Here is a 57671-nt window from a genome sequence, read left to right as displayed (position 1 = left end):
GTTACATGACCATCCAGAACGAGGGCGGCACGCGCCGCACCATCGAACGCGGGCTGGATGAGCTGCGAGGAATAGTCGAACTGGCCAATCAAGCCGCGCGCGCGCCCGCACCCATCAGTGCGATCACCGTCGGAATGCAGTGCGGTGGATCAGACGGGTATTCCGGGATCACGGCCAATCCGGCCCTTGGGTATGCCTCAGATCTGCTGGTGCGTCACGGCGGAACAACGATCCTGTCCGAGACATCAGAAATCTACGGGGCGGAGCATCTTTTGACCCGCCGCGCCGAGACCATCGAAGTGGGAGAAAAGCTCATAGAGCGTATCAACTGGTGGGAAGACTATACCGAGCGCAATGGCGGTGAGATGGACAATAACCCAAGCCCCGGCAACAAACGCGGCGGGCTGACGACCATTCTGGAGAAATCGCTGGGCGCTGTCGCCAAAGGCGGCACGGCACCGCTGCGCGATGTCTACAAGTTCGGCGAGAAGGTAGACAAACATGGGTTCGTCTTCATGGACAGCCCCGGATTTGATCCATGCTCGGTCACGGGGCAGGTGGCATCAGGCGCGAACCTGATTGTGTTCACCACCGGGCGCGGCTCGGTTTCGGGCTATCAGCCGACACCCTGCATCAAACTGGCGACCAACTCGGAAATGTACGCCCGGATGGCAGACGACATGGATCTGAACTGCGGCGACATCGTCACCGATGGCGTCAGCATCGAGGCAAAAGGCGAAGAGCTGTTCGAGATACTGATCCGTGTCGCCTCGGGTGAGAAAACCAAAAGTGAGGAACTTGGCTTTGGGGGCGTCGAGTTCGTCCCCTGGCAAATCGGCGCGGTGATGTAAGCCGCACCGCCCTTGGGGAGAGGGGCAGAATGGGAGGAGAAATGACGAAACTGGTCGACATGACGGGGATTGATAAGCACTTCCCCGGTGTGCATGCGCTGAAATCCGTGCAGTTCGATCTGTTTCCGGGTGAAGTTCATGCGCTGATGGGCGAGAACGGTGCCGGGAAAAGCACGCTGATGAAGATTCTGTCCGGGATTTATCAGCGTGACGGCGGCGATCTGGTGATCGAGGGGAAATCCGTTAGCCCAACCACCCCGCGCGAGGCGCAGGATCTGGGCATCGGCATCATCCATCAGGAGCTAAGCCTGATGAATGACCTGACCGTCGCGCAGAATATCTTCATCGGACGCGAACCGCGCAAAAGCTTTGGTCGTCTGGACGAAGCCGCGCTGAATACGCAAACGGCAGAAATCTTCGCCTCGATGAACCTGAACCTCGACCCAAAGGCGCTGGTCGGTAGCCTCACCATTGCAAAACAGCAGATGGTCGAGATCGCCAAGGCTTTGTCCTTCCGGTCAAAAGTTCTGATCATGGACGAGCCGACCGCGGCCCTCAACGACGCAGAGATCGCCGAGCTCTTCGTGATCATCCGCCGCCTCAAGGCGGAGGGTGTCGGCATCGTCTATATCAGCCACAAAATGGACGAGTTGAAGCAGATCTCGGATCGGGTCACGGTCATGCGCGACGGAGAATATGTCGGCACTGTGGGTGCTGCAGAGACCCCGATCAGCCAAATCATCGCAATGATGGTGGGGCGTGAGGTGAACGAGGAGCCCCTAGATGTTCCCGATCTGGGTAATGCAGAGGTTTCTCTGCAAGTCACGGGTCTGAGCCGCAGCAAAGAAATCCGCGATGTCAGTTTTTCGGTTCAAAAAGGCGAGATACTCGGCTTCGCAGGATTGATGGGCGCTGGCCGGACCGAGGTCGCACGAGCGATCTTCGGCGCTGATCCAAAAGATGCCGGTGAAATCCGGGTGCATGGTCAGGTGGTTTCGATCAAATCGCCCACCGACGCGGTGAAGGCTGGGATCGGGTATCTGTCTGAGGACCGCAAGCATTTCGGCCTCGCCACGGGGATGAATGTGCGGGACAATATCGCGCTGGCTTCAATGGATCTTTTCACAAGCACCGGCGGCGTTCTGAACGACAGTGATATTAGCACCACCGCCAAAGGCTACATCGCGCAGCTCGGCATTCGGACACCATCGGACGTGCAAGAGGTTCGGCTGCTTTCGGGTGGCAATCAGCAAAAGGTTGTCATCGCCAAATGGCTGCTGCGCGATTGCGATATCCTGATCTTCGATGAACCCACACGGGGCATCGACGTGGGCGCAAAATCCGAAATCTACAAACTGCTCGAGGAGCTGGCAGAGCAGGGCAAGACGATCATCGTGATCTCGTCCGAATTGCCCGAGATCATGCGCCTCAGCCACCGTATCGCCGTGATGTGCGAAGGCCGGCTGACCGGCATTCTGCCCGGCGGAAAAGACACCACACAAGAAGACATCATGCATCTGGCCACGCAACGGGCGGCGGCGATGCAGGTAACGGGGACAATGCAATGACAACAGCTACGGATATCGACAAGAAAAAGCCTTTGGCGGGCTTGTCGGAAAGCGGCGCCTACCAGAAAATGCTGGCCTTCGCGAGCTTGATCGCGTTGCTGATCGGCTTTTCGATCGCGTCGCCGAACTTCATGCAAACCTCGAACATGATTGCGATTTTGCAGGCAACTTCGGTCAACGGGGTGCTGGCGGTGGCCGCGACTTTGGTGATCATCACCGGCGGGATCGACCTGTCGGTGGGCACGTTGATGACCTTCTGCGCGGTGATCGCGGGGGTGGTGCTGACCTATCTGGGCATGCCGTTGCTATTGGGCGTTGCGGCCGCAATCGCGGCGGGCGCGTTCTGTGGCCTGTGTTCGGGGACATTCGTCGCCAAGATGAAAATCCCGCCCTTCATCGCCACACTCGGCATGATGCTGATCCTCAAGGGTCTCTCGCTGGTGATCTCGGGGACGCGACCAATCTATTTCAACGACACGCCGGGCTTTGACCAAATCTCGCGCGGGTCCCTGATCGGAGAGGTCTTCCCCGCGCTGCCCATCCCCAATGGCGTGTTGATCCTGTTCATCGTCGCCATCGCCGCCTCATATATCCTGAGCCGCACGGTTCTGGGTCGCTACACCTTTGCGCTGGGGTCAAACGAAGAGGCGGTACGCCTGTCCGGCGTGAACACCGATATGTGGAAGATCCGCATCTATGCGCTGGCCGGAGCGATCTGCGGCATCGGCGGCATCCTGATCGCCTCGCGTCTGAACTCGGCCCAGCCTGCCTTGGGCCTGGGGTATGAGCTGGAGGCCATCGCGGCGGTTGTCATCGGTGGCACATCGCTCTCGGGCGGTCGCGGCACGATCCTGGGCACGTTGATCGGCGCCCTGATCATGGCGGTTCTGACCAACGGGCTGCGCGTCCTGTCCGTCGCGCAGGAGTGGCAGACCGTTGTCACCGGCGCGATCATCATTCTGGCCGTCTATGCCGACATGGCGCGGCGCAAGAAATCCGGCTGAATAAACTAACGACAAAACGACCAACTGTGGAGGAGAAAACATGTTTTCACGTCGTTTCATTCTGGGGGCGCTGAGTGCGGCCACCCTGGCAGGTCCCGCCTCGATGGCGGCTGCCGAAGAAATCTATATCCCGCTGGTGTCCAAAGGCTTCCAGCACCAGTTCTGGCAGGCGGTGAAATCCGGGGCCGAGCAGGCGGCGGATGAGTTTGACGTCACCATCACCTTCGAAGGCCCTGACAACGAAACCATGGTGGACCGTCAGATCGACATGCTGGCTGCGGCCCTGGCCAACAATCCCAAGGCCATCGGCTTTGCCGCTCTGGACAGCCAGGCGGCGATCCCGCTGCTGAAACAGGCCAATGACAAAGGCATTCCGATCATCGCCTTCGACAGTGGCGTCGACAGCGACATCCCGCTTTCGACCGCAACCACCGACAACCTTGCAGCAGCCGGTCTGGCCGCAGACAAGATGGCCGAGAAGATCGGCGGCAAGGGCAAGGTCGCCGTTGTGGCACATGACCAGACCAGCCGCACAGGCATCGACCGCCGCGACGGGTTCGTCAACCGTATCGCCGAGAAATACCCCGACATCGAGGTCGTTACCGTTCAGTACGGTCAGGGCGATCATCTGAAGTCGACCGAGGTAACAAAGGCGATCCTGACAGCAAACCCGGATCTGAATGGTATCTTCGGCACCAACGAAGGTTCGGCCATCGGCGTTGTGAACGGCGTTCAGGAACTGGGCACCGAAGGTCTGGTCATCATCGGCTATGACAGCGGCAAGGCACAGAAAGATGCGATCAAAAGCGGTCTGATGGCGGGTGCGATCACGCAGAACCCGGTTGGTATCGGCTATGAAACCGTCAAAGCTGCCGTTTCAGCCCTGAAAGGTGAAGAAGTGCCGAGCCTGATCGACACGGGCTTCTACTACTACGATGCTTCGAATATCGACGACCCGAAAATCTCGGCCGTTCTGTACGACTAAGACCATCCACTCACGATAACCTGTCCGGCCTGTCCTTACTGGGTGGGCCGGATGCGTTAGAGGTAGCTCGGGTCAACTAGTGGCCATGTGTCCTAGGCCTGGGGTGCAGGCCCGAGTGACTCGCGTATCTTTGTCGTGGCTTCGAGCTGTACACTTGACCCCGCATCCTCACCTTTGCGCAAAGCGACCAGCATACGCGCGGCCCCTTTACCCATGTTTCGATGAGGAACATGAACCGTTGTCAGGGCTGGAGTCACGATCTCGGCTATTTCAATGTCATCAAACCCGGTGATGGAGACATCCCGAGGCACTTCAAGACCCATCTTCCGGGCCTGCCTGAGGGCACCGGCAGCAAGCACATCGTTGCCGCATAGGATTGCAGTCGGTCTCGGGTCCAATTCCATCGCCGCCTCAAGGGCGTGCGCTCCGTTGTCGATCGAGTAGGGCGTTTCGATCACGTGCAGGTTGCCGACATCAAGGTTCCGAGACAGCATCGCTTGTTCCACGCCCTCACAACGCAACCGAGCCCGGTCATTGCCGTCCCGCTCGGCTGTGACAAAGGCAATGGCGCGATGTCCCAGGTCGAGAACCTGTTCAGTTAGCGCCCTCATCGCGCTTCGGTTGTCGAACCCGATGGACAGTTGCGATTGGCTGGGATCATAAACCCAGGCGACCACACACGGGATTCGCTGTTTCTTAAGGAACTCGTAAACCTGTGGAGTCCGGTCAAAGCCAATCAGTAAAAGCGCATCCGCGCCGCGTGCCACGAGGCTGCGGATCTGCTCTTCTTCAAGCTCGGGGTTGTAGGAAGAGCTGGCGACGAGGAGGGTTATACCATGCCGCTGAAGCTCTTCCTGAAAAGCTTGGAGGCCACGTGCGAAGATGGCGTTTTCCATCGTCGGGATAATTGCGCCAAAGGTTCTGGTGCGTTTGGCTGCAAGGGCCTGAGCCCCGAAGTTCGGTGTATAGCCTAGTGTTTTGACCGCGCTCAGAACTCGTTCGCGCGTTTTCTCGGATACCATTTTGGGATTGTTGAGGCACCTTGACACCGTGGCCGTCGAAACGCCTGCACGCTGCGCAACGTCTTCCAGTGTCGGTGACGTCCGGCTTGGCTCGTCTGCAAAAGGTGCCTTCGTCATCTACCTTAATACACTCTTGTTTTTGGCGCTTCATTTGCGCGCTTCGGAATGCGGGGTCAACTAGGGTGCCCTTCTAGGTACAGTGTAAGCGCTTGCAATGCAAAATGTAAGCGCTTACAGTTACCTCGAATCGGAGAGGGGGGGATTTGGCAATGTTCATTTTCGCGGCCATTGCGCTTTTTCTGGCGTTCCTGATCAACGTCGTCGCGGGCGCATTTGGCTACGGCCAATTCCTGGGCGACGTAGGAGAGATGGTGTTGCTCTTCGCGGCATCGCTCGCATTCGTTGTCGTCACGCTAAGGAAAGAGGCGGCTGCACAATCAAAAAAACAATAAATGACATGACCCATAGGGAGGAAAACATGGATCGTGAAAAGCAGGAATTGGCTTCGGCTTCACGCCGGAACTTCTTGAAGCTGGCAGGAAGCGGTAGCTTCACCGCAGCTTTGGTTGCAGGGGCTGCGGGGACCTTGTGGTCTAGCGAGGCTGCGGCACAAACCGCCAAGGAAGAGCGTGAACGCGAGGATGCAGCGGAATTCACGATGACCCTTGCGACAGCGTATGTCTTGGGTGCATCGCGCAGCTATCCGATCATGCAGCTGGACCTGAAGGAGAACATCCAGAACGCCACCAATGGCAAGGTCTATGTCAAGCTAGCACCGGGTGGTCAGCTCGGGGCCGGTGGCGCCTTGGTGCAGGCGGTACAGGCTGGCACAATCCAATGTGCGCAGCATTCCCTGTCGAATTTCGCGCCCTATGCGAGCGCGGCTGACCTTATCAACATGCCCTATTTCTGCGGCTCGAACCAGCGCTTCACCAACCTAGTTACCTCTGATGCGTGGAAAGCCGAAGTACATCCCAAGATTGAAGCGGCGGGTTTCAAGGCGCTTTTCTACATCAATATCGACCCACGTGTTGTGGCCGTGCGCAAGGGCGGAAACGCCGTGATCACGCCCGGCGACATGGCAGGGGTCAAGTTCCGCGTGCCCGGCTCGAAGATGCTGCAGCAGTACTATCGCATGGTCGGCGCGAACCCGACGCCGGTGGCCTGGGGCGAAACGCCTTCGGCGATCAAGCAGGGCGTGGCGGATGCTCTTGACCCATCGGTTGGCGCGCTCTTTGTGTTTGGTTTCAAGGACATCCTGAGCCATGTCACCTTTACACAGGCGGTGCCGGACAGCCAGATTTACTCGATGAATCTGGAATGGTTCAACTCGCTACCCGCAGATGTGCAGGAAGGCATCGAGTTCGCGGGCGAGTTGACCTCGCATCAGAACCTGGCCAAGGTTCCATCTGCACGCACCTATGCAATGGCAGAACTGCGCAAAGCAGGTGTCGAGTTCCACAGCCTCACCGAGGATCAGCTTGCGGAATGGAAAGCCGCTGGTGGATACCAGCTGTCCGATTGGGACGAGTTCAAGGTCGAGCTCGCCGGTTCCATGGACAACTTTGCCAAGCTGGAAGAAGCGGCTGGCACGAAAGGACGCTACTACGTCCACGATGCTTGATACGCCTCGTCGCGTTTCAGGGGCGGCATAGTTACTGGCCGCCCCACAAATCTGACGACAACTTGGAAATCCGGCTGCCGGCTGCCCTTGAGGTGTCGGTGAACGGGAGGATTGCATGCAACGAATACTGCAAGAACTGAACCGGAATGCCGAGCGCTGGCTGCTGCTCGTGTTCTACACGATGCTGGTGGCGACGATGTTCATCGAAGTGCTTCGGCGCGAGTTGTTGTCCTATTCCTCGATCTGGGGCGAGGAAATCGTCCGATACTCGTTTATCTACCTCGCGTGGATCGGCGCTGCCGCTGCGGTTCGTGAACGCGGACATATCCGCATTGACGTGATCATGCACTATGTCAGCCCGCGGATTAAGGCGTTGCTGTATCTCTTTGGCGATTTTGTGATGGTCGCCGTATCGGTCGTGGCGCTCTACTACTCGTATGAAACAGTCCACGTTTCCGCAAAATTTGGATCTGTAACAGACGGTCTGCGTATCAGCCGCGTGTGGTTCCTGATGGCCGTTCCAATCGGTTTCGCACTGGTTCTGCTTCGCCTCTTCCAATCCATCCTCCGCGACATCGCGGACCTTCGTGCGGGTCGCCCCGTCTACGAAGGTGACAAACTGTTCGACTGAGGGGGCTGGACATGCTTTGGAACCAACTCGATCAATCCGTTGTCCTCGGCTGGGATTTTTATGGCCCGGTCATCCTGTTCGTCGTCCTTGTCGCACTTGCCGTTCCCGTCTGGGCCGCCATCGGCTCCGCCGCGATCCTGATGCTTGTCTGGTCAGGGGCTCTGCCTTTGAGCCTCGTCGGGGAAAAGCTGTTCTCTGGCATAGACTTTTTCGCGCTGACGGCTGTACCGCTGTTCATCTTAACGGGCGACGTCCTAGTTAGAACCGGGCTCAGTCGAAAATTCCTTGATGTAGCCGAGGCTTTAACACAATTCGCCAAGGGCGGCTTTGGATCAGCAACGGTGCTTGTCTGCGGTATGTTCGCCGCGATTTCGGGCTCGGACGCCGCAGGGGCCGCAGCTGTTGGCCGTATGACGATCGACCGACTGGTCGAATCCGGCTACCCTCGGCCTTATGCCTGTGCCCTTGTTGCGGCGGGTGCCTGTACCGGTATCCTGATCCCTCCATCGATCGCCTATATCATCATCGGCCTTGTTTTGGGGATTTCTGCCTCGACACTGTTCCTGGCCGCTCTGATCCCTGGCATTGCGATCCTGCTGTCCATTCTTGCCACCAACATCATCATGAACCGCCTCAAAGGCTGGGAAGGTGGAGGCAACATCAGCATGGGCGAATACTTCTCGCGGCTAGGCAAAGCCCTGAAGTCCGGTTGGTATGCCTTTCTGGTGCCCGGCATCATCTTCTACGGCATCTTTTCAGGTCGACTGACGCCGACCGAAGCAGGTGCGACTGCCGTGGTAGTCACGATCGTCATGGGGTTCATCCTGCGCACTCTGAGCCTGAGCGATTTTCCGGCGATGCTGGTTAGTTCAGCCAAGGTGAACGGGGTCATTCTACCGATCATCGCCTTTTCGGCTCCCTTGGCCGAAGCACTGGCCATCATTGGTGTCCCGCAAGGCTTTGTGGCAGCCGCCACCTCGGTCAGTGACGAACCGCTTGTCCTCATACTGATGATGGTCGGCATTTTAATCGCAGCAGGCTGCGTGATGGAAACCACGCCGAACATCGTGATCCTCGCGCCGATCCTGAAGCCACTGGCGGATGACATCGGCATGAACGAGATCCAGTTCTGCATCATGATGATCACCGCATTGGGTGTTGGTTTTATCACGCCACCCTTGGGGCTGAACCTTTTCGTGGTCGCAGGAATAACGGGCGAGTCGATCCTGAAGATCGCTTATCGCGCCATTCCGTTCGTCCTGTTCATGCTGATCGTCACTCTGTTCATCGCTTACGTGCCGACGATCTCGACCGTTCTTCTGCCAGATATTTACAAATAGGAAGCAATCAATGCCGAGAGAATATCTCAAAAAAGCGACGCTGACCTCGAAAAGCGATGCTTCGGAAACCAAGAAAATCGTCCGCGACATTCTCGATGAAATTGAGGCCGGCGGGGATGAGGCAGCCATGGCCTATGCCCGGAAGTTTGACAATTACGATGGCGAAATCCTGTTGTCACCTGAGGCCATTGAGGCTGCGTCGGCCCTCGTGCCCGAAAAGCTGAAGCAGGACATCCAGTTCAGCCACGCCAACGTCAAGAAGTTCGCCGAAGCGCAGCTGGGCACGGTCAAAGACTTTGAAACCGAGGTCGTCCCGGGCTTTATCGCCGGTCAGAAGGCGATCCCGGTGGATGCTGCAGGCTGCTATGTGCCCGGCGGGCGGTATAGCCATATTGCAAGCGCGATCATGACCGTTACAACGGCGAAAGTCGCCGGTTGTAAACACATCGTCGCATGTTCTCCACCGCGTCCTGATGTGGGTATCGCGCCAGCCATCATCTATGCGGCGCATATCTGTGGTGCAGATAAAATCCTGGCCATGGGCGGTGTTCAGGGCGTTGCAGCGATGACGTTTGGCCTGTTTGGCTTGCCCAAGGCCAATATTCTCGTGGGCCCGGGGAACCAATTCGTGGCAGAAGCCAAACGGATGCTGTTTGGCCGTGTCGGCATCGACATGATAGCAGGCCCGACCGACAGCCTGATCCTGGCCGACAAAACAGCCGATCCGATGGTGGTTGCAGCCGATCTCGTAGGTCAGGCCGAGCATGGTTATAACTCGCCGGTTTGGCTGGTCACCGATGACCGCGCGCTGGCTGAAGAGGTCATGCGGCTGGTGCCAGAGCTGATTGCCGATCTGCCAGAAGTGAACCGCGACAATGCCACCGCCGCCTGGCGCGATTACGCAGAGGTCATCCTTTGCGCGGATCGTGAGGAAATGGCCGCAACTTCCGACGCTTACGCCCCCGAACACCTGACCGTTCAGGCGGAAGATCTGGAGTGGTGGCTGGATCGCCTCAGCTGCTATGGCTCGCTGTTCTTGGGCGAGGAAACCACCGTGGCCTTTGGCGACAAGGCGGCAGGTACAAACCACGTCCTGCCGACCTCTGGGGCTGCCAGCTACACAGGTGGCCTGAGTGTGCACAAGTACATGAAAATCGTGACTTGGCAGCGCGCGACCCGTGAAGGTGCCAAGCCCGTCGCTGAAGCGACCGCACGGATTGCACGCCTCGAAGGTATGGAAGGCCACGCTCGCACGGCTGACATCCGCCTGAAGAAATATTTCCCAGACGAAGAATTCAACCTGACGGCGCAAGGCTAGAACACTTGTCTTCCTCACGATTATTCAGCGTTGACGGCCGCTTGGCCGTTGTGACCGGGGCCAGTTCTGGCCTCGGACAACAAGCGGCAACGATCTTGGCAAAGTCCGGTGCAAAGGTGGTGGGCGTCGCCCGCCGCGCCGAAGCCTTGGCAAGCTGGGCGGACGAGATGGGCGGAAACGTTGCCGTCGTCGCTGGCGATGTGGCCGATCTTGAAAACCAACCGGAGCTGGTGCGCGAAATCGCTGCTCCGTTCGGCGCGCCGGATATTCTTGTTCATGCTGCGGGCCTCAACCCTAGACTGCCAGCCGAGGACCTTTCACCAGATATTTGGAACGCGACCCTTGCAGTCAACTTGTCCGCCCCGTTCTTCCTGAGCCAAGCTTTCGTCCCGGCCATGAAGGCAAAAGGCTGGGGGCGGATTATCAACTTTGCCTCGCTGCAGTCCTTTCGGGCCTTTCCAAACGGGCTGCCCTATGGGGCGTCAAAGGGTGGCGTGGCCCAGATGACCCGCGCCATGGCCGAGGCGTGGTCGTCTGCGGGGATCAATACGAATGCGATTGGTCCGGGCTTTTTTGAGACCGAACTGACTGCGGCGGTCTTTGCCGATTCCGAACGGGCCGAACGAAACGCAGCCCAAACTTGCATTGGCCGCAACGGGGCGCTCGGAGATCTCAATGGGCCTCTGCTCTTTCTGTGTTCAGAAGCCTCTCGCTACGTGACCGGCCAAATCCTGATGCTGGATGGAGGGTTCACCGCTAAATGAAAGCTCTTGTTTATAAAGATGTTAAGGCCCTGTCTTACGAAGAGACCAGGGACCCAACCCCACAGCTGGGCGAGGCGCTGATCCGGGTGGAAAGCGTCGGCATCTGTGGCTCTGACATGCATGCCTATATGGGTCACGACAACCGCCGCCCGGCCCCTCTTATCCTAGGGCACGAAGCGGCTGGCACTATCGTTGACGGACCCCGCGCAGGTGAACGTGTGACGATCAACCCTCTGGTCCATTGCGGTGCCTGTCCGGCCTGTGTTTCCGGACGTGAAAACCTGTGTCCCACACGCCAGATCATCTCGATGCCCCCGCGAGAGGGCGCTTTCGCCGAGCTTGTGCGGATCCCCGAAGCCAATCTGGTCACGGTTCCTGACGATGTTTCACTGGCCAAGGCAGCACTGGCCGAACCCATCGCCGTGGGCTGGCATGCGGCCCGACTTGGCGTTGAGGCGCTGCATCCATCGGAACCGCGCCAAGCGCTTGTCATTGGTGGCGGCGCAATTGGAGTGGCCGCCGCTTTGTCCCTGCAAGCGATGGACTTTGAGGAAGTTGTAATCGTCGAGAGAAATGACATCCGCCGAGAATACCTCGCCGCCACCTGCGGAATGCAGGTCGCCAAGGAGGTTCAGGGCGAATTCCCTGTTGTTGTCGACGCTGTTGGATTTGCGGCAACAAGGGCGGCTGCTTCTGCAGCTGCCAAGCCCGGAGGTGTGGTTCTGCATATCGGCCTGGGTGAAGACACAGGCGGTCTGGATGTACGTCGCATGACCCTGCAAGAGATCACCTTTATCGGCACCTATACCTATACCGCACAAGATTTTCGCGACACCGCCGCCGCCATGTTCGAGGGCAGGCTGGGCGCACTGGACTGGGTGGAAAGCCGCCCGTTGTCAGATGGCGCGCATGCCTTCGAGGACATTCTGGCAGGGCGAGTCGCGGCCCCGAAAATCATTCTAAAACCTGACGCCTGAGGAGACTACAAATGGCTGAAATCCCCCACTTGCTCGTCCACGAACATGCCGACAATGTCGGTGTTGTCGTGGTCGAGGGCCTGACGGCCGGCACCGATATGCTGGTCTGCGTAACCCATGACAATTCGACCTTCCGCCTGACATCGGGCGCTGATGTGCCAATTGGCCACAAGATCGCGCTGAAAGACTTCAAGGACGGAGATACCGCGATCAAATACGGCGAGGACATCGGCAAGATCATCGCCGACATTCCCAAGGGTGGCCACGTCCACACACACAACTGCAAAACAAAGCGCTGGTAAGGAGTCCTCTTCATGGCACTCGATTTCAAAAATATGTCTGTGCATGCTTACCGTCGTGAGAATGGTCGTGTCGGTGTTCGAAACCACGTGGTAATCCTGCCGGTTGACGATATCTCGAACGCGGCCTGTGAAGCCATTGCAAATAACGTCAAAGGCACGCTTGCGATCCCGCATGCCTATGGCCGCCTGCAGTTTGGCGCGGATCTGGAACTGCACTTCCGGACCATGATTGGCACTGGGGCGAACCCAAATGTAGCCGCCGTTGTCGTGATCGGCATTGAGCCCGGTTGGACCAAACGGATTGCAGACGGCATTCGCGAAACCGGCAAACCGGTGGCCGAATTCTCGATCGAGCAAAAAGGCGACTTTGAAACCATCCGTCAGGCCAGCTGGGCCGCGAAGGAATTCGTGCATCTGACCTCGGAATACCAGCGCGAAGAATGCGCGCTGAACGAGCTGTGGATCTCAACCAAATGCGGTGAGTCCGACACCACCACCGGTCTGGGGTCCTGCCCGACGGTTGGCAATATGTACGACAAGCTGCTGCCCGAAGGTATCACCGGCTTCTTTGGCGAGACTTCGGAGATAACCGGCGCTGAACACATCTGTCAGAAACGCGCGATCGATGACGAAGTTGGCGAGCGCTGGTACAAGATGTGGAAAGCCTATCAGGACGACGTGATCTTTGCCCATCAAACCGATGACCTTTCGGACTCCCAGCCGACCAAAGGCAACATCGAAGGCGGTTTGACCACGATTGAGGAAAAAGCCTTGGGCAACCTCGAGAAGATCGGTCGGACCTCGCAATATATCGACATCCTCGATGCCGCCGAAGCGCCAAGCTCGGGCGCGGGGCTGTACTTCATGGACAGCTCCTCGGCCGCGGCGGAATGTGTGACCCTGATGGCGGCCGGTGGCGCAGTTATCCACACCTTCCCCACGGGTCAAGGCAATGTGGTGGGCAATCCGATTGTTCCGGTTATCAAGATCACTGCGAACCCTCGGACCGTGCGGACGATGGGAGAGCACGTGGACGTCGACGTTTCGGGTATCCTGCGCCGGGAACAGACCATTGACGAAGCGGGCGATGCCTTGATCGACATGATCCGCCGCACAGCTAATGGCCGCAACACAGCCGCCGAAGCGCTTGGCCATCGCGAATTCTCGATGACCAAGCTTTATCGCAGCGCCTAGATCTGGCAGGGGCGGCGCCAAGGTGCCGCCCCACCCAAAGACAAAACCATGGCACATATGGAAAACATCAGCCTTTCCGAGGCCAAGGCCCTCATTTCGGGTGCATTGATGGCTCAGGGGGTTTCTAAGGAACACTCTGAGTCCGTCGCCAATGTGCTGGTGGCGGCAGAAGCCGAAGGCCAGACGGGTCACGGGTTTTCGCGCCTCGGGGACTATGTCGCGCAAGTGCGTAGCGGAAAGATAAACCGGGACGCAAACATTACTTCTCGCCTGACCAGTCAAGCTGCGATTTCTACGGACGCCGATTTCGGTTTTGCGTACCCGGCGCTGGATCATGCCATCTCACAGGGCATAAGTGTCGCGCGTTCATACGGCACAGCAACGATGTCGGTCAAAAACTCGCATCACGCCGGCGCACTGTCGGTGCAGGTCGAAAAGCTCGCCGCCGAGGGTCTTGTGGGCTTGATGTTTGCCAATGCCCCTCCAGCAATTGCGCCTTGGGGCGCCGCGAGCCCGGTTTTTGGCACCAACCCCATCGCCTTTGCCGCGCCGCAACGCGATGCGCCGCCGCTGGTGATTGACCTGGCGCTTTCGAATGTTGCGCGCGGCAAGGTCATGCATGCCAAAAAAGCAGGTAAGCCCATCCCACCGGACTGGGCCTTTGACAAAGACGGCAAGCCCACAACCGACCCAGCCGCCGCATTGGCTGGTTCCATGGCCCCCGCCGGAGGGGCAAAGGGAACCGTGCTCGCCTTGATGGTCGAGGTTCTTGCGTCGGTTTTCACCGGTGCAAACCCCAGCTTAGGCGTGGCTTCGTTTTTTGACGCAGAGGGGCCTTCTCCGGGATCCGGGCAGTTCCTGATTGCCATGTTCCCAAGCAATCTGGGCGCCTTCACGGATCGCCTCGAAATGGTGCTGACGGCCATCGACAGCCTCGAAGGCGCACGGCTTCCGGGGGATCGGCGTGCAGAGTCGATCAGCCGCGCGCAGGCGCATGGCATAGCGGTTCCCGGTCAATATCTTGATCTGGCTCGCGAACTCGCGCGCGCAAATGTCTGAGGCCGCCAAGATGATCGTTTCCCGCGGCACGGCCGCCACAAACGCCCCCTAAATCGACAAAGGAACTGACTATGTACAAGCACATTCTGATCCCGGTCGCTCTGGACCACGAAGGCGTTGTCGCCAACAAAATCGCCGCTGGGCACCGTCTGCTTGCCGAAGACGGCCGGATGACCTTGTTGACAGTGCTGGAAGACATACCCGGTTTCGTCGCCGAATTCGTGGAGTCGAAACCCGAGAACCACCTGACAGCGCGCATCAAGGACGAACTGGATCGCCTTGCAGGCGATGCGGACGACATCTCGACCGAAGTCATCACTGGCAAGCCCGGCCTGAAGGTCGCGGAGTTTGCCCGCGAGAACCATGTTGATTTGGTTATTGTCGGATCTCACAAACCTGGCGTTCGAGACTATCTTCTGGGCTCGACGGCGTCGCGTATTTCACGCCGTGCGCCGTGTTCGGTCTTCATCCTTCGATGAGGGGTAAGGGGTCTAAGACCCTCAAAAGGCCCGGTACTGGCCGCCCGGACAAAGAGACACGGCTGTTGCTTGGCCAGAGTGACGGAACAAACCTGAGCGAACAGCCCTATGATCGGCGCCGCTTGTCTTATGCATCCACATTCAGCAACCCGGTTCAGCGATGGGCGATCAAAGCGATTGAGCTGGCTACAAGCAAATTCCATTTGTTGCGTCGCATCCGCAAATTCGAGGCAATGGGCGTGCCCGCTGGGCAACCCTTCTGGGGGCAGGCCCTCAAGGTGATGGGCATCGCGCTGCAAACGCCCGATGAAGAAATTCGTCAAATCCCGAGCAAAGGGCCCGTGGTGGTTGTCGCCAATCACCCGCACGGGCTTGTCGACGGCATGATCCTGGCGGAACTGATCGGTCAGGTCCGAACCGATTATAAAATTCTAACGCGGTCTCTGCTGACGGGTGTCGTTGAGATTGACCAGTTCATGATCCCGGTCCCCTTTGATCATGAACCCAACGCTCTTGAAAAGAGCCTGGAAATGCGCCGAAAAGCTATGGAGCATCTTGCGAACGGAGGGTTAATCGCATTGTTCCCTTCCGGGGTTGTTGCCTCGTCGAACAGTTGGTGGGGGCCTGCGATCGAACGCGAATGGAATCCCTTTACAGCCAAACTTATCCAGCGCTCTGGGGCCACAGTTGTCCCCATTCGTTTTCCGGGACGCAACAGTCGCGCATATCAAATCGCCAGCAATGTCTCCGCCACGCTGCGCCAAGGGTTGCTTTTGTACGAGGTGCGGCATGCCTTGGATAAACCCCAGCGCCCGATCGTCGGTGACCCTATTGAGAGAGACGAGATTGAAAAACGGGCAAACAATCCTCGGGAACTACTCGAGTTTCTAAGACGGCGAACTGTCTCTTTGACCAGTCGGCGTTGATCTCCCTTAGGGCCAATCAAAAAGAGAGCGTTTTGGGCAAGCGAGACTGTTTTGTGCCTAAAACTACTGCTTATTGCGCCCTTCAGAAAACGTTTGGTTCACGGGGCTTGGACGACATGCAGTTTGTTTCACATCGCGGTCTGCGCTTGCGCTGCAAACGAAACCTCTAGTACCAAGCAAACAGACTCCGCAGACCATTTTGGTTTTTGTTTGTGGTGTTAAAAACGAGTCGACTTGCAGTTGAACAGACCGCTACCAATGCTAGAGAACTAGGTCATTTCTAGAAAAGTTTGAGTACTCGGTTTTGGCTGATGGCGCTTGTTGGTGTCACGCAAAGAATGAACGTCAAAAAACTGCTTTTCTTTTGCTTCATGAATGCTTGCGGTTTCAAAAGACACCAAAACTGGTCAAACCGACGCCTTTTGTATTGGCCTCACCATGGTTTCTCATTCCAACTCATCTGGGATAGCGCCCGTCATGCGCCTTGGTGATCATGCAAATTCTATGTTAGTGAAAGGCGCGCTCTGGTTCTTGAAGTGCAAAACAAATTAGAATGAAGATTCCAACAAAGGGAGAAATTAAATGTTTGAAAATAAAAGAACTGTTCGTGCGCCTGATGGCCGTCTGATCACCATCGATCAATCCGGAGTTTTTGCTCAGCCCGGTAGCAATTCTGCACATCGCCAATCTGCGATCACTACCGAAGACGTATGCCACGGTGACCCTTCGCAGGTCGGTGCCAAGATTGACCCCGGCCAGCATGGAGCCAAAATTGATCCGTCTCAGCTGGGTGCAAAGATTGATCCGGGCCAAATCGGGGCCAAGATCGATCCAGGCCAAATTGGAGCCAAGATTGACCCCGGCCAACACGGAGCCAAAATTGACCCGTCTCAGCTGGGTGCAAAGATTGATCCGGCCCAAGTCGGGGCGAAGATTCAACCAACTGCTTAAAACCAGTCAAAGCAACGTATGTGAGTGTTGGCTCAAGCCTTTGAGCCAACGTTCGTGTCGCGCAGTATGAATCGTCATTGCGCGCACTGATAGATTGTTCCCAGTCGCGTGAGAACTTGTTTTGAAACAGTATTTTGATGGGACACATCGCATTCGCTCGCCCAAGCAGACGGTTGAGCTTTTGCGTGACCTGTTTCCGGTTTTTGGCATCACGCGAATAGCGGATGTCACGGGGCTTGATCGTGTTGGGCTACCGACAACCGTCGTATGCAGGCCAAACTCGCGATCAATGGCAGTTTCTCAGGGGAAGGGCGTGACATATGACGCTGCGGTCGCTTCTGCCGTGATGGAGTCCATCGAGATTTTCCACGCAGAACGTATTGTGGCTCCGGTCATACTCGCGAGCCTTGAAGATATCAGATACACACACAACGTTTTGCCAGTTGATCAATTGCCGCTGAGCAATGAGATGGAATTTGATCCTTTCGCGCCGAACCTCTGGATCGAAATGCAACTATTGACGGTGTCCGGAGATGTGTGGGTTCCCTACGAATTGGTTCATACAAACTACACACGCCCTCTGCCACCCGGGAGCGGGTTTTTCCTGTCGAGTTCGAATGGTCTGGCCTCGGGGAACTCACTTTCCGAAGCAAAGATACACGGCTTGTGCGAGGTGATCGAACGGGACGCTGTTGCGCTATGGTCGCGGTTGCCGTGGCAAGAGCGTGATGCACGTCGAATTGATCAACGGACTATCGAAGATCACGGTTTGTGCCAGACCCTAAGCAAATTCAAGGACGCAGACATAAACTTGGCGATCTGGGACGTGACGACGGAAATCGGCGTGCCCGCCTACTTGGTATGGGCATGTGAAAACGGAAACGTGCCGGTACTTCTCTCGCGCCCATCTGTCGGAGCAGGGTGTCACCCGTGTCGGCAGATCGCGCTCTCACGCGCCCTGACAGAAGCTGCGCAGGAGAGGCTGACATTGATCACAGGTGCGCGCGATGATCTGCACTCAGACTACTACTCTGAGATGAAGTTCCAAGAAACGATTGCCCGACCTGGATGCCGGAGTTTTGCCTCCAGGCAGTCGCATGAAAGCAAATCTCCCGAGGGAGATCTTGTTTGGCTCAAATCGCGATTGACCGCAGCTGGACTGGACGGTGCCTGCTGCATCGACATTACAGCCGACTATGTCTCCGATCACATCGCAGTTGTTCGGGTGCTCGTCCCCGGGTTGGAGGGGCCGCATGACGACCCGCGCTATACGCCGGGTTTGCGTGCGCAAAACGCGTCAGAGTTAATGCAATGACGGTTTTTGTTTTCTGCGGCCCCACCATTCACGAATGTGAAGCCAAGCAGATTTTGGCGGCTGAGTATCTGCCGCCGGCAGCTCAGGGGGATGTATTGAATGCGGTCGCGCGAAAGCCACACGCCATCGGAATAATTGACGGCTATTTTCAATTCACACCCTCCGTGCTGCACAAGGAAATACTCTGGGCGCTTGACCAGGGCATACACGTGTTCGGCAGCTCCAGCATGGGCGCCTTAAGGGCAGCGGAACTGCATAGTTTTGGCATGAAAGGGATCGGCCGCATCTTTGAGGAATACCGCGACGGTCTATTGACGCGTGACGACGAGGTTGCCTTGAATCACGGACCTGCCGAACTGAAATACCCGTCGTTGTCAGAGCCCCTTGTAAACATCAGGGCAACACTTGAGGTTGCTTCGGAAAGCAAAGTCATTTCCCAAGAAACTGCCGATAAGCTCCTGAATCTGATGGATCAAGAGTATTTCTCTAATCGCTCGTACAGACACATGCTACACCTCGGCCAACAGAACAGTGTGCAACCCGATGAATTGCTTCGGCTTGAACGATGGCTTGAGGGCAACACGGTAAATCAGAAAAAAATAGATGCGATCGAAATGCTTAAGTCCATGGACGCATTTTTACGCGAAACACCTGGTCCGTTCACTGCGCGCTTTCGCCTTGAGCGCACGTCAGTCTTTGATCAGCTCACATCATGATCGCCCGCCTCAAACCATCGCAACTCTACGCCAATGGTCCAGCTTACTTTGCGCTTGGCGTGTTTTTTATGTCTGCGATGGATGCGGTCGCCAAGGTACTTTCCGAGACGTATTCCGGGCTTCAGATCATCTTGTTCGAAAGCACCTTTGGCCTTTTGTTTTTCTTTGTATTTATTGCGCCTCGAAACTGGGGATCATTGGCCTCACCAAGATGGCCACTATTGATGGCCAGAGGGGTGCTGACCTTAGGCACAATGTACTTTTTCATTTCCGGTCTTCAAAACTTGCCGCTTGCCGAAGTGACTATGATCTTCATGGTCGCGCCTATCTTTTCGATGGTCTTGTCTTCACTTGTGTTTCGGGAACATCCTGGACTTCCACAACTACTTGCACTCGTTTCAGGCGCTATGGGCGCTTTACTTTTAATACGCCCGCCGGGCCTAGGTCTTAACGTGGCTGCCTTTTTTCCATTGGCGGCGGCGTTGTGTAGCGCACTCGGCTTAATCACGGCGCGTGCCCTTTCAAGACGGGATACACCGGAAGCAATCGCTGGATATGAGTATCTCATGGTCTTTGCCGCAGCCGCTGTTTTGGTTCCCTATGGGAGCTACGTTCCAAGTTCTTCCGACATCTGGCTCGTTGGCTTGCTGGGTGTTTGTGGCGCTTTGTGTGTGTATTTCAGAACGTCAGCATGTTCCTTCTCACCAATTAGTACGCTGGCCTCGATTGAGTATTCCGGAATGCTCTGGGCAGTATTCTTCGGATATTTGATCTGGAATACCTTGCCCGATTTGTGGGGCTGGATAGGCGCTGGTCTCATCACAGTTGGCGGTCTTTTAGCCAACAAAACCAAAGAGGACGCATCTCTTGTCTAAAGATGCGACTATTGGCGAAAACAGCCTCTTCTCACATGGACCAGGACGGATATGTACTAGCCTGCCTGACCTTATCCCATGGTGACAAGCGACTGGTAGGTCAGGCTTGCGACTTGCCCGTATAGAAATTGGTCAATTCTTCCGCCAGCGATTTGTAGAGTTGATGTACGTCTTCAATTCCCGGAACTTCAAGCTGATCGATCCTTTCCAAAAATGGGCAGTTCACAACGCTGATTGCCTGCCCTTCTTGGTCCAGCACAGGGTAGGCGAGGTTCGTCACACCAACAGCTGTGGCTGACGGCATTCGCTCGTAGCCCAATTCGCGTATGCGGGCGACATGTTCCCTGAATTCAACGACATCCAATTCCGGCTCACCTTGCGCAAGCCTGTGATTGTCTAGAAGGTCTTCAAGGGCGGCGTCACTGCGAAACGCTGCAAGAACACGGCCGGTGCCGGTATTCCCAAGGCCAATCACGGTTCCGACGCGCAACGCCAAACCCCAGTTCCCGGGTGAGGCGATCGAAGCGACAACAACTATGTCTCCATTGCTCTCCATACCCATATGGCAGGATTGCCAGGCCTTTCGCGCTACGGCCCGCATTTTGGGTGTCGCCATCTCAAGCAACCGCTCGACCGGAGGATACCTTTGCGAAATCGCAAACATTTTCAGGCTGAGCGAATAGAGATCATCGTCAGAGGACCGGATCACATAACCGCGTCGCACCAGTGTGGACAGCATGCGGTAGATTTCGCTTTGGGACCGGTCCAGAGCGCGTGCAATGTCACCTTGCGCCAGCCCGTCGGCATGCAGCGATAGCAACTCGATGATGTCCAAACCCTTCTCTAGGGCAGGGGCACGATATTTCTCTGAAGTTGCCGACACGTATTCCTCCCAATTCGCGCTTGCGGGCGAATGCGTGGGCAAAGTGCCTTGAATGCGCGGTGGATGTCAATGTTGATTTATTGGTAAATAAAAGTTTTAAATACAAAGTAAAGCGATGCGGGAGAGTCGCTAAAACGAGATCAGGGAGAAGCAAGTGAGGAAATCGTCCCATACAATCAATGGATTGCTTGCAAGCTGCGTCATTCTGATCGCGGGTGCAGTGCACGCCGAATCGGACTGGAGGTCTTACCCCGAGGCTGTTTTTAGACCCAAGCTGATTGGTGGACAGAAAAACGAAGGTTTGTATGTCGACATAGGCGGTTTTGTTTCGGACGACTCTATTTCCAAATTCGCACCAAACAACACTAATGCACCTCCCAAGAACGGCGAGCTTCTGCTGCTGCAGTGCGCGCAGTTTGACGTTTCGGAACTGGGCTATCTCAAGTCGAACTCCGAAGGCGCGAAACAGGCTGCAATGAATAAAGCGCAATGCAACAAGGCTCTGTCCGTCTCCGAAACCTGGCCACAGGTGAAGGATCAGGCGATCTTCTACGGCACAAATGATGCAAACACGCAGGAAGCCCTCGTTTACCAGCCCCACGAGGTGGCTGTGGCCGAAAGCGATAAGTGCATTGTGAGCTTGAACACCGACTGGCGAGCATTGCCGTTGTTGATTGGCCTTGATGAGGCGCAAGCATCTCTGACAGGCACCTCTTCGAAGATGAGGGTCGATTTGGGTCAGGACGTGATCGAGGGAAGTCTCTCACCTAACCTGCAGTGGCAGGGCAGCGGCGTGTTCTCCAACGATCCAAAATCGTCCAAGGCTGCTGGCAATGTCGGCGTGACGAGCCAGCCGTTGGGGTCGGTCACGCGCGCTTGCTGGTCGGGCCACAACGGTTTCTTGGACACTAACGGCTGCGAAAACAGTGACACCGTTGATACGTTTGCGAATTTCCAAACGAGCAAAATCAAACCGCTAGCTGTAAGCGCGGGAGGTTCGGGAACATTATCTCATGGCTGAATTTGACGCATCAAACCAAGGCGTAGAACGCCACCACCTGCGTGGGTTTCCTGATGGCTCCACACCTGCCACTGATTTGTGCCGCAGCGAAAACAAACAATGGGCACCCATGACCAAAGTTTATCATACGGATTGAGGACGACATGACCAAACCACAGGGCCGTTTGGCCGGAAAGAAAGCACTGATTACTGCTGCAGGGCAGGGCATTGGCCGCGCCAGCATCGAGAAATATGTGGCCGAAGGCGCGCAGGTGATTGCCTGCGATATCAATGATGCAACGCTTGCGGAATTGGCTGCGATCGAGGGTGTGACGGCTCTGAAGCTGGACGTCACCGATGCGGATGCCGTGGCTGGGGTCGTCGCAACCGTCGGAGCGTTGGACGTTTTGTTCAACTGCGCAGGGTTCGTTGGGGCTGGGTCCATTCTGGATTGCGACGACGACCAGTGGGATTTCAGCTTTGATCTGAACGTCAAGGCGATGTACAGGCTGGCTAAGCTGGTTCTGCCCGGCATGTTGGAAAATGGCGGTGGTTCGATCATCAACATGTCTTCGGTCGCATCGTCGATCAAAGGCGTGCCGAACCGCTTTTCGTACTGCGCGTCCAAAGCGGCCGTGATTGGCCTGACGAAATCGATCGCCGCTGACTTCATCACGCAGGGCATCCGCTGCAACGCGATCTGCCCTGGCACCGTAGATAGCCCCAGCCTACACGACCGCCTGCGCGCCACCGGCGACTATGAGCAAGCGATGAAAGACTTCATCGCGCGCCAGCCCATGGGCCGTATCGGTCACGCAGACGAGGTTGCCGCCTTGGCCGTCTATCTGGGCAGCGATGAGACCGCATTCACCACCGGACAGACCTTCGCCATCGATGGCGGCTGGACCGTTTGATCAGGGAGATTTGAGATGAAACTGCTGCGTTACGGTCCGGTCGGACAAGAAAAACCCGGCCTTATGGATGAAAATGGCGTGATCCGCGTTTTGTCGGGTGTCATTGACGATATAGCGGGCGACGCGTTGTCGGATGCCGGGCTTGATGCCTTGCGCGCGTTGGATGTGGATGCTCTGCCCGAGGTCGAAGGTACCCCGCGCATTGGAGCCTGTGTCGGGCATGTGGGCAAGTTCATTTGCATCGGCCTGAACTATGCCGACCACGCTGCTGAATCTGGCATGGCACTGCCCGAAGAACCGGTGATCTTCTTCAAGGCGACCTCGGCGATCATGGGACCTGATGACACTGTGGAAATCCCCCGCAACTCAGTCAAAACCGATTGGGAGGTCGAACTGGGTGTGGTGATCGGCAAGCATACAAAATACGTATCCGTCGAGGACGCGCTGGACCATGTCGCGGGCTATTGCGTGGTCAACGATCTGTCGGAACGCGACTTCCAGCTGCGCCGCTCGGGCCAGTGGGTAAAGGGCAAGTCCGCCGACACGTTTGGCCCCATCGGCCCATGGCTGGTGACGCGTGATGAGGTGTCGGACCCGCAGAACCTGCCGATGTATCTTGAGGTGAATGGGCACCGGTATCAGGACGGCTCGACCAGAACGATGCATTTTGACGTAGCAACCGTGATCTCGCACTTGTCGCAATTCATGTCACTGCAACCCGGCGATGTGATCTCAACCGGAACGCCTCCGGGCGTGGGTATGGGGCAGGACCCGCAGACCTATCTGAAACCCGGCGACCGGATGGAGTTGGGGATCGAAGGTTTGGGCGTTCAGCGCCAAACCGTTGAGGCGAGCAAATGACCCAGATAACCGGCATTCGGACCGAGGACCTGAGGTTCCCGACCTCGGCCAGTTTGGATGGGTCGGATGCGATGAACCCTGATCCCGACTACTCCGCCGCCTATGTGGTGCTGGAAACTGACGGCGCGCATGAGGGTCACGGACTGACCTTCACCATTGGCCGCGGCAATGAGATCTGTGTAGCCGCGATCGAAGCCCTCGGTGCGTTGGTAAAAGGGCTGGAACTGGACTGGATCATCGAAGATATGGGCCTGTTCTGGCGTCATATCACCGGTGACAGCCAGCTGCGCTGGATTGGTCCCGACAAGGGGGCGATCCACCTAGCGACTGGTGCGGTCGTGAACGCGGCTTGGGATCTATGGGCCAAAGAGGCGGGCAAACCCGTCTGGCAATTGGTCAGCGAGATGAGCCCCGAAGAAATCGTGCGCTTGATCGACTTCCGCTACCTGACCGATGCGATTACTCCGGATGAGGCGTTAGCGATGCTCCGCGCCGCTGAACCGGGCAAAGCGGAGCGTATCGCTAAACTGAAGGACGAGGGCTATCCCTGCTACACGACCTCGGCGGGCTGGCTGGGCTATCCCGACGACAAGCTGCGCCGCCTTTGCCATGAGGCCAAGGAGGCGGGCTTTACTCATACCAAGTTCAAAGTTGGCCGCGATCTGGATGACGACATTCGCCGCCTGACCATCGCACGTGAAGTACTGGGCGAAGACATGAACATCATGATCGACGCCAATCAGGTGTGGGAGGTCGATCAGGCGATCCACTGGGTCAAGGCCCTGTCCTTTGCACGCCCCTTCTTCATTGAAGAACCCACAAGCCCCGACGATGTATATGGCCACAAGGCGATCCGAGAAGGCGTCGCACCGGTCAAAGTAGCGACCGGCGAGATGTGCCAGAACCGGATCATTTTCAAGCAGTTCATCAAGGAAGGCGCGATCGACATCGTTCAGATCGACAGCTGCCGGATGGGTGGGCTGAACGAGGTGCTCGCTGTCATGCTGATGGCGGCGAAATACGAACTGCCGGTTTGGCCCCATGCCGGGGGCGTGGGCCTGTGCGAATATGTCCAGCATATGTCGATGATCGACTACATCGCGATCTCGGGCGAGAAGGACAGCAAGCGGATCGAGTATGTCGATCACCTGCATGAGCACTTTGTCGACCCCTGCGTGGCGAAGAACGGGGCCTATTTCGCGCCGACGCAGCCCGGGTTCTCGATCGAGATGAAGCCCGACAGCATCAGAGAATTCCGGTTCCTGCCTCCATTGGCAGCGGAATAAACCCCTATGGCTTGCCTCTAATAGCAACATTAATCGGGCTGCGCTTTACCCGACCTGAAGGAGATACAAAACGTTCAACTTTGGGAAAACGGCCTTTGGGGCCGCCAGTATTGTTGCGCTCGGCGAAACCGCAGCTCTGTCGCAGCGCCGGTTTACTGCAAGAAACTTTGACCCGCCATGCGCTATACATGACATCATCCAAGTATTGGCTCAAATTTTCGAACCATACCATGACGGATGGCCAGCTGATTCGTCATGCGGTTAGGAATATATGTATATCTGCGAACTGACTGAGACTCCTCGACAGGTTTGGCTAAGTGACATCTAACGTGTTTTTCGCGCACGACTTTTGCGAAATTAGGGCAAGCCGCAGTTGCCCCCACGTTGCATTGCTTGATCGGAAAAACGGCAGCCTCTCATGCGGCCACGAACATTTCCTTGTACTGGTCACGTAGGATGTTCTTTTGAACCTTTCCCATGGTGTTGCGGGGAAGCTCATCTATCAGGATCAACTTGCGGGGGTGCTTGAACCGCGCGAGGCTGTTGCATACCGCAGCCTGCATCTGTTCAAGGTTGGGGGTCTCTCCCGGTTCCGCGACAATCACACCAAGAACCGTTTCTCCGAAGTCTGGGTGGGGTACGCCAACGACGGCGCTTTCCAGCACGCCGGGTTGGTCATCGAGCACCAGTTCAATCTCCTTGGGGTAGATATTATAGCCACCTGAGATGATCAGGTCTTTGTTTCGGCCTACGATCTGGACATAGCCCTCTTCATCGATCCGGCCCAGATCGCCGGTGATGAAAAAGCCGTTCTCCCGTAGCTCGGCCGCGGTTTTTTCCGGCATTTGCCAATAGCCTTTGAATACGTTTGGTCCGCGCACCTCGATCTCTCCGATCTCGCCATTGGGCAGGGCGTTGCCGTCAGAGTCGCAGATTATCAGCTCAACCCCGGGCAGTGGCACGCCAACGGTGCCTGCGCGACGCTCCCCTTCATATGGGTTTGACGTATTCATATTGGTTTCGGTCATGCCATAGCGTTCGAGTATGCGGTGACCGGTACGCTGTTCGAACTGCACATGCGTTTCCGCCAGCAAAGGCGCGGAACCGGAAACAAACAGGCGCATGTGTTCGGTCAGTTCCTTTGTGAACCGATCGTCATCCAACAGGCGGGTATAGAAAGTGGGCACGCCCATCATCGTCGTGGCCTGAGGCATCTGACGGATAATCTCGTCCATATCGAACTTGGGCATAAAAATAATGCTGCTGCCCGCAGCCAGTGACACATTGGTTGCCACAAACAGTCCGTGAGTGTGAAAGATCGGCAGCGCGTGCAGCAGCACATCGTCGGATGTGAAACGCCATTCTTCGACGAGCGTTTCAGCATTCGACAACAAGTTGTTCTGGGTCAGCATCGCGCCTTTGGACCGGCCCGTGGTGCCGGATGTATAGAGGAATGCCGCCAAATCCTCGCCGTCCCGATCGACTGTGTCGAAACTGATAGGCATAGCCGATGCCTTTTCCATCAGGCTACCGCTGCCATCCGCGTTCAGGGTCTCTACGCGCGCGCTCAGTTGCGCGCCAATGGGGGCAAGTTTCTCTTCACTTTTGGCGTCACAGACAATCAGCGAGGCACCGCTGTTTTCAATAAAGTAGGTCAGCTCATCAACGGTATAGGCGGTATTCAAGGGTAAAAACACCAGGCCGGCCTGCGCGCAGGCGGCATAGAGGGCCAGCGCTTCTGCTGATTTCTCGATCTGCGCCGCAACCCGGTCGCCGGGCTTTAGGCCTAGCTGTGTGGTCAGGTGGGCGATCTGCGCTGCGGTGCTTAAAAAGTCCTGATGCGTTATCACCGAACCGTCGAGCAGATGCAAAAAAGGTGTGTCTTTGCCGGCGTGAGCGCCGAACAAACCGTCATAGAGAGGATTGGCCATAGGGATTACCTTTCCTGTGTCGATGTGAGAGAGGCGGACGCGGCAAGCGATTTGACCTCAGTCGAGGCGTTCACCTCGCGGGTATTCGCAAATTGCTCGTGGTTCTGCGCCACGCGGCTAAGGTCATAGAGATAGTTGACCATGGTGCCGCCGGACTGTGCCCGCCCCTTGTCCGAAGTATCGGCATCGGCATGAACCGCGTGAATCAGCGCACCGTTGCCAAGATGGAACCGCGCCACCGGGTCGAACGGCATGTTGCCCCAGCCCTTGGCGTTCAGCAGGTAATGCGCCGCCAGCCCCTTCATCTGATCGGGCTTTTCGATGTCCCATTCAATTTTTTCCTGCGTCAGCCACTGGCTCAGGCCCGGAATGGGCGACAGGGTGACAAAGGTCTTCAGCCCCGACAATTCCGCCGCCAGATCCGAGGCCACCTGCTTGATCAGCGAGTTGCCGAACGAGATGCTGGCCAACCCGGCCTGACAATTCGAGATCGAGTAGAACACAGCCGTATCCGCCTGATCCTGCGGCAGCGGATCGCGGTCTTCGGCAAGCAACGCCTGAACCGAGCCCGGGATACCTTGGTTCAGAGCCACTTCGACAAAGATCAGCGGCTCATCAGGCATCGAGGGGTGAAAGAAAGCGAAACAGCGCCGGTCGGTTGGCTCGAGCCTGCGGCGCAGGTCATCCCAGCTGTCGATGGCGTGGACTGCCTCATAAGCAATGATCTTTTCCAAAATATGCGCCGGGCTTTCCCAGTTGATCGGGCGCAGCACCAGAAAGCCACGGTTGAACCAGCTGGCGAATAGATGCCGGAAGTCCAGGTCAAGCGCCTGCAGTTCCGGTTCCTTGCCGCCCAGCCGCAGCAGATCGGCGCGCATCTGTACCAGTGCGCCGGTGGCACCGGGCACGCGGTTCAACCGGCGGATCAATTCCTGTCGGGCCGGTTCCACCGCAGCCGCAAAGCTGCGATAGGTGGCTTTCGAGGGGTCGCGTTCGTATTCATCCAGCGACGACCGCACCGCCTCGGGGTCGATATTCATGGCCGAGGCGATATAGCGGAAGAACTCCAGCTTTTCCTCGTCGCCCAGAGTGTCGAACCGGGTTAGGATTTCCTCGGCCAGCGCCAGCCCCGAAGTCTCGCCCGCTGACCCGACCAGCGCATCGGCCAGTTCGGTCAGCGGGCGGCCGTCGAGGGCCGCCGCGCCCGAGCGGCGATAGCGCCGCTCGAACACAGTGGACAGAAGATCCGCCAATAGGGTCATACCGTCGTTCCCATCACCAGGTCTGGCAGCCAGGTGGCCAGACCGGGGAACAGGCAGAGCAGGACAATTGCGATCACCATGCAGGCCACGAAGGGGAGAGAGCCTGTCAGGATGGTCTTCAGCGAGATGTCGGGCGCGATGCCGTTGATCACATAGAGGTTCAAGCCGACGGGGGGTGAGATCAGACCAATCTCCATGTTGATAGTCAGTACAACCGCAAACCAGATCGGATCAAAGCCAGCGGTAGTGATAATAGGCAACAGGATCGGTGCCGCCATCAGGATTACAGCGACGGGGGGCAGGAAGAACCCGGCGATCAGAAGGAACACGTTGACCGCACCCATCAGAACCCAGCGGTTCACATCCAGCGTACCGATCCATTCAGCAATCGCCTGTGTAATGAACAGCGAGCTGAGCATGTACGAGAATACACCGGCAGCGGCGATGATGAACAGGATCATCACACTTTCCTTGGTGCTGTCGCGCAGCACGACCCAGATGTCCTTGGGGTTCCACAGCTTGTAGATGATCATTGCGATCAGCAGGCAGAGCAGGGCACCAACGGCAGCCGTTTCCGATGGCGTGGCGATACCGCCATACATGGCGTACAGCACACCCAGAATGATGCCGAGGAAGGGTAGAACCCGCGGCAGGATCTCGAAACGTTCACGCCAAGTGTAGCTGCCAGACCCCAGACGGGTGGCGTCACCGGATTTCCAAGTAGAATAAAGTGACCAGGCCATGAACAGACCGACCAGCATCAGGCCAGGGATGACGCCAGCCAGGAACAGGCGACCAATCGAAGTCTCGGTGGCGATGCCGTAGACGATCATGGTGACCGAGGGCGGGATCAAGATGCCAAGCGTACCACCTGCAGCGATGGAACCTGCGGCAACGCCGTCGGGATAGCCGCGCTTGCGCATCTCGGGGATGCCCATCTTGCCGATGGCGGCACATGTGGCAGGTGAAGATCCGGACATGGCTGCGAACAAAGCGCAGGCACCAAGGTTTGATACGACCAACCCTCCGGGTACACGGGTCAGCCAGCGTTCCAAGGCTTCGTACAAGTCGGCTCCGGCCCTCGTCGACGCGATGGACGCCCCCATGATGATGAACATCGGGATCGACAGAAGTGCAAAGTTATCCAGCTTTCCGAACAGAATCTCGGGCATAAGTTCCAGCGAGCGCGGACCGTCGAAGACAATCAGAAACCCGGCTGAAACGATCAACAAACCGATGGCGACCGATACGCCCGAAAACAGAACAAGGATGGTGGCGATGGCGACAATGGCGCCGAGCAGGAGGGGGTCCATCGGCTTTACTCCAGACCAAAGGGTTTATCGATGCCAAGCAGGACGGCGACGAGGTCAGCGATTAGCTGAAGCAGCAGCAGTCCAAAGCCGACCGGGATAGACAGGTAGGGAATCCACAGCCGCACACCCCATACGGTGTCAGATTTCCAACCTCGCTCCCATGCGAAGTGCCAATACTCGTAGCCGTAGAACAGCATGACCGAGACGATGGCGATGGACAGAACTGAAGTCAGGATCGCCATAAAATAGCGGGGGCGCGGGGCCAGCGAGATCGGGATCAGGTCGACATTCACATGCCCACGCAGGCGTTGCACATAAGGCAGACCAACAAGCGTGGCAGCGATGACAAGATAGATGACCGCTTCGGTCTGCCAGATTGTCGAGCCATTCAGGACAAAACGCACGACGATCATTTGGCAGGTGATGGCGACGGCAGAAACGATCATGGCTGCGGAACACCATCCGGCCAAAGTTGAAAGCGCAGCGACAAGACGAAGGAAAGGATTGTTCCCGGTATGGGAAGCAACGGCAGAGCTATGGCCGGCCATTTGCGTCTCCTGATGATTGAGATGCAATTAAGTCTGAAGATCAGAACTGAGATCAGTGCCGGGCGGCAGCGGAGCCGCCCGGGCAAGAAAGGGTCACTCGACCGCCAGAGCCTTGTCCAGCAGCTCCTGCCCGTCCGGCACTTCTTCCACGAAAGCCTTATAGGATGTTTCCTGCGCCAAGGCGCGCCATGCTTCGAAGTCTTCCGCGCTCATTTCGGCGATCTCGACGCCCGCTTCGGCGAAGACTTTGGCTGAGTTTGCGTCCTGCTTCTTGGCTTCTTCAAGATAGTAGGTCTGTGCCTTTTCAGACGCGGCCAGCAATGCAGCTTGCTGATCTTCATTAAGCCCGTCGAAGGTGGATTTGTTCATCAGCAGTGGCTGATACATGAACCACAGCGCGACGTCGCCCGCTGGCGTATAGCAGCTGACCTGTTCGTAGATGCGATAGCTGACGAAGGAAGATGATGAAGTATTGGCCGCCTGCAGAACACCGGTTTGCATGGCATTGTAGATTTCCGATGACGCCATCGAGGCGATCGAAGCATCGGCCCCGGCCAGCATTTGCTCAAAGGATTTACCTGCTGCGCGGGTCTGCAAGCCGGCGATGTCTTCGGGCTTGGTGATGCACTTGTCCTTTCCGGCAAAGCCACCGGCCAGATAGCCATGGACCAGAACCATCACGTCATCCTCGGCCATCTTCTCTTCCAACGCTTCCATGAAGGGAGAGTCGGAGAGACGCGCTGCGTGATCGTGGTTTTTCACCAGACCGGGCATTAAAGTCAGGTTATAGGCGGGCTGCTGACCACCGGCATAGCTGAGCGGCAGAACGGTCATGTCCAGCTGACCTCGGCTGAGCGGCTTGTACTGCTCGCGCGGTTTGAACAGCGATTTTGAGCCGAAAATCTTAATCTCCAGATCAACATCGGCGGCGGCAACCTCATCGGCCACGATCTGGGCGACCTGGTGACGGATGTCCTTGTTGGACCACTGGTGCGACAGGCGCAGCTCTTTTGCGGATACAAGCGTGCCAGCAGATACAAGCGCTGCTATAGCAACGGCTGTCTTAAAAATGGTTTTCATTATTTCCTCCCTGGTTCGACCCGGCGTACCGGGGTCAGGGTATGCTTAAGCCGGTTCTGTTTTTTAGTCAACGTTTTTGTATACAAGATCATTGCTCTTGAATTTTTCGCAAATTGAGTCCTATACATAATCCTATGGACTTACGACTTGCCGATAATATCGCCCAGGAACTGGAAGAGTTGATCTTTGACGGTACATTCTCAGATGGCGATCGTCTGGATGAGGTCAAACTGGCTGAACAGTTTGGTGTCTCGAGAACACCACTTAGAGAAGCATTTCAACGACTTGCGCTGTCGGGCTTGGTCGACCTCATTCCGCGCCGTGGTGCTTTTGTGCGACAGCCGGGTCCGGTAGAACTGATGGAGATGTTCGAGGTCATGGCCGAGCTCGAAGCTGTCTGCGGCCGACTTGCCGCTATGCGTATCTCCGAGGAGGCTTTGAAAGATCTGACGGACGCCAACGCGAGATGTCAGCAGGCCGTCGATGCCGGTGATCCAGACACGTACTACCTCGAAAACGAACGGTTTCATCGAATTATCTATAAGCAATCCGGGAATTCGTTTCTGGAACAAGAGGCCTCCAAACTGCATCGGCGCCTCAAACCTTTCCGGCGGCAACAGCTTCGATTTCGTGGCCGTATGGCGCAGTCGATGTCCGAACATGAGGACATCGTTCGCGCTCTTGAGGACGGTTTGGCGGACGATACTGCCAATGCCCTTCGTTCCCATGTCGCAGTTCAAGGCGAGAAGTTTCATAACCTGATGGCATCGCTTAAAAACACTGCTGAGCGATAAGCGGGCGGGGGTTCACCACCTCCAGCCACGCAGCCCAATTCTATTCCAGCACGGGGAAATGCCATGTGACAGGAATGGCATCTTTCAGAACGCGGTTGTTCGCCTCACATTCAAGATATCGCATTGAACAACAGCGCCGTTCTGACACAATTGCTGCGGCAAGCAAAATGGTAGGATTTTCGGCTATGCAACACTCTTGGATTGATAAGTTCAAAGGTCTCAGCCGCTTACCGGATACTGTGCGCGCCGACCTGATCAGCGGCAGTCAGATCGTCAACGTTCCCGCTGGCACGCAGATATTCGCGCCTGGCCAAACGGCTGACAATCTATTGCTACTGCTGGAGGGAACCGTCCGGGTTCAGCAGAAATCTGAGACCGGGCGCGAGGTGTTCCTCTACCGTGTTCACGCCGGTGAAAGCTGTGTGCTGACCACGGCGTGTATGCTGGCCTTCGAAGACTATTCCGCCGACGGCATTGCCGAGACAGACGTTTCAGCGGTAGCTATCCCGCGCCAAACGTTCGACGATCTGGTTGCGAAATCCCCTGTGTTTCGCGAGTTCGTCTTTTCAGCTTACTCACGCCGGATCACCGATCTCTTTACTTTGATCGACGATATCGTGTTCAAGCGTATGGACGTACGGCTGGCCTCGCGGCTGCTAGAGCTGGCAGGGGTAGGCGAAACCGTACACGCAACGCATGCAGTGTTGGGCACAGAGCTGGGCACGGCGCGCGAAGTGATCTCGCGTACCTTGGCGGAATTCCAGCGCCGCGGCTGGGTGGAACAGTCGCGTGGCGAAGTCTGCCTGACCGACCGCGAGGGGCTGGAACGCCTAGCAAGATCGGCGACGCCCGAGGTCTGAACTCAAACTTTGAATTTGCTTCGGCAGTTTGGTGACCATGTCACCAAAGCTGTGAGCTGCGCTGTGCAATTGTCATTTCATCGATTCCCGATGGAGTGTGACATGACCACAAATATGGGCAAACTTGACCGCGTTTTGCGCATTTTGATTGCTGCGATGCTTTTATACATGGCTTTGGGCACGAGCGTGCTGGGGGCGGGACTCCTGTTCTGGCTAGCGCTGATCGTGGCGGGTGTGTTCACCCTTACCGCCTTTGTCGGCAACTGCCCGCTCTATCGCATCGTTGGCCTCAAGACCTGTCAGAACTGCTGATGATCGAGACGGCATTTACCCCTTGGGCGTCGCTGACGGGCGGCGTTCTGATTGGAGTGGCCTCGGTTCTGCTGATGTTGCTGATTGGGCGCGTGATGGGGGCAACCGGTGTTTTGGCCGGGCTGTTGCGGCCTGCATCGTCCAGTGATTTTACTTGGCGCGCTGCGTTGTTGGCCGGCATGGCAACCGGCCCCTTGGTGGGGTGGGTAGTGTCTGGGCAGATGCCTCAGGTACAGGTGCCGGTCTCCACTGCCGCGTTTGTTCTGGGCGGTGTGATTGTCGGTGTCGGTGTGACCCTGGGCGGCGGCTGCACCTCGGGCCACGGTGTGTGTGGAATGGCGAGACTAAGCGTACGCTCGATCACAGCCACAGCAACGTTCATGCTGTTCGCCTTTGCCACGGTTTTCGTCACACGCCACGTTTTCGGAGGATAAAGCGTGAAACTCATCTCAACCTATTTGATCGGTCTGGTCTTCGGTGTTGGAATCTCGCTTTCCGGCATGGCGAACCCAGCCAAGGTGCTGAATTTCTTCGACCTGTTTGGTGCCTGGGACCCGTCCCTGATCTTTGTCATGGGAGGTGCACTGATAACCACCTTTGTCGGCTACAAGATGGTCTTCGGCCGCGCCGCACCCGTGCTTGAACCTGCGTTTCATTTGCCATCGGCGCGAAAGATCGACGTCAAGCTCGTCGGTGGGTCCGCCTTGTTCGGCATCGGTTGGGGCATCGCCGGATTCTGCCCGGGTGGCGCATTGCCCGCACTAGGCACAGGTCGCTGGGAGGTCTTCGCCTTCGTCAGTGCCTTGGTTGTGGGCATCGCCCTCGCCAAGGGCCTGCAGGCGGCGCTGGCTCCTGATTTGCAAACACATCCCTGAACTAAGACCAAGGAGGAGACAAGATATGGCCACTTACCCCGTAAACATGGCGATCAAGCCAGACGTATTTGCGTTCTTTGACGCAGCAACGAACACCATCAGCTACATCGTGAAAGACCCGGACTCGAGCGCTTGCGCGATCGTCGACAGTGTCATGGATATCGACTATGCGGCCGGGCGTATCACCTTTGAACACGCGGATGAGCTGATCCGGACTGTGGTCGACAAGGGCCTGCAACTGGAGTGGATTATCGAAACCCATGTGCATGCCGATCATCTGTCCGCCGCGCCGTATATTCAGGAAAAACTTGGGGGCAAGATCGGGGTCGGCTCCAAGATCACCGTGGTGCAGGACACGTTCGGCAAGGTCTTCAACGAAGGGACCGAGTTTCAACGTGACGGCTCGCAATTCGATGCGCTTTTCGAGGATGGCGACACCTATATGATCGGGAATATGCAGGCCTATGCCATGTACACGCCCGGACATACGCCAGCCTGCATGGTTCATGTCATGGGTGATGCGGCTTTTGTTGGGGATACGCTGTTCATGCCCGATGGCGGCTCCGCCCGCGCCGATTTTCCGGGCGGCGACGCGGGCGTTCTGTATGACTCGATTCAGAAAGTTCTGGTATTGCCGGATGAGACGCGTCTGTTCATGTGCCACGACTACGGGCCAAACGGGCGCGATATTGCCTGGGAAACCAGCGTAGCCGAGGAAAAGACCCACAATATCCATGTTGGCGGCGGCAAGACGAAAGAAGAATTCGTCAAGTTCCGCACCGAACGTGATGCAACGCTGGCGATGCCAAACCTCATTATCCCTTCACTGCAGGTCAACATGAGAGCAGGCGAGGTGCCCAAGGATCCCGACGGCAACCCGATGCTCAAAGTGCCTGTAAACACCCTCTAATGGGCCAGAAGGAGAACAGAGATGGAGTTTCGCACGATATCACCCAAATTCACCGTCAGCCCTCAGATCTCGGTCGAGGATGTCGGGACAATCGCTGCGCAGGGTTTCCGCGCGATCATCTGCAATCGGCCTGATGGCGAAGGGGCGGATCAGCCCTCGTTCAAGGAAATCGCCGCCGCAGCCAAGGCTGCAGGGATCGAGGCCCGCTATGTTCCCGTGCAATCAGGCATGGTGAAAGATGGGGATGTCGAGGCGTTTGGCGCAGCGCTTGAGGACCTGCAACGCCCGGTGTTTGCATATTGTCGCACCGGAACACGCTCGGCCACGCTATGGTCTTTTCATGAGGCTATGAAACGGCCGATTGCCGAAATCCTGACAGCCACCAAGGCAGCGGGCTACGACATGAACGGCGTGGCCCGCCGGATCGCAAATGGCGGCAAGACCCCAACAGATACGGGCGACGCCCATTTTCAGGTTGTTATTGTCGGCGCGGGGGCAGGGGGGATCTCGGTCGCTGCCAGTCTGAAATCGAGGCAACCCGATCTGGATATTGCCGTCATTGATCCGGCAGATGTTCACTACTACCAGCCCGGTTGGACCATGGTGGGCGGCGGTATCTTTGATGCCCAGACGACGGCCAAGACCATGGGCAGTCTGATCCCCAAAGGCGTGCATTGGATCAAGGCGGCCGTCGCCGCGTTTGAGCCGGAAAGCAACGCCGTCGTTTTGGATGGTTGCCGAGTGGTGAAATACGACCGACTTGTCGTCTGCCCGGGTCTGAAGCTGGATTGGGGCAAGGTCGAGGGGCTAGAGGAAACTCTTGGCCGCAACGGCGTAACCTCGAACTATCGCTATGATCTTGCACCATATACGTGGCAGTTGGTGCGTGAGATGCAAAAGGACAGGGCAATTTTTACCCAGCCACCGATGCCAATCAAATGTGCCGGTGCGCCGCAAAAGGCCATGTACCTGTCCGGCGATGCGTGGTCTCGGCGGGGCGTATTGAGTAACATTGACATCCAGTTCATGAATGCGGGCGGAGTGCTGTTCGGCGTCAAGGACTATGTCCCGGCGCTGGAGGATTATGTTAAAAAATACGACGCCTCGTTGAATTTCTTCCACAATCTCGTTGCAATCGACGGCCCCGCAAAGACGGCGGTGTTCGAGGTGACCCAACCAGACAATGAGCCGCGCAAGGTCGAAGTGGAATTCGACATGATCCATGTCTGTCCTCCGCAGACCGCTCCGGACTTCGTGCGTGTGTCGCCGCTTGCGGATGCGGCGGGGTGGGTCGATGTCGATCAGGCCACGCTGAGGCACAAGAGCTTTGACAATATCTGGTCCTTGGGTGATGTGATGAATGCACCGAATGCCAAAACAGCAGCGGCGGCACGCAAGCAGGCGCCTACTGTGGCGGACAATATCGTGGCTGACATCGCAGGTCGCTCTGCGACGATGCAATATGACGGTTATGGCTCGTGCCCTCTGACCGTCGAACGCGGCAAGATCGTTTTGGCAGAGTTCGGTTATGGCGGAGCTCTCAAGCCTAGTTTTCCCCGCTTTCTGTTAGATGGCACAAAACCCAGTCGTTTGGCGTGGTTTCTGAAGGAAAGCGTGCTGCCGCCGGTCTATTGGAAGGCAATGCTGCGTGGCAAGGAATGGATGGCGCGTCCTGAAAAACTGAACGTGGTCCCGGAATAGTCCTGCGCATCGGAAGACCTCAGATGATCAACCACCTTCGCCGATTGGTCCCCGTTCTGGATTGGGGCCGGGGTTATACGCGCGGCTCATTTTCAAACGACCTGATTGCAGCCTTGATCGTGACGATCATGTTGATCCCGCAATCGCTTGCCTACGCTCTGTTGGCAGGATTGCCGCCCGAGGCCGGCATCTACGCATCGATTGTTCCGATTGTGCTTTATGCGATCTTCGGGACAAGCCGCGCGCTGGCGGTTGGGCCGGTTGCGGTGGTGTCGCTTTTGACCGCCACTGCGATCGGGCAGGTGGCTGAGCAGGGCACTGCAGGCTATGCCGTCGCAGCCCTGACCTTGGCTTTTCTGTCCGGCGCGTTTCTGGTGCTTATCGGCGTAATGCGGTTGGGGTTCATGGCTAATTTCCTCAGCCACCCGGTGATTGCGGGGTTTATCACAGCCTCCGGCGTTTTGATTGCGACCAGTCAGCTCAAGCACATCCTTGGGTTCGATGCCCATGGGCACACACTGCCTGAAATGATCGGATCAATCCTTGCGCATCTACCCGAGACAAATTGGGTGACGCTGGCAATCGGCAGTCTTGCCACCGGCTTTTTGTTCTGGGTGCGCAAGCACCTCAAACATTTTCTTGGGTTCTTGGGGGCAGGGCCGGTTCTTGCCGACATTCTGACGAAAGCCGGGCCTGTCGCCGCCGTGGTCGCCACAACTGTTTCCGTCTGGGCTTTGGGCCTGAATGCTCAAGGGGTGCAGATTGTAGGGACGGTGCCACAGGGCTTGCCTCCGTTCACAATGCCTGATCTTTCCTTCGATCTTGTAGGAGAGTTGATCGCTCCTGCGATCCTGATTTCGATCATCGGATTCGTCGAAAGTGTCTCGGTCGCGCAGACACTTGCTGCAAAAAAACGCCAGCGGATCGATCCGGATCAGGAGTTGATTGGTTTGGGCGCGGCCAATCTGGGGGCAGCGTTTACAGGGGGCTATCCGGTTACGGGTGGATTTGCGCGTTCGGTTGTCAATTTTGATGCCGGAGCGGAAACACCGGCTGCCGGTGCATTCACGGCCGTTGGCCTTGCTATTGCCGCGTTTGCACTGACCCCGTTGGTTTATTTCCTGCCCAAGGCCACTTTGGCAGCAACGATCATCGTTGCCGTTCTCAGTCTTGTGGATTTTTCAGTTCTGAAAAAGACATGGGTCTATTCTCGTGCAGATTTTGTTGCAGTCGCCGCAACCATTGGCCTTACGTTGGGGTTGGGGGTCGAGGTGGGGGTCGCCTCTGGCGTGGGAACCTCGATCCTACTGCACCTTTACAAGACTTCGCGCCCGCATGTGGCCGAGGTCGGGCTTGTGCCCGACACACAGCATTTCCGCAACATTCTACGTCACGAGGTTGAGACGATCCCTTCCGTCGTGACCCTACGCGTGGATGAAAGCCTGTATTTCGTCAACGCACGGTTTCTGGAAGATCTGATCCAGCACCGTGTGCCTGAAGGAGGCAGTGTCAGTCATGTGATCTTGATGTTTTCTGCGGTGAACGAAGTTGATTATTCCGCGTTGGAAAGTCTTGAGGCGATCAACCAACGCCTGTCTGATATGGGCGTCGGTCTGCATCTGTCCGAGGTCAAGGGGCCGGTTATGGACAGGCTGGAACGATCTCATTTCCTTGATCAGTTAAACGGTCAGGTGTTTATGTCGCAATATGAGGCTTGGATCACTGTCGGCGCGCATGACAAAGTTGTTGAGACAGTCCAAAACCATTCGACTCTGTAGATCTGTCAGCCTCTATGTCCTCTTGAAGCGCCCCGCCTATGACCCTTACCGCGAATGTTTAGCAGGCAACAAATGGCGTCCACTAGTCCCCCGACGGGAGTGTCTTTCGTCGACATAAGTTAGTCGCATTCCCAAACCGTTTGTATGAAACAGACAATCGTTCGTCAGTTCATCAAACGGGTTGCGCCCCTCTAAACTACCGAGTTTCGAGCAGAGCTCCCGCGCTTTCTTAAGCGGCATCAACGAAATAATCTCTGAACGCAACGTATCATCCTGAAGCGTAGCAGCTGGATCCAACATCTTAACCGCGAGTTCGGTTAGTTTGCCGGAATCACTGAAACCAGGCTCCAACCCGTCCATGACCTCGAGTATTTCGTTGGGTAGAAGTGTCTTGATCCTCTTCGGATTCGCTAGTCTTAAAAGGCTAGAAAATGCGAGACCTGGAGCATCCAGATCGATGTCCGCAACGGATGGCATAGTCTGCTGGCCGATCTTATAGTATTAATTTAAGTGCTTGCCTGACAACTTATGGCAGATTTTTGCAACGACCTGCCACCTTCTTGGGTTAGGGAAGCTTTACGCGCCTTTTTTAGCAAGGGGTCAACGTCGGGCCAGACCATGAGGTTTTAGCTTTGCGCAAATCTATGCCTAAAGCGTCCAATAAATAACATAATCATTATTATTAGATAATCGATAGAGAAAGCGCCTATTTGTTAAGTTCCCTTAAAAAGGAGACTCCAATTTTGGGACTCGATCAACAGAGAAATTCCAGAACCCTGGCCCTTCAGATTGGAAGCGCGAGCCTGGCGATGTTGAGGATGTGTTGTTCAAACCAGCCAAAGGTATCGCGGTACATCAACTCTCGGATTCGATGCATAGGTGATGCTCCTGAGTCGAATCCGTATCCTTCAACTTTATCTTCGAGCATGCAAATCACGATTGCTAGAGCCTTACGACTTTCCAACAGATGACAGATGTGACATGGCTGCGTCAACTGACGGGTTGCGAAGCCCAGCTTGGCCGGTGATGGAAAATGCGCGCTGTCGAGCACATCAACCGGACGCAGGTCATTTGGTTTTTGAGTGCTGAGCAGAAGATCGAGTAGTCCGCGGAACTCGGAGACAAGGCGCTGTCTCTTCGATCGCACTGTCCTCTGCTTCATGACCTTCAGTAGGAACTGCTCATAGGAGATGATCTGATCCCAAACCGTTTGGAGCGTTGCATCGCCATTCCAGTCATGGGCATGTTGGTCGGCAACGAAATCACATCCTAGCCGGGGCTCTTGCGGAATATCGCGCCACTGGCACCTTGGATGGGGTGGCCCACGAGGTGGCGCTTGCCATCCTACCCGACACCGGCGGTCACGACACCTATGCAGACGGCGAGCAAGAGGAATTCCACACGGAAGTTCAGCGATTGGCTTAGCGCTCCCTAACGAGCGCGAGGCCTATGCGCGGGTTTATCTTGAGCCCGCGCTGGAAGTACCTGGCGGTTTCTGTGATCTGCATATCCTGCAGCGCGAGCCAATGCACCACCTCAGAGCCACACTTCCGCTTGAATGGCTTCGGCGATTTTCAGGACTTGCGATCCATACCCTCGAAAAACTCTTCGATATGACCGCGAGTTTTGGAGATCGCGAGGCCCTCCTTTCTCTGATCCGAGATCGCTGTGTCGCCCTGGGATAGGCATGCTGCCCCATCGGCACGAATAGCAGCGGCAACTTTGGTTCATGCGGGATTTTTGGTTTGCCGAAGAGATCAACCCCGAAGTCTGGGACTACGTGATCCGGGAACCCAACCTTGTCTTCTGGTTGGAGCGTCGTCGGGACCGCGGTCGGCAGGGAGATGACATTTGGTCGACGCTGTCGGCTGAGAAAATTGAGCAACTGCAACTTGCATATCGCCCGCATTGGCCCGTCGTTCCTCTTCGGTCGAGCTGGGGCACCGGAAGTCCAAGGGGAGAGACAGCCTATCGCTACCTCAGAGATTCTGTTTGGCAAATCGGCCGTGATGAGCCGAACGTCGCGCTGCAGGTCATCAAAAGACCTCTTGCAAAAGACATCATAGCTCCATCCTATAACGATCTTCGTAGCATCCGGGCAGAGCTGCGAAGCAGATCCGCAGTGGCGTCTGCCACCGCGGCGTGTTCGCCAAATGTAATGCGTTGTTGGTCGCTCTTGCTTGATCGACCACATAATCGGGGTGCCTTTTCTAAGATATTCCTGAAAGGCTTTTCGGCAAAGGTATTGATCGACTATCATGGGAGCCTGAGCGTAGAAGAAATTCAATGAAAGCTTCCGCCACTGCAGTTAACAAGCTGATAACCAACCGTACGTTCCAGTCAGGTAGGACCCATCCGCCTTATTGTTCGTAAAATCCACGCGCCCCAAATGCCTCGAAATCGGGCCGCCCGGCCACGTGCCTTGCTCGAAAGCTTTACAGTTCCCGGATGTAAGGTAAAACCCGCCGCTTGCAGGTGACTAATCTGCCGAAAAAGCCAATGAGTTCCGCGAACCAGTCATACATGCGTCACGCAGCATCAGTGGTTCTGGGCTCTCCTGACACATTCGCCGCGATCTGCACCAAAGGCTGGTTTGTATGGATCGAAATTAGCTGCACGCCTTATGAACAGGTAAGACGCGGGACAAGGCCGCTTTTGGACTCGGCAGCATGGACCGCTGCTGCCCGCCCAAGGCAGCTGTCCAATTTCGACGGGAAACCAGCAATGACCGCAAGCGGGGCAACCCATGACCGGAATAGCCACTTCCTTCCATCGCGCAGATGCCCTCCAAGGTCCTAACTTCTCTCGAAACTAGTTCGAAAAGGGTTGCTTGAATCCTCTCTAGGGTGCAAAGCGAAGGCGTATTCGACCAGTGACTGTGTGATCCATAAAAAAGAAAGCGGCGGTTCTTCTGTGATCTTAAAAAAACTTCAATATCGGCGGCTATACAAATGAAAGGGTTAGGCGACTGCAAAAACCTAGAAAAGGTAAAGTTCTTCATTTTTCTAGGAGCATTCCTTTGTCTTTTGACTATGCGGAGTTTGATCGGCTTAGATTTCACAGACGAAATCCAATACTATTACCAAGCCATTGGACTCGCCGAAACGAACCGTTTCTTTTCAAACGATCTGTATATCCAGCAACTTGTTTATGTTTTCGTTCTCCCGTTCTTTAAGGCGTACCTTTTCGCGTTCGGTGACACGGGTATTATTTTGTTCGGACGAGCGCTCTGTGTGATCGGGTTAATTTTTCTTTGCTGGTTTTGTTGCCGCAGGCTTGTCGGTCTGGGTCTAGAGCCCTCCAACGCACTTCTGGCGGCGGTCGCATTGAGTTTTGCGGTAACCCACCATTCTATTTTTGCTGTTAGCTACAACACAGTAGCTCAAGCGATGTGGATTGTTTTTGCTTTACTCTTCGCATCGCCCAAGACCGTCAGGCCGTGGTGGTGGGCCGCTACGATTGTGGTGGCCGGCGTAGCCTATCCTGTCGCCGGTTTGGTAATGGCAGCAATCCTATTGATCTACCTTTTGGTGTCCAAGCAGTTTGATCCGCTTCTCCGAGTGATCGGTTTTGGGTTGCTTTTCGGTGCGTTGGGATTGGCTGTCATACTTTCGCTTACAGATTTTGAGGACGTTATGCGTTCTCTACGGTTTAGTTCAGGCTTTTCAGTTGGAAGTTTTTGGACAGATCGCGAAATGCAACGCGACTATCTTGCTATCCTTCTTTTGATGCTTGCTGCTCTTTTTGCGCCCGCCCCGAGAGGATTGCGAAATCTCCTCTTGGTTGTCCTGTTCTGTCTGACCTGCCTGTTCCTGTTTGCTATTGTGCACGACATCCTTGAGTTTCGGGCCGCTGGTTTGCCATATCCCGGACCTAGAACTGACACCTTGGCGGGATGGCCTGTGCTGTGCGCTGTTGCACAATTCACAGCGCGGACTGCAGCACGTTCTAACGGGTCCAGCGAGTGGCCAGTTCGAGCGGTGGGCATTGTTGCTATTTGCCAGTTCACGGCGTTCGCCGGAACAAGCAGCGGAGGCGTGATCGCGGGTGTTGCCGCGATGATGATCCTGCTCCCAATTGCAACTGCCCTTGCGACATTGGGCATACGGGCTGAGCGTGGTGCGGGGAGATGGATGCCCCACGCGCTGCTCTTCGGTGTCTTATCGATCTACCTAACACTTTGGCAGCTCACGCCCTATCGAGATCCTTCGACATTTTTCGTGGGACGCAGCTTTACCGACGTGAGCATCTTCAAAGGCATCTTGGTAAGTAACGAGAAAGTTCCGGTGATTGAGGCATTTCAAAAAGAATTTGAAGGGAAGACCGAAGGACAAGGAGGCCTTATTCTGAGCGGTTTTCCAGGAATCTATGCCGTACTGGAAGCAAAGCCCGAAACTTGCATGATCTACAATCATTTCGTCAGCGACCCCCAGATAGCTGGCGCTCTGATTGAGTGTATTGGTTCAAAGTCTCCAAAGTTTATTTTAAACTTGGAGGACCACGCGACTTTGGAGGAGCGCACTCGAACCAAAGAGGAGATCACATCGCATATTGCAAAGGCCAACAGTTTGGAGTGCGAACGTGGTAGTGTAGAGTTTGAAGCGGTGTTCCCAGGAATGTCCGATGCCGTCGCATATACCTTCTGCCAGTAAGCGAAACTGTTTCGCCAAGCCTCAAGAAATTCAGATTTACGTTATGCCGAAGAGAAGTTTTCTATCTTCTCAAAGCCAGGATAGTCACATGCGCGTCATCGCAACCTTCCAGTTAAGGGCCGCGTTCCTCGCCCGGAAGCCATCGCTTGGGGAAAATGACGATCTTGTCGGTGTTGTTGTTCAGCAGGCCACCCCAGCAACCGAAGCTGGAATTCGACCTTACTTGAGGTGTGCATTGTGAAACGAGAAACAAGTCGAAGTACCTATTTGCGCCGCTATTAACGTCTACACATCTCGACTGAACTGAAGGAGGTAGCTTGGGTGCTATATTTTTTTGCCCCAATCGATCTCGGCTGAAAGAAGAAGACCTTGGCCTCTTGAGTCTCCGAAGATGCCAGAATTCTTTCTATCACCGCACGGTGTTAGTCAGTTTTGAGCATTGCCAAACCGATGGTCACGTAGTTACCTCTTCACACGTGGACCGCGATCGACTGTACAACCTCCTGTTCTTGGGCCACTAATCAGTCGGTTTTTCTAGTAAGGTTTTTGGAACTGTTGGACGCCTGATGAGGGCGGGCGTGATTGTATTGCTTGAGCCAGTGATTGATGACGATCTGGGGCTGCTTGGTCGTCGTGAACCGCTCCAAATTGAGAACTTCTCGACGCAGCGCCCTTTTCTTGCATCACTTGGCCCGTGGATTTCGCGCAATCACTACGACATTCCAGCATAGCCAGCGCAGCGGCGGAAGAAACCTCATCAAGAGCGTGTCAAAGCGCTCCAGAGGCGTGTAGAGCCGCTCCCATTTCGGCGCCTCTTGCACTACGGCTTTCCAGTATCTTTCTTTGTTTGGATCTCGTCGCTGAAAAACCGCCATAATAATGAAGATCACAAGGGTTGAAAGCCAGTAAAACCGGGTTTCGCTGCGTTCAAAGTGCTTAATGATATTTGCGACGTCAGCTCTGGTGAGTGGATGCTCGTCGTCCGTCCGGACCTCCATGGCCATCCGACGATAAACGTTTATGACCGGATTGTAGGCAACAGGATCCCAGCTGACAAATGTGCCGTCTTCCTTGAGATGGGGCAAGGCTTGCGCGAGGGTGGCATCAATGTCGACATGGTGGAGCATATTGCCCGCATAAATCACGTCGAATTTTGCGTCCTCCGGAAGTCCAAGCGACTCGGATGACGCAACATGGGTATTGATCGAAACCCCATTGATCTGAGCCAGTCGGCTGGCAGCCTCGCACATTCCTGCAGATAGATCAGAGGCAGTCACCTCAGCACCGAGGGTCGCGAAATAGACGCTCACCTCGCCAAGTCCGCACCCTAGATCAAGCACCGTTTTGCCCGATAGGTCCCCAAGTTTTTTTGCGATGTGCCGCATCTCCGGAGCCGTGCAGGCTTCGTTGGCAAGCCTTACATCAATCTTGGACAGATCCTCGCTGGCGGCCCAAGCATCGTGAAACTCGCGTTCCGCTTCGATCCGGGCTTCTTCACCGGCCTGTTCCTCAAACCCTGAAGCAATACCGACCTTCACAAGTACATTGCGAAAAAAGTCTTCGTTTTCGTCTTGCACTTTGTCGTTAGCAAATCTGAGACCTGCGGTCTCTTGTTTGCTGATCGCAATTTCGTTGTCGCCGCGCTTGTAGAGGACTGCCTCGTTCAACGCTACGCGTTCGCAGAGACCCGGATATGAAGGGTGGGTGATGACCACATCTCCGGCGTCGTATGCAAATTCAAGCTCGTCCACGAATATGTCCCATGCCGAGGAAGCTTTCATTCCTTGCGTCATGGGATGCTTTTCGGCTTCGATGAGGAAACGATACTTGAAAGCCTCAAAACGGATCTTTTTAGGCACTTACTTGAGCTTTCTTTTCTGGGAGCTGACGGGATTGCGGTCTCTCGCGTTTTTCATTACGTATGCGCTCGGCTTTTTCCAACAGCTCTTCGTAAGTAACAGGCCATTTCTTCTCGGGCGGTGAAGTGAGAAATGTCTGAACCCTTTGCAACTTGGCAGCCATGAAACGCATGGAGATGGTTATCTCGGGGTAACTGCCATACATGCAACCATCGCATTCACTGACCACTTTATGCACTTCCTTGCGGAAAGCGGCTTCTCGGTAGGTTTTTGGGAAATGCGGGTCGTATGCGGGATACTTCGTCGGCAAACGGAAATCACAGCATGGTGCAAAGTTTCCGTTCGGTAGTAGCGCGAAATACAAGTTAGGTGAGTCGCAAACACCTTTGTTCTTGTTTCTCCACGTGGTCGCCTCGCCGCGAATAAAGCGCTTTATATCGTCGATATACTGATCGCTATCATAAAGCAGAAAACCCTCTTTGCGCATTTTGCGAATTCGATCGAGCAACTTGTCCGCTTCGCCCAGTTCTTCGGGCCGGAAGCGCAGGCTTTGGTCAAACGTGCGAAACCCGCGTGGGCGTCCGAAACTGCTGACATGGGCCGGGACAAGCGACGTGAACCACGAGATCTCTGTCCCGAAGCGAACTACATCTTCGATGTCCGACAGGTTAGAGGGTTGCATCACGCATCCTAAAGACGCGAAACTGTTGTGCTTGGGAAGATACTGCGTGAACGCCGCGATCGCCTTTAGGGCTTGGTGCCAACTTTCGTCGAAATCACCATTGATGCGATCTTGTTGCGCACCATGCAGGCTGTCGAGCGAAATCGAGATATCTCGACCGCCAGCCTCTATGGCCTCAGCAATACGGTCTTCGGACGCGAAACCGTTGGTCTGCATCCGAACATGAACGCCGCGGCTTTCGAAAGCATGGATGACCTTGGCAAGGTCGCGGCGGGCAAACGGCTCACCTCCAGTAAGAAGCACGATAGCGACGCCCATCTCAGCGAAATTGTCCGCGATCCGTTCAACTTCGTCGATTGTCACTTCGCGCACATCTGCATTCGCGTAGATAATATTGCATTGTTCGCAGGTCAGGTTACAGCGAGCAGTGACATAGAACTGCACATAGACCGGCGCATCTTGAAGAAGTGCGGCGCGCGCTAGGGTTTTTTTCGAGAGATCTGAGAACAAGGCCAATACCGTTCGAGAAGAGTTCTTATCGCGAAGTTCAATATGAGCGTGCAGCCGTTTGCCACAAACTTCGCAGTGAGTAGGGATAAACCAAACTTCAACGACAATGTCCAGATGATCAAAGAGCCCAGCAACATGATAGCCACGTTGCTGGTTATAGTGAATAGCAAATCCAAATGACGTGGAACCGGCGTACCTCGAAATACTAACCTACGTATAAGCAGAACGTTTACTGATGCACCGATCAGAAAACCCACGGCATTTGCAGGTAGAATAGGCCAGCCAAGCTTCGAAAGGGCGAGAAACACCAAGACATCGGCAGTAAACCCGACAGTCACCGCGCAGAAGTAGCTGAGAAGCCTCTCAAATGTTGATCGTACGCTTAACAACATAGAGTGGTCGGCCTTTGATTTCGTCAAACATCTTGGCAACGTAAGTCCCGACAACCCCAATTATCAGGATCTGAAGACCATTGAAGACCAAAATTGAAATCAGAATTGAGGTAATACCTGGAACAACCGTTGTTGTGAAGAGCTTAAGGCAGAGCAAGCACACGCCGCTGAACGCTCCAATTCCCAACATAAACAATCCCAGGCGAACGACTAGCAAGAGAGGCTTGCTTGAGAATGACGTAATTGCATTGGTCGCAAGACCCAACATCTTGCGAAGTGGATATTTAGTCGTACCCGCACGTCGTTGATCACGGTCATATTGAAACGCGTACGAGGTGAAACCAACCCATGGCACCATTCCACGAAGGAAGCGATTTCGTTCTCGCATGTCAGAAAGAACGATCGCCACGCGCCTGGAAATCAGTCGAAAATCGCCAGTATCATTTGGGATCGGGGTGTCAGAAAGTGCATTAAGCAGTCGGTAGAACGCAGAAGCTGAAGCCTTTTTGAACCAAGTGTCTCCTAACCTTTCACGTCTTTGGCCATAGACTACATCATATCCTTCCAACGCGATTTCATACATTTGCTCGATTAATTCCGGTGGGTCCTGAAGGTCGCCGTCTATGATAGCAATATAATCGCCCCTTGCGGCGTCAAGCCCAGCTGTGACCGCGACCTGGTGGCCGAAGTTCCGACTAAGTTCGACCAGCTTCACGTGCGTATTCAGCGCGGCCTCTGCAGCGATTATTTGGCCAGTCGTGTCAGAAGAACCATCGTTAACCAAGACGAATTCCAAATCAGTTCTCTTGGCCATGCCATCTCTTAGAGCGTTCAACCTCTGAAGAGTCTCAACTACACACAGTTCTTCATTAAAAACTGGTATGACCACTGAAATTAACTTTTGTTCGCTTGAAGTTGTATCGGCAGCGTCGCCTGCCGATTTACACTCCGACATGCCATGTGAAACGTGTTGAGTCCAAGAACTAGAGTTCGCCAATAGAAAAACCTCGTTTTCGGCTTGGTTACCATTGATTCGCACTATGAAAAAGAGGCAAAGAACCATTTTCGAACCAGTGCCAAGAGAAACCCGAAAGGGTAGCTGTGCCACGGCAGGAAACGGCTAAGCTGGTCTCGGGTTGCTTCGTTTTCGGTCGTTGCTGGTTTCCCGGCGGAGTTCGAAAACGGCCTTGGGCTGAGAGCAGAAACCTGCAATGTCTTTTCAGTTTCGAGCCAGCCCAACTGCTCTCGGATGTCCGCTCCGCGAGAGCGTTAGAGCAAGGTCAAATGGCTACCGCACCGCAGGGTTTTTCGCATGGTTCTTTAGTATCAAAAGAAGGAGGCACTCCAAGTGGAAAGTACTTACTAGCATACTTCTCATTTCAGTCAGCTTTGCTCTCCCGGCAACAGCGCAGAGTGAAGATTTTGCACCTCAAGTCGTAGCAGGGGAATCGATTTGACTAGCTGAGACAGACCGATTGCGTTGTGAACGTTGCCATGGACCCGATGGCTCGGCGGAAGCCGAAGGAAGAGCGTTCGCGACCGAAAATAACATTCTGGGCAGGACAGCACAAAAAATACAAATCGCGGTAGTGGCTACGCCCATGATGTGGAACTTTATGACGAGTAAAGAAGAGCTGGAGCAGGTTGCGCGACTACCTACAGTCCAACACGGAACAATCTGTAATGCAGCGCACCGACAAACGTAATTCCGGGTCCGCCCCCGCGCTTAGCTTTTGGGCAGAGAGCGGTCATTTAAAAGCCCGCTTTGGGCTCGTTCCCGACATTCTCGGCGCATTAAACGAAGGACTGCTTCTCGATCGCTCGGCCAGAAAATAGTGAAATCTGGAGTCTCAAAAATTCAAAGCCTTAAGTAACTGATTTTGATTCAACCGCAGTCTCACAAATTAGGTGATCCGACACTATTGTTGGAGCACTAAAATAATGGGACTTAAATGTTGAGACTCGTCCCCTATTAAATTCAACACCCTGTGTTTTTTGCGCTTTTTGAGCGTTTCGGCGGTTCAAGCGCTTCAAGCCTGCGTCAAACAGAAAGCAATTGAGCCTCTTTGCAACCTGGAAACAGGCGCTGTGTGTCTTGCTAGGACTTGGCCGATCGGACAGAACACTCTCTCCTAGCGCACGGCCCATACCAGCCATTCAGCGCTTCGGTTCATTTCGCAATGCAGCTTCATTGAACCCGCCATTGGCAGTGCCTACGAGATTGACGCGTGCCCGAGGTCGGTAAAGAGGGACTTTGTCGCCGTTGACAAATATAATTCGAATGTCCGCTTGCAATTAACTTCCGAAGTTGTGCCATAGTTCAATTTTATTCGACCGCTATGCGGATGTATTTGACAGAATTTCTTGTTCTGCATATTGAGCGCGCTTTCGATTGCGGTAACCGAAAAGGTGACGCACGGAGCAAACAGCCAAACAGCTTTACATACTACTTGTCAGCACCAAATACGGCGACAGGTTCGGCCAGACCATCGATCTCAATCGAACCAAAGCTCACTAGCCTATCAATCCCCGATAGAGCGTCATTGGTTGCGGCATCAAAAAGAGTCGCCGCGCCGAGCGTTTTGCATTTGGCCTCTAACCTAGAAGCAAGATTGACGGGATCTCCGTACACAGTGAACGACTGGCGGATGTCTGACCCGATCGTGCCTGTGACAAGCTCTCCGCTTGCGATGCCAATCCGAATTGAAAGCCCGTGCCTGGCGGCGGTCGCGTGCAAGGCTTCTGCAGTTCTTATCGCCGCATCCGCTGGAGTCGCGACTTTGACTGGTGCGTTGAATGTGACAAGAAAACCATCGCCAAGATAAGAAATAACGATCCCATTTTCGGCTGAAACTTCCTCGGTCGCGTCCGTGAGAAAGAGGTCCAAGCGTTTGATCACTTCGTCCGGATCATGCTGTGAGGAAAATCTTGTGAACTCGGCAATATCCAACACGAGCGCCGTACCAAATGATTTCTGAGGCCTCAGCGGAGCGTTGTCGTCAATGAGCTTCTTCGCGATTTCTTCCGGCAGGTATTTGCTAAGAAGGTCCGAGACATGTTGTCTTTTTGCGCGTTCGCGACCGCGCTCCAGATCAGCTTCAACTTGCGCAAAGAAGACCGCTCGGCTTCTGAATACGGCAATTGCTAAAATGCACGTCGCAAATAGCAGCATCCCGGTTTCTTCGATGCGATTGCCGCGACCGATGAAATCAATGGAAAGAAACACAGCCTCATAGGTTTCGCGGGTGGCCATCGCTGACATATCTGCCCATGACAGTGTCCGCTCCATCGGCAACGTGACCCAAATGAATGCCGCCCACCATCCAACTACGCAAAGGCCTCCAGTCCAGAGTACAAGACGCCAGGAAAGGCTGAGGCACGACAAAGCGACTATTGGAAAAAGGTAGTATATTCCGTAAGCACGGAACGCGATGATCTGCGGTACGTCGTCGGCCCTGCTGATGGGGACGAGCGCAAAAAGTGAACAGATCGCCAATGAATCCAGTGCGTAAACGGCGTACTTGATCCAGGCCCTGTCATAGCTGGTGCCAATCAATAAGAGATGGGCGACGCCGATTGCAGTGAACGCGAACAATGCGAAGGTCGTAACTTGGCGCGCACTGAACTCAGGAAACAACAATGTTGAACCCAAATACCAGAAAAATGCTGCAGCGGTAATGAAGGTGCGACAGGCAATCGCCAAGCGTAGTCCGCGCTGCTCGGCCTTTGTGAGTCTTCTTTCGGCCTCCGTTGCGAATTGTTGCGCGTCGATTTCGGTCAAAACTGGCTCCGCCGAATTGGAATTAAGTCAAACACTGCCGTCGCAGGTCGCAGGGGCTTTTGCTTCTAATTTGCACAATATCAAAGTGTCTCGTGACTGACATTCATGCCTTCTTGACCAACGAGCCAAAACGCGGATGAAGCGCATCTATTTTTGACCCAGGCTCCGCTGAGGACCAAAACAGCCTAGCAATAAAGGCCCAACTGGAGACCGCGTTGACAAAGAAAAATCTCTGTTTGGGTGTAACCGGGCTAGCCTAGGCAGGACAGCTAAGTAGCTCTTATACGGATAAAAACATTCAGTTTTGCAGGTATTCCCAAGCTTGGGATATGACAACTGACCCTTCACCCACCGCAGAGGCAACGCGCTTGACCGATCCTGCGCGCACATCGCCCACGGCAAAAATCCCGGGACAAGACGTTGCGAAAGATGATCCGGCATTGGCCTCATTGCCCGTGACCACAAAGCCGCGCGCGTCCAGCTGGCAGCTCTGCGAAAGCCATTCGGTGTTGGGTGCAGCCCCAACCATTACAAAAGCGGCGCTGCAATCGAGTGGCCAGTCTGATCCGTCACGCTCAATGATAACCCTGGACATGGATTTGTCCCCGAGGAGTGTCTTTAGCTGGGACTTGTAGTGGATGGTGACCGCCGAATCCGCCTCTAACCTTGACAGCAGGTAATCGGACATCGATGCAGCCAAGCTGTCTCCTCGCACCAGTACATGGACATGTTTTGCGGATCGCGACAGGTACATCGCCGCCTGCCCCGCGGAGTTTCCGCCCCCAACGACGACGACTTCTGCGCCCTTGCAATAACGCGCTTCCATTTCTGTCGCAGCATAGTAGATGCCCAAACCTTCAAAGTCTTTCAACCTGTCCAACGGCAGGCGCCGGTACTGCACTCCCGTGGCGACTACGATCGAACGTGCCCTTAGCTTTTGCCCATCATCCAGCGTTACACAAAACACGCCATCAGATTGCCGTTGCAATTGAGTGGCCCGTTTTGGGCGAACAAATCGGGTGCCAAATTTCATGGCTTGGACTTCGCCTCGCCATACAAGGTCGGCACCCGAAATGCCCGTTGGAAAGCCCATGTAATTCTCGATCCGACTGGATGTCCCAGCCTGCCCCCCAACCGCGAGGTCCTCCACAACAATCGCAGACAGCCCTTCCGCACCAGCGTAGACCGCCGCCGCGACCCCGGCCGGGCCACCTCCCACAATCAAAACATCTATGACCTCTCGACAATCGTAAGACTGTTCAAGCCCGAGCAATCGGGCGACCTTGGCTGGGGTCGGGTTGTCGACCACAAGACTGTCGCCAAAGATTACCGCCGGTTGATGGCCTGTCAGGTGACAGGCCTGCGCGACCTCACATGCATTCTTAGAACCCAGATTCATCGTTTGGAATGGGATTTTGTTTCGGATAGCAAACTCTTCGACTTGACGGATGTTGCGATCCAGGTCAGCGCCAATCAGTTTCAGAGAACTGTCGTTGTCTTCGATTTGACGGCGGCGGCGCGCGGAAAAGACAGTGATGACGATATCTGACATCTCTGGAATGCGCGACATTGCGTCCAGCATCTTCTCGCGCGGGACAGAGATAACGTGCGTGTCCTCTCGCGCACGCATCGGCAGCGAATAGACCCCGCCGCTGAGAAATGCGATCTCTCCCAGGAACTGCGTCGGCCCAAGGGACGTGGGTAGATAAGCCTCACGCGTTTGTGGATCAATTACCTCAACACGACCTGTGACTATGTAGACAAACCGGTCCATTGGATCGCCAACCTCAGCGATCATTTGGCCTGCCTCAAAACTCACTTCAGTGCCCAACGCTTTCAAGGTCTCGACATGGCTCTGATGCAAAGGCGTTCGCGTCATTTCGCGAAGATTGGCAGCAAGGCTCTCCATGTGCAGTTCTCCTGACGTTCAGCGCTATAAAAAGACCTAGCGGCTATTTCGAGGTTTTCACCTATTCACTTGGCACTAGGGCCGCCGCAATAGACCTACCGACGTTTTGCATGCTGCTTCCTGCGCAGCGAGCCTCGCGAAGGCATCTATCACTGCACCATTGGCTTACGTTGTGGCTTGTCGCATCGGGAAAACCTTGCGCATGGCCACATAGAAAACAGGTGTGAAAAACAGCCCAAGCAGAGTTACGCCCGACATGCCAAAGAATACTGCCGTACCAAGAGCCTGTCGCATCTCTGAACCGGGGCCGACTGCAATCATCAAGGGCACAACGCCGAGTATAAACGCGAATGCGGTCATCAGTATTGGCCGCAAGCGCAATTGGCTGGCTTCGACAGCGGCATCAATCGCTGACAACCCACGTTCTTCCTGCGCTTGTTTGGCGAACTCCACGATCAGAATGGCATTCTTTGCGGCAAGCCCCACAAGAACAATCAATCCAACCTGCGTCAGAATATTGTTGTCCATACCTCGAAACATCACCCCCAGCATCGCGCCTAAGACGGCGAGAGGAACGATCAAAATAATGACCATCGGAAGTGTCCAGCTTTCGTAGAGCGCCGCAAGAAACAGAAAGGCAAACAGCACTGAAAATGCAAAGATGTATGCTGCCGTGTTGCCCTGATTTCGTTCCTGCAAAGCAAGCTCGGTCCATTCAAAATCCAACCCTGGCGGCATGACTGCTTCTGCGAGTGCTTCCATCTCCAGCAATGCCTGACCCGTTGACACACTGGGTGCTGGCGAGCCCTGAACCGGCACAGACACCTGTTGATTATAGCGCTGAACCAAGGCGGGCCCCGCGGTTTCGCGGACTGTAACCAAGGTGCCCAATGGAACCAAAGCTCCTGTTGCGGAACGGACTCGCAGACTTCGAATATCACTCTGGTTCAGACGGAAAGGCTCATCCGCCTGCGCGCGTACCTGAAAAAGACGCCCGAAAGCATTAAAGTCGTTCACATAGGCCGACCCGAGGTTGATTGAGAGTGCTTCGAATATTTCGCCGATCGGGACGTTGAGCATTTGTGCCCGAACGCGATTGATCTCAAGGTACAGCTGCGGTGAGCCGGACGAAAAGGTTGTGAACACGCCCTGAACCTTGTCCGACTGGCTTGCACTGCCCATGACAGCATAGGCAGATTGCAACACGCGTGACATGTCTGCACTTTCAAGTTCCTGAAGCTGAAGCTTGAAACCGCCACCAGTGCCGACCCCGCGGACCGCCGGAGGTGCAATGGCGATGATAAAGGCTTCGCGCAGGGCCTGCATCCGGCCAAAAAGCTGGCCCACAATAGCACCTGCAGTCAGCCCGTTTTCCTGACGGCTTTCGAAGCTCTCGAAGGTGGTAAAAATAACACCTTGATTGCTTGCATTGGTAAACGTCGCCCCCGAGAAACCCGCAAATGCCACAGCATTTGTGACCCCGGGTGTTTCCAATGCTATCTCAGTCGCTTGCTTGATGATATCGTCGGTCCGGTCCAGTGCTGCACCATCTGGCAGTTGCACCACAACGATGGCGTACCCCTGGTCCATTTCAGGGATGAAACCGGTCGGTACTTTTGTCGTGATCCAATATGTTCCGCCCATCAATCCGGCAAAAACCAAAAGGACGATGCTGCGCATCCCGGTTGAACCAGACAATGCGCGCACGGTCCGACCATAAGCGGACGCCATTGCGTCAAACCCCCTGTTGAACCCGTTGCTAAGTGGGTCTGTGACAAAGGCCAGCGGATTTCGTGTTGGTGCACTGGAGTTTGGCTTCAAGATCACCGCAGCCATCGCCGGCGACAGGCTAAGTGAATTGATGGTTGAAATAACTGTTGCGACGGAAATCGTCACAGCAAATTGCCTGTAGAATTGGCCGGTAATTCCGGGAACCAAAGCGGCTGGCACAAAGACAGCTATCAGAACCAGTGTCGTCCCGATGATCGCGTTTTGGACTTCGTCCATGGTGCGGGCGGACGCATCCTTCGGAGACATGCCGTTTTTGATGTTTCGCTCAACGTTTTCGACCACAACGATGGCATCATCCACGACGATCCCGATCGCCAGAATAAGCCCGAACAGCGTTAGCAAATTCAGAGAGTATCCAAGCGCCAGCATCACGGCAAATGTCCCGATAAGTGACACGGGAATGGCGATCAACGGTATGATGGCCGTTCGCCAGCTCTGAAGGAAAACAACGATCACAATAACAACCAGCAATACGGCTTCGAACAAAGTTCGATAGACCGCGTTCACCGAGGCTTCGATGAATTCTGTGGGGTTGTAGACCACCTGATACTCAAGCCCGGATGGGAAATCCTGTGACAGCTCTTCTACAACCGCCAAAATCTCATCCGCCGACGCCAATGCGTTCGAACCTGGTCGTTGGAAAATGCCAAGGGCCACAGCCGGTTTGTTGTTAAGGTACGAGTTTGTCACGTAGGAGCGTGCTCCGATTTCAACCCGCGCCACATCCCTAACTCGTACGACGCGCCCGTCGTCAGTCGACTTGACGATAACCCGACCGAATTGGCGTGGATCTTCCAATCGACCTTGCGTTGTGAGCGTCACTTGAAAGGCACTGTCGGTCGCATTGGGCGGTGATCCCAAGGAACCGCCCGAAACCTGAACGTTTTGTTCGCGCAGCGCCGCGACGACATCTCCGGACGTCAATCCTAGCGAGCCAAGCCGGTCCGGGTCCAACCACACGCGCGCCGAAAACTCCCGTTCACCGAAAATAATCAGATCGCCAACACCATCAAGACGCACAAGGCGATCTCTGACACGCGAACGGGCGTAGTTGGATACATAAAGTTGGTCAAAAGTCTCATCGGGTGAGAGCATATGTATGACCATCATGAGATCGGGTGACGACTTGTTCGTCGTGACGCCGAGCGCCCTGACCTCCTGCGGAAGGCGCGGTTCAGCGATAGAAACGCGGTTTTGGACAAGAACCTGAGCAGCGTCGAGATTGGTGCCCAGTTCAAACGTTATCGTCAGCGACATAGACCCGTCAGCCGTCGAATAGGAAGACATGTAGAGCATGCCCTCAACACCGTTGATTTCTTGCTCCAACGGGGTCGCGACCGTAGCGGCAATCGTTTCAGCGTCTGCTCCGGGGTAACTCGCCCTGACCACAATCGATGGAGGCGCGATTTCCGGGTACTGTTCAACGGGCAGTTCGAAATACGCGAGCAACCCAACGATGGTTGTCACAACCGCGACAACGATCGCAAAGATAGGGCGGGTGACAAAAAAACGCCCCATATCAGTTTTCTGCGACCAACGGCAGCTCGATCAATTCCGCAGCAACGACGGTGCCCGGACGAGCACGAACAAGACCTTCGATGACCAGCGTCTCCGACCCATCCAAACCTTCACGAACGACCCTGTAGCCGTCTATCCTGGGGCCCGGTCGGATTTCCTTTGGTATTACATTGCCTTCAGCATCCACTGTCATGACAAGTCGTCGGTTCTGATCAGAAGCAATCGCCTCATCCGGGATCAGAATGCCCTCATAGGGGAGCGACCCCGGAACGTTGACGCGTCCGAACAGACCGGGTGTCAAAAGCTCATCCGGGTTGCGCAGAACTGCGCGTACACGCATCGTGCCGGTTTCGTCGTCAATGCGGTTCTCCGAGAAATCCAGAATTCCGTTCTGAGGCGGTATGCTTCGGTCAGCCACAGTTACCTGAACTTGAAGATTGTCTGCGCCTTCTTGCAGAACTGATCCCCGGGCACGCGCATCTCGCGCGTATGCCAGAAAATAGCGTTCATCTATGTCGAAATAGAAATAAATCGGGTCGGTCGAGACGATTGATGTCAAAAGGGTGTCTTGGGCTATGATCAGGTTTCCTGGATCAACCCGGGCTTGGTCGATACGCCCTGACATTGGCGCTCGGATCTCCGAGTACTCCAGATCAAGCTCGGCCAATTCCAGTGCAGCGCGCGCTTGTTCCAGAACACCTTGCGCCGCAAGAAAAGCTTCGCGACGTTGGTCCACCACGCTCTCCGCGATGTTTCCATTTCTGATCAAAGCCTCGGCACGTTCAAGCTGATCGGTCGTAAAGGCACTTGTTGCTTCAGCAATGCTGATCTGTGCCCGGGCTTGTCTTAATGCGGTGCGAAACTGACGCTGGTCGATCGTAAAGAGCAAATCGCCCTGTTCAACGAGAGTTCCGTCCTTGAAATGCACCTGGTCCAGAAAACCGGAAACCCGCGCTCGAACGTCCACGTCAGCCGCGGCGCCGAAGCGACCGACAAATTCATCATCTTCAACTATGGATTTCACAACCGGTTTTGCCACCGTCACGGGTGGAGGGCCCTGCTGCGCCACAAGAGCGCCGGAGATGGCGATCAAAAAAACAGTGGCGATAGGAAAAATCCTGCTGATCATGCTCATGCCCCCGCGATTGACGATGACTGAAGGTGAAATCTGCCATCAAACACTATAGAGTGTTCTAGCACAAAGGATCCAGTTGATTTGATGCTAGCGATCATTCTGCTCCATTTCCGGACCACATTCAGCGAACTGCGACCAATTTTGTAGCTGTGAGCGAGCTAGAAGTTTGGCCCAAAGCGGACGCACACACCCGAGCCTCGATGCTGCGGTTGCTGCCCGTTTTCCGGAAACTCGCTGCAAATGCAGCCTCTATCGCTGATCTATCCTCCAAGGCCACGCAGCTGCCGTTCGCTGCCATCGCCTGTTGGAACTGGATAAACGCAGGCCGCCCAAACAGCACATTCGATACTGAGACTCGCAATTCCCAAGCTGCGCAACAATGCGAACGTTTGAATTCTGCGCTCAGTGAGGCACAGTCTATGCTTTCGAGGCTCATTCGGTCACGACCGCCCAACCCAATGCGTTGGTCCCGCAACAGCTGACTGCCGAAACTTGTGCCGCCAGAGAAGGCGTGCAGGACTGAGATACGGGCGAAGTACAACATGAGCATCCGGTCAGCATGCCTTTTTGTGCAATGCCCGATACGTAAGCTAGCGCGTATAGCGGCTTCGTTGGAGGATTAGTGGTATCCTTTGGCGGCGACAATGACGCGCGGGCGAGATTGGAAAGTGATTTGGAAAGAGCGGATCGACACCCTGACATTTCCCTTGGAAAACTGGCTGCGCGAGGAGGGGCGTGGTGACTATTGGCGTCACGGCTCGGTAGTCCACACGGCAGATGCCCTTTCGGTTCCGATCCTGTCAGTCGGAGGGTGGAGTGATCGCTACTCCAATTCTGTCATGTCTTTGGTTGATGCCCGCCCCGACCTGGTCTGGGGGGTCGTTGGTCCGTGGGGGCATCATTATCCCGACCGCGGGAGCCCGGGGCCTGCCATCGGATTTCAAAAGCTGGCGCTGGAGTGGTGGGATCATTGGTTGAAATCGGATCAGCCCGACACGCCGGAATGGCCGCGCTTGAGGGTCTGGATGCGCGAATTCGATACACCGGGCGACAGTTTGGCCCAAAGATCCGGGGTATGGGTGCAAAGCGGGCCAGCCTCGCAGGAAAGCGAGACGCAGGACTGGGACTTGTCCACGCTTAAATCCAGCGACGGCCCTGCACCATGGAGGGTTCCCGCAGACCCGACCGTCGGGAAAACCGCCGGGGACACGGGGTATTTTGGCCGCCCCGGCG

The 57671-nt window shown here is 55.5% G+C and carries 53 protein-coding genes (1 of these 53 running past the window's edge); 36 read left to right on the top strand and 17 right to left on the bottom strand.

Annotated features, from left to right (window positions below; genetic code table 11):
• The 4 genes in view from ACR0KL_RS20920 to ACR0KL_RS20905 are tightly spaced (at most 41 nt apart) and all read left to right on the top strand, a layout consistent with a single transcriptional unit that may run on beyond the window.
• Positions 1–851 carry the 3' portion of an altronate dehydratase family protein gene (locus tag ACR0KL_RS20920; RefSeq protein WP_170681067.1) on the top strand. It extends 703 nt beyond the left edge of the window, so 851 of the gene's 1554 nt are visible here — the last part of the coding sequence; its start codon lies off the left edge, out of view; the stop codon is at positions 849–851.
• A gap of 41 nt (positions 852–892) precedes the next feature.
• On the top strand, positions 893–2419 hold the full coding sequence (locus tag ACR0KL_RS20915; RefSeq protein WP_170549853.1) for a sugar ABC transporter ATP-binding protein: 1527 nt from the start codon (positions 893–895) through the stop codon (positions 2417–2419).
• Positions 2416–3423: an ABC transporter permease gene (locus ACR0KL_RS20910; protein WP_170463775.1), complete on the top strand. Its 1008-nt coding sequence runs from the start codon at positions 2416–2418 to the stop codon at positions 3421–3423. The genes ACR0KL_RS20915 and ACR0KL_RS20910 overlap by 4 nt, the downstream gene beginning before the upstream one ends.
• 40 nt (positions 3424–3463) lie before the next feature.
• Positions 3464–4408 carry an ABC transporter substrate-binding protein gene (locus ACR0KL_RS20905; protein WP_170378167.1) on the top strand — a complete coding sequence of 315 codons (945 nt, stop codon included), beginning with the start codon at positions 3464–3466 and terminating at the stop codon, positions 4406–4408.
• A gap of 92 nt (positions 4409–4500) precedes the next feature.
• Here ACR0KL_RS20905 and ACR0KL_RS20900 read toward each other — a convergent pair whose 3' ends face one another.
• On the bottom strand, positions 4501–5547 hold the full coding sequence (locus tag ACR0KL_RS20900; protein WP_170681069.1) for a LacI family DNA-binding transcriptional regulator: 1047 nt from the start codon (positions 5545–5547) through the stop codon (positions 4501–4503).
• 152 nt (positions 5548–5699) lie between these two features.
• On the opposite strand from ACR0KL_RS20900, the gene ACR0KL_RS20895 reads away from it, so the two are divergent.
• From ACR0KL_RS20895 to ACR0KL_RS20820, 16 genes are all read left to right on the top strand, one after another.
• Positions 5700–5882, top strand: coding sequence for a hypothetical protein (locus tag ACR0KL_RS20895; RefSeq protein WP_170467628.1), 183 nt, complete (start codon positions 5700–5702; stop codon positions 5880–5882).
• Between the two features lie 26 nt (positions 5883–5908).
• Positions 5909–7054 carry a TRAP transporter substrate-binding protein gene (locus ACR0KL_RS20890; RefSeq protein ID WP_170549844.1) on the top strand — a complete coding sequence of 382 codons (1146 nt, stop codon included), beginning with the start codon at positions 5909–5911 and terminating at the stop codon, positions 7052–7054.
• Positions 7055–7169: 115 nt separating this feature from the next.
• Entirely contained in the window at positions 7170–7685 is a 516-nt protein-coding gene (locus ACR0KL_RS20885) for a TRAP transporter small permease (protein WP_170378174.1), read from the top strand.
• 11 nt (positions 7686–7696) lie between these two features.
• Positions 7697–9025: a TRAP transporter large permease gene (locus ACR0KL_RS20880; protein ID WP_170378176.1), complete on the top strand. Its 1329-nt coding sequence runs from the start codon at positions 7697–7699 to the stop codon at positions 9023–9025.
• 10 nt (positions 9026–9035) lie between these two features.
• Positions 9036–10343 (top strand): histidinol dehydrogenase, encoded by a 1308-nt coding sequence (hisD, locus tag ACR0KL_RS20875; RefSeq protein ID WP_170549840.1) that lies wholly within the window; start codon positions 9036–9038, stop codon positions 10341–10343.
• A gap of 41 nt (positions 10344–10384) precedes the next feature.
• Positions 10385–11107 carry an SDR family NAD(P)-dependent oxidoreductase gene (locus ACR0KL_RS20870; protein ID WP_480555397.1) on the top strand — a complete coding sequence of 241 codons (723 nt, stop codon included), beginning with the start codon at positions 10385–10387 and terminating at the stop codon, positions 11105–11107.
• On the top strand, positions 11104–12084 hold the full coding sequence (locus ACR0KL_RS20865) for an alcohol dehydrogenase catalytic domain-containing protein (protein WP_170681073.1): 981 nt from the start codon (positions 11104–11106) through the stop codon (positions 12082–12084). Before ACR0KL_RS20870 ends, ACR0KL_RS20865 begins: the two co-directional genes overlap by 4 nt.
• Before the next feature lie 11 nt (positions 12085–12095).
• Positions 12096–12386, top strand: a complete 291-nt coding sequence (locus ACR0KL_RS20860; RefSeq protein ID WP_170378184.1) for a UxaA family hydrolase — start codon at positions 12096–12098, stop codon at positions 12384–12386.
• 12 nt (positions 12387–12398) lie between these two features.
• Positions 12399–13580, top strand: a complete 1182-nt coding sequence (locus ACR0KL_RS20855; protein ID WP_170681075.1) for a UxaA family hydrolase — start codon at positions 12399–12401, stop codon at positions 13578–13580.
• Between the two features lie 48 nt (positions 13581–13628).
• Positions 13629–14639, top strand: a complete 1011-nt coding sequence (locus ACR0KL_RS20850) for an Ldh family oxidoreductase (RefSeq protein ID WP_480555399.1) — start codon at positions 13629–13631, stop codon at positions 14637–14639.
• Between the two features lie 71 nt (positions 14640–14710).
• Entirely contained in the window at positions 14711–15118 is a 408-nt protein-coding gene (locus ACR0KL_RS20845) for a universal stress protein (RefSeq protein ID WP_170681077.1), read from the top strand.
• Between the two features lie 281 nt (positions 15119–15399).
• Positions 15400–16044, top strand: a complete 645-nt coding sequence (locus ACR0KL_RS20840) for a lysophospholipid acyltransferase family protein (RefSeq protein WP_480555401.1) — start codon at positions 15400–15402, stop codon at positions 16042–16044.
• 582 nt (positions 16045–16626) lie between these two features.
• On the top strand, positions 16627–16995 hold the full coding sequence (locus ACR0KL_RS20835; RefSeq protein ID WP_170681081.1) for a DUF4573 domain-containing protein: 369 nt from the start codon (positions 16627–16629) through the stop codon (positions 16993–16995).
• A gap of 121 nt (positions 16996–17116) precedes the next feature.
• Positions 17117–18310, top strand: coding sequence for a YcaO-like family protein (locus tag ACR0KL_RS20830; RefSeq protein WP_170681083.1), 1194 nt, complete (start codon positions 17117–17119; stop codon positions 18308–18310).
• Positions 18307–19026 carry a TfuA-like protein gene (locus tag ACR0KL_RS20825; RefSeq protein WP_480777462.1) on the top strand — a complete coding sequence of 240 codons (720 nt, stop codon included), beginning with the start codon at positions 18307–18309 and terminating at the stop codon, positions 19024–19026. The genes ACR0KL_RS20830 and ACR0KL_RS20825 overlap by 4 nt, the downstream gene beginning before the upstream one ends.
• Positions 19023–19901: a DMT family transporter gene (locus tag ACR0KL_RS20820; protein WP_170681086.1), complete on the top strand. Its 879-nt coding sequence runs from the start codon at positions 19023–19025 to the stop codon at positions 19899–19901. Before ACR0KL_RS20825 ends, ACR0KL_RS20820 begins: the two co-directional genes overlap by 4 nt.
• Before the next feature lie 100 nt (positions 19902–20001).
• On the opposite strand, the gene ACR0KL_RS20815 is transcribed toward ACR0KL_RS20820, so the two are convergent.
• Positions 20002–20784 carry an IclR family transcriptional regulator gene (locus ACR0KL_RS20815; RefSeq protein ID WP_170681088.1) on the bottom strand — a complete coding sequence of 261 codons (783 nt, stop codon included), beginning with the start codon at positions 20782–20784 and terminating at the stop codon, positions 20002–20004.
• Positions 20785–20938: 154 nt separating this feature from the next.
• On the opposite strand from ACR0KL_RS20815, the gene ACR0KL_RS20810 reads away from it, so the two are divergent.
• The 5 genes from ACR0KL_RS20810 to ACR0KL_RS20790 are packed head-to-tail and all read left to right on the top strand — an operon-like array spanning position 20939 to position 24845.
• Complete coding sequence (locus ACR0KL_RS20810) at positions 20939–21805, top strand: hypothetical protein (protein WP_170681090.1); 867 nt, start codon at positions 20939–20941, stop codon at positions 21803–21805.
• The gene (locus ACR0KL_RS20805; protein WP_170549815.1) at positions 21798–21941 is read left to right on the top strand and encodes a hypothetical protein; all 144 of its coding nucleotides are present in this window, start codon (positions 21798–21800) and stop codon (positions 21939–21941) included. The genes ACR0KL_RS20810 and ACR0KL_RS20805 overlap by 8 nt, the downstream gene beginning before the upstream one ends.
• 7 nt (positions 21942–21948) lie before the next feature.
• Complete coding sequence (locus tag ACR0KL_RS20800; RefSeq protein ID WP_170668160.1) at positions 21949–22698, top strand: SDR family oxidoreductase; 750 nt, start codon at positions 21949–21951, stop codon at positions 22696–22698.
• A 15-nt stretch (positions 22699–22713) separates the two neighbouring features.
• Positions 22714–23559, top strand: coding sequence for a fumarylacetoacetate hydrolase family protein (locus ACR0KL_RS20795; protein WP_480777461.1), 846 nt, complete (start codon positions 22714–22716; stop codon positions 23557–23559).
• On the top strand, positions 23556–24845 hold the full coding sequence (locus ACR0KL_RS20790) for an L-fuconate dehydratase (RefSeq protein ID WP_480777460.1): 1290 nt from the start codon (positions 23556–23558) through the stop codon (positions 24843–24845). The genes ACR0KL_RS20795 and ACR0KL_RS20790 overlap by 4 nt, the downstream gene beginning before the upstream one ends.
• Before the next feature lie 416 nt (positions 24846–25261).
• Here the strand turns inward: ACR0KL_RS20790 and ACR0KL_RS20785 are convergent, their stop codons facing one another.
• From ACR0KL_RS20785 to dctP, 5 genes are all read right to left on the bottom strand, one after another.
• Positions 25262–26776: a malonate--CoA ligase gene (locus ACR0KL_RS20785; RefSeq protein WP_170681096.1), complete on the bottom strand. Its 1515-nt coding sequence runs from the start codon at positions 26774–26776 to the stop codon at positions 25262–25264.
• Positions 26777–26781: 5 nt separating this feature from the next.
• Entirely contained in the window at positions 26782–28038 is a 1257-nt protein-coding gene (locus ACR0KL_RS20780) for a malonyl-CoA decarboxylase domain-containing protein (protein WP_170681098.1), read from the bottom strand.
• Positions 28035–29351 carry a TRAP transporter large permease gene (locus ACR0KL_RS20775; RefSeq protein WP_170681100.1) on the bottom strand — a complete coding sequence of 439 codons (1317 nt, stop codon included), beginning with the start codon at positions 29349–29351 and terminating at the stop codon, positions 28035–28037. The genes ACR0KL_RS20780 and ACR0KL_RS20775 overlap by 4 nt, the downstream gene beginning before the upstream one ends.
• A gap of 5 nt (positions 29352–29356) precedes the next feature.
• Positions 29357–29899: a TRAP transporter small permease gene (locus tag ACR0KL_RS20770; protein WP_170549798.1), complete on the bottom strand. Its 543-nt coding sequence runs from the start codon at positions 29897–29899 to the stop codon at positions 29357–29359.
• Positions 29900–29992: 93 nt separating this feature from the next.
• Entirely contained in the window at positions 29993–30979 is a 987-nt protein-coding gene (dctP, locus tag ACR0KL_RS20765) for a TRAP transporter substrate-binding protein DctP (RefSeq protein WP_170681102.1), read from the bottom strand.
• Positions 30980–31113: 134 nt separating this feature from the next.
• On the opposite strand from dctP, the gene ACR0KL_RS20760 reads away from it, so the two are divergent.
• From ACR0KL_RS20760 to ACR0KL_RS20725, 8 genes are all read left to right on the top strand, one after another.
• The gene (locus ACR0KL_RS20760; RefSeq protein WP_170681104.1) at positions 31114–31773 is read left to right on the top strand and encodes a GntR family transcriptional regulator; all 660 of its coding nucleotides are present in this window, start codon (positions 31114–31116) and stop codon (positions 31771–31773) included.
• A gap of 185 nt (positions 31774–31958) precedes the next feature.
• A complete protein-coding gene (locus ACR0KL_RS20755) occupies positions 31959–32633 on the top strand; it encodes a Crp/Fnr family transcriptional regulator (protein ID WP_170681106.1) in 675 nt (224 codons plus the stop codon).
• A 102-nt stretch (positions 32634–32735) separates the two neighbouring features.
• Complete coding sequence (locus ACR0KL_RS20750; RefSeq protein ID WP_170681108.1) at positions 32736–32945, top strand: YgaP family membrane protein; 210 nt, start codon at positions 32736–32738, stop codon at positions 32943–32945.
• Positions 32945–33379 carry a YeeE/YedE thiosulfate transporter family protein gene (locus tag ACR0KL_RS20745; protein ID WP_170681109.1) on the top strand — a complete coding sequence of 145 codons (435 nt, stop codon included), beginning with the start codon at positions 32945–32947 and terminating at the stop codon, positions 33377–33379. Before ACR0KL_RS20750 ends, ACR0KL_RS20745 begins: the two co-directional genes overlap by 1 nt.
• Positions 33380–33382: 3 nt before the next feature.
• Entirely contained in the window at positions 33383–33820 is a 438-nt protein-coding gene (locus tag ACR0KL_RS20740; protein ID WP_480777459.1) for a DUF6691 family protein, read from the top strand.
• Positions 33821–33845: 25 nt separating this feature from the next.
• Complete coding sequence (locus ACR0KL_RS20735) at positions 33846–34730, top strand: MBL fold metallo-hydrolase (protein ID WP_480777458.1); 885 nt, start codon at positions 33846–33848, stop codon at positions 34728–34730.
• A 21-nt stretch (positions 34731–34751) separates the two neighbouring features.
• On the top strand, positions 34752–36431 hold the full coding sequence (locus ACR0KL_RS20730) for a bifunctional protein tyrosine phosphatase family protein/NAD(P)/FAD-dependent oxidoreductase (RefSeq protein WP_480777457.1): 1680 nt from the start codon (positions 34752–34754) through the stop codon (positions 36429–36431).
• Positions 36432–36454: 23 nt separating this feature from the next.
• Entirely contained in the window at positions 36455–38209 is a 1755-nt protein-coding gene (locus tag ACR0KL_RS20725) for a SulP family inorganic anion transporter (RefSeq protein WP_480777456.1), read from the top strand.
• Positions 38210–38993: 784 nt separating this feature from the next.
• On the opposite strand, the gene ACR0KL_RS20720 is transcribed toward ACR0KL_RS20725, so the two are convergent.
• Complete coding sequence (locus tag ACR0KL_RS20720; RefSeq protein ID WP_480777455.1) at positions 38994–39356, bottom strand: hypothetical protein; 363 nt, start codon at positions 39354–39356, stop codon at positions 38994–38996.
• A gap of 582 nt (positions 39357–39938) precedes the next feature.
• On the opposite strand from ACR0KL_RS20720, the gene ACR0KL_RS20715 reads away from it, so the two are divergent.
• Together ACR0KL_RS20715 and ACR0KL_RS20710 are read left to right on the top strand one after the other, a co-directional pair.
• On the top strand, positions 39939–40499 hold the full coding sequence (locus ACR0KL_RS20715) for a hypothetical protein (RefSeq protein WP_170681121.1): 561 nt from the start codon (positions 39939–39941) through the stop codon (positions 40497–40499).
• Positions 40500–41160: 661 nt separating this feature from the next.
• Entirely contained in the window at positions 41161–42861 is a 1701-nt protein-coding gene (locus tag ACR0KL_RS20710) for a hypothetical protein (RefSeq protein ID WP_170681123.1), read from the top strand.
• A gap of 521 nt (positions 42862–43382) precedes the next feature.
• On the opposite strand, the gene ACR0KL_RS20705 is transcribed toward ACR0KL_RS20710, so the two are convergent.
• From ACR0KL_RS20705 to ACR0KL_RS20665, 9 genes are all read right to left on the bottom strand, one after another.
• A complete protein-coding gene (locus ACR0KL_RS20705) occupies positions 43383–43529 on the bottom strand; it encodes an integrase core domain-containing protein (protein WP_480555431.1) in 147 nt (48 codons plus the stop codon).
• Positions 43530–43544: 15 nt separating this feature from the next.
• Complete coding sequence (locus tag ACR0KL_RS20700) at positions 43545–44720, bottom strand: class I SAM-dependent methyltransferase (RefSeq protein WP_170681127.1); 1176 nt, start codon at positions 44718–44720, stop codon at positions 43545–43547.
• Entirely contained in the window at positions 44713–45912 is a 1200-nt protein-coding gene (locus ACR0KL_RS20695) for a radical SAM protein (RefSeq protein WP_170681129.1), read from the bottom strand. Before ACR0KL_RS20695 ends, ACR0KL_RS20700 begins: the two co-directional genes overlap by 8 nt.
• Positions 45882–46304 (bottom strand): GtrA family protein, encoded by a 423-nt coding sequence (locus ACR0KL_RS20690; protein ID WP_170681131.1) that lies wholly within the window; start codon positions 46302–46304, stop codon positions 45882–45884. The genes ACR0KL_RS20695 and ACR0KL_RS20690 overlap by 31 nt, the downstream gene beginning before the upstream one ends.
• Entirely contained in the window at positions 46276–47259 is a 984-nt protein-coding gene (locus ACR0KL_RS20685) for a glycosyltransferase family 2 protein (RefSeq protein WP_480777465.1), read from the bottom strand. The genes ACR0KL_RS20690 and ACR0KL_RS20685 overlap by 29 nt, the downstream gene beginning before the upstream one ends.
• A 1491-nt stretch (positions 47260–48750) precedes the next feature.
• The gene (locus ACR0KL_RS20680; protein WP_480777454.1) at positions 48751–50085 is read right to left on the bottom strand and encodes an adenylate/guanylate cyclase domain-containing protein; all 1335 of its coding nucleotides are present in this window, start codon (positions 50083–50085) and stop codon (positions 48751–48753) included.
• 298 nt (positions 50086–50383) lie between these two features.
• Positions 50384–51994, bottom strand: a complete 1611-nt coding sequence (locus tag ACR0KL_RS20675; RefSeq protein WP_170681137.1) for an FAD-dependent oxidoreductase — start codon at positions 51992–51994, stop codon at positions 50384–50386.
• Between the two features lie 165 nt (positions 51995–52159).
• Positions 52160–55303 carry an efflux RND transporter permease subunit gene (locus tag ACR0KL_RS20670; protein WP_480777453.1) on the bottom strand — a complete coding sequence of 1048 codons (3144 nt, stop codon included), beginning with the start codon at positions 55301–55303 and terminating at the stop codon, positions 52160–52162.
• Between the two features lies 1 nt (position 55304).
• On the bottom strand, positions 55305–56432 hold the full coding sequence (locus tag ACR0KL_RS20665; protein ID WP_480777452.1) for an efflux RND transporter periplasmic adaptor subunit: 1128 nt from the start codon (positions 56430–56432) through the stop codon (positions 55305–55307).
• Positions 56433–57082: 650 nt separating this feature from the next.
• Here ACR0KL_RS20665 and ACR0KL_RS20660 point away from each other — a divergent pair.
• The coding region (locus tag ACR0KL_RS20660) for a CocE/NonD family hydrolase (protein ID WP_480777451.1) at positions 57083–57671 on the top strand (589 nt) is incomplete at its 3' end.

It is taken from the genome of Ruegeria sp. C8 (assembly GCF_056537565.1).
Note: the sequence above shows the minus strand (reverse complement) of the source record. Positions and strands in the feature narration are given on the sequence as shown.

Coding starts and splice junctions, on each gene's coding strand:
- ACR0KL_RS20915 (WP_170549853.1), top strand. CDS start 893: ATGACGAAACTGGTCGACATGACGGGGATTGATAAGCACTTCCCCGGT.
- ACR0KL_RS20910 (WP_170463775.1), top strand. CDS start 2,416: ATGACAACAGCTACGGATATCGACAAGAAAAAGCCTTTGGCGGGCTTG.
- ACR0KL_RS20905 (WP_170378167.1), top strand. CDS start 3,464: ATGTTTTCACGTCGTTTCATTCTGGGGGCGCTGAGTGCGGCCACCCTG.
- ACR0KL_RS20900 (WP_170681069.1), bottom strand. CDS start 5,547: ATGACGAAGGCACCTTTTGCAGACGAGCCAAGCCGGACGTCACCGACA.
- ACR0KL_RS20895 (WP_170467628.1), top strand. CDS start 5,700: ATGTTCATTTTCGCGGCCATTGCGCTTTTTCTGGCGTTCCTGATCAAC.
- ACR0KL_RS20890 (WP_170549844.1), top strand. CDS start 5,909: ATGGATCGTGAAAAGCAGGAATTGGCTTCGGCTTCACGCCGGAACTTC.
- ACR0KL_RS20885 (WP_170378174.1), top strand. CDS start 7,170: ATGCAACGAATACTGCAAGAACTGAACCGGAATGCCGAGCGCTGGCTG.
- ACR0KL_RS20880 (WP_170378176.1), top strand. CDS start 7,697: ATGCTTTGGAACCAACTCGATCAATCCGTTGTCCTCGGCTGGGATTTT.
- hisD (WP_170549840.1), top strand. CDS start 9,036: ATGCCGAGAGAATATCTCAAAAAAGCGACGCTGACCTCGAAAAGCGAT.
- ACR0KL_RS20865 (WP_170681073.1), top strand. CDS start 11,104: ATGAAAGCTCTTGTTTATAAAGATGTTAAGGCCCTGTCTTACGAAGAG.
- ACR0KL_RS20860 (WP_170378184.1), top strand. CDS start 12,096: ATGGCTGAAATCCCCCACTTGCTCGTCCACGAACATGCCGACAATGTC.
- ACR0KL_RS20855 (WP_170681075.1), top strand. CDS start 12,399: ATGGCACTCGATTTCAAAAATATGTCTGTGCATGCTTACCGTCGTGAG.
- ACR0KL_RS20850 (WP_480555399.1), top strand. CDS start 13,629: ATGGCACATATGGAAAACATCAGCCTTTCCGAGGCCAAGGCCCTCATT.
- ACR0KL_RS20845 (WP_170681077.1), top strand. CDS start 14,711: ATGTACAAGCACATTCTGATCCCGGTCGCTCTGGACCACGAAGGCGTT.
- ACR0KL_RS20840 (WP_480555401.1), top strand. CDS start 15,400: ATGGGCATCGCGCTGCAAACGCCCGATGAAGAAATTCGTCAAATCCCG.
- ACR0KL_RS20835 (WP_170681081.1), top strand. CDS start 16,627: ATGTTTGAAAATAAAAGAACTGTTCGTGCGCCTGATGGCCGTCTGATC.
- ACR0KL_RS20825 (WP_480777462.1), top strand. CDS start 18,307: ATGACGGTTTTTGTTTTCTGCGGCCCCACCATTCACGAATGTGAAGCC.
- ACR0KL_RS20820 (WP_170681086.1), top strand. CDS start 19,023: ATGATCGCCCGCCTCAAACCATCGCAACTCTACGCCAATGGTCCAGCT.
- ACR0KL_RS20805 (WP_170549815.1), top strand. CDS start 21,798: ATGGCTGAATTTGACGCATCAAACCAAGGCGTAGAACGCCACCACCTG.
- ACR0KL_RS20800 (WP_170668160.1), top strand. CDS start 21,949: ATGACCAAACCACAGGGCCGTTTGGCCGGAAAGAAAGCACTGATTACT.
- ACR0KL_RS20795 (WP_480777461.1), top strand. CDS start 22,714: ATGAAACTGCTGCGTTACGGTCCGGTCGGACAAGAAAAACCCGGCCTT.
- ACR0KL_RS20790 (WP_480777460.1), top strand. CDS start 23,556: ATGACCCAGATAACCGGCATTCGGACCGAGGACCTGAGGTTCCCGACC.
- ACR0KL_RS20785 (WP_170681096.1), bottom strand. CDS start 26,776: ATGGCCAATCCTCTCTATGACGGTTTGTTCGGCGCTCACGCCGGCAAA.
- ACR0KL_RS20780 (WP_170681098.1), bottom strand. CDS start 28,038: ATGACCCTATTGGCGGATCTTCTGTCCACTGTGTTCGAGCGGCGCTAT.
- ACR0KL_RS20775 (WP_170681100.1), bottom strand. CDS start 29,351: ATGGACCCCCTCCTGCTCGGCGCCATTGTCGCCATCGCCACCATCCTT.
- ACR0KL_RS20770 (WP_170549798.1), bottom strand. CDS start 29,899: ATGGCCGGCCATAGCTCTGCCGTTGCTTCCCATACCGGGAACAATCCT.
- dctP (WP_170681102.1), bottom strand. CDS start 30,979: ATGAAAACCATTTTTAAGACAGCCGTTGCTATAGCAGCGCTTGTATCT.
- ACR0KL_RS20760 (WP_170681104.1), top strand. CDS start 31,114: ATGGACTTACGACTTGCCGATAATATCGCCCAGGAACTGGAAGAGTTG.
- ACR0KL_RS20755 (WP_170681106.1), top strand. CDS start 31,959: ATGCAACACTCTTGGATTGATAAGTTCAAAGGTCTCAGCCGCTTACCG.
- ACR0KL_RS20750 (WP_170681108.1), top strand. CDS start 32,736: ATGACCACAAATATGGGCAAACTTGACCGCGTTTTGCGCATTTTGATT.
- ACR0KL_RS20745 (WP_170681109.1), top strand. CDS start 32,945: ATGATCGAGACGGCATTTACCCCTTGGGCGTCGCTGACGGGCGGCGTT.
- ACR0KL_RS20735 (WP_480777458.1), top strand. CDS start 33,846: ATGGCCACTTACCCCGTAAACATGGCGATCAAGCCAGACGTATTTGCG.
- ACR0KL_RS20730 (WP_480777457.1), top strand. CDS start 34,752: ATGGAGTTTCGCACGATATCACCCAAATTCACCGTCAGCCCTCAGATC.
- ACR0KL_RS20725 (WP_480777456.1), top strand. CDS start 36,455: ATGATCAACCACCTTCGCCGATTGGTCCCCGTTCTGGATTGGGGCCGG.
- ACR0KL_RS20715 (WP_170681121.1), top strand. CDS start 39,939: ATGCGGGATTTTTGGTTTGCCGAAGAGATCAACCCCGAAGTCTGGGAC.
- ACR0KL_RS20710 (WP_170681123.1), top strand. CDS start 41,161: ATGAAAGGGTTAGGCGACTGCAAAAACCTAGAAAAGGTAAAGTTCTTC.
- ACR0KL_RS20690 (WP_170681131.1), bottom strand. CDS start 46,304: ATGTTGTTAAGCGTACGATCAACATTTGAGAGGCTTCTCAGCTACTTC.
- ACR0KL_RS20685 (WP_480777465.1), bottom strand. CDS start 47,259: ATGTCGGAGTGTAAATCGGCAGGCGACGCTGCCGATACAACTTCAAGC.
- ACR0KL_RS20675 (WP_170681137.1), bottom strand. CDS start 51,994: ATGGAGAGCCTTGCTGCCAATCTTCGCGAAATGACGCGAACGCCTTTG.
- ACR0KL_RS20670 (WP_480777453.1), bottom strand. CDS start 55,303: ATGGGGCGTTTTTTTGTCACCCGCCCTATCTTTGCGATCGTTGTCGCG.
- ACR0KL_RS20665 (WP_480777452.1), bottom strand. CDS start 56,432: ATGATCAGCAGGATTTTTCCTATCGCCACTGTTTTTTTGATCGCCATC.